This is a genomic window from Kitasatospora sp. NPDC050463 (genome assembly GCF_040655255.1).
Lineage (GTDB): Bacteria > Actinomycetota > Actinomycetes > Streptomycetales > Streptomycetaceae > Kitasatospora.
This window is the reverse complement of the sequence record NZ_JBFAJO010000022.1, coordinates 1-56685: the sequence shown is the minus strand read 5'-3', so window position 1 is coordinate 56685 and position 56685 is coordinate 1. Positions and strand designations below refer to the sequence as shown.

The window sequence follows — 56685 nt, the reverse complement described above, 5'->3', positions numbered from 1 at the left end:
GTTCGGTGCCCCGGCCGTTCGTCATCCGCCCCGCCGAGGCCGCGCCTGTTCGGTGCCCCGGTCCGTCCGAGTACCGAAAACGCCCGCGCCGAGCGGGCCGGTTGATCCATACTCGCGCGGGTGACCGCGACCCATGCCCTGACGGCCCCCTCCCAGGCCGAGGCGGAACCCGCTCTGCGGGTGGCCCCGCTCGAACTCTTCCTCGACCTCGTCTTCGTCTTCACCATCACCCAGCTCACCGGGAGCCTGGCCCACCACCTCACCGTGGGCGGCCTCGCCCAGGTGGTGGTGATGCTGGCCGTGATCTGGTGGATGTACGACGCGTTCATCTGGCTGACCAACGCGATGCCGCCGAGCACCCACGGCCGCCGCGGCCTGCTGATGCTCGCCATGGCGGGCTTCCTGGTGATCTCGCTCGCCGTCCCGCACGCCTTCGAGGGCAGCGGGGTGGCCTTCGGCTGGGCGTACCTGCTGGTGGTCGCCGTCCACACCGGTCTGTTCGCGGCCTCCGGCGTGGTGCTCGCGTCCGTCCTGCGGATGGGTGGGCTCAACCTGGTCGGCACCGGCTTGGTGGTGATCGGCGGCTACCTCACCGGGCTCGCCCAACTCGTCTTCTGGGCAGCCGCCTTCGCGCTGCAGTTCGCGATACCCCGGCTGGTTGACCTGCCGCGGTTCCAGCTCCGCTCGGACCATTTCGTCGAACGCCACGGGCTGATCGTGATCATCGCGTTCGGCGAGTCCGTGATCGCCATCGGTGTCGGCGCCGGCACCGCCGACCTCACCGCCCCGCTGGTCGCCGTCGCCCTGCTGAGCCTGACCGTCTGCGTGGGCCTCTGGTGGGCCTACTTCGGGCACGACGACGACGCCCGCGCCGAGCACCACATGGCCGCGCTCCCCGCGGACCGCCGCAACCGGCTCGCCGTCAGCGTCTACAACCTCGGCCACTACGGGCTGTTGCTCGGGGTCCTGCTCTTCGCCGCCGGCGTGAAGTCCGCCGTCGCCCACCCGGACGCCCCGATCGGCCTCGCCCAGGCTTCGGCGCTGGCCGGCGGCGTCGCCCTCTTCCTCGTCGTCAACACCGCCGTCCGACGGACCTTCGCGCTGACCCCGAACCTCCCCCGCCTGCTCGCGGCCGTCGCGCTGGCGGGCACCGTCGAACTGGGCACCGCCGTCTCCGCGCTGGCGGAGGTGGCCGCCGCCGCCGGAGTGCTCGCGGCGGCCTTCGGCTACGAGGCCGCTCGCCGCCGGTGAGAGACTCGCACCGTGACTGACCACGTGATCACGGACGGCCTCTACCTGGTGCGCAACGTCGGCAGCGGGCTGCTCCTGGAGGTCGCCGACGGGAGCCGCCGCAGCGGCGCCAAGGTCGTCCTCGGGGCGCAGAGCGGCTCCGAGGCCCAGCTCTGGCGGCTCACCGCCGTCCACCCGGGTGGCGCGCTCTTCCACGTCGAGAACGCCGCCAGCGGGAAGCGCCTCGACGTCACCGGGGCGTCCCCGGAGGACGGCGTCCTGATCCAGCAGTGGTCGGCCAACGCCTTCGGGGCCCAGGAGTGGCTGCTCGAACACCACCTCGACGCTCCCGGCACCTACACCCTGACCAGCTTCATCAGCGGCAAGCCGCTCACCGCCACCGCCCCCGGCAACCCGGTCGAACAGCGCGAGGACCTCGACTCGCCCACGCAGTGGTGGCGCCTGGAGCGCCAGGGGTAGGTGAGGCACGCCGGCCGCGCGTCGGCCGGCGTACCCGATCAGGCCGAGAGGTTGGTGTGGAGGGCCGCCAGGTCGTCGTCGGTGGTGCCGTGGGCGCGGAGGTAGTCGGCGACGGAGCCGTACCCGGTCCGGATCCAGCTCAGGGACGAGGCCAGGAGCGGGGCGGAGACGGGGCGGGAGACGCGCTCGGTCCCGGTCTCGTCGAGGTAGGGGGTCGGGCCCGCGAGCAGGCCGAGGCCGGCGTTGGAGAGCAGGAAGTCGGCCATCAGCTCGGCGTCGGAGGCGCCCAGCAGGGACTGCACGACGGCGATGGTCAGGCCGGTGCGGTCCTTGCCGACGGCGCAGTGCACGACGGCCGGCACCCCGCCGGGGGCGCCGAGGCGGCGGATGGCGGCTACCAGGGAGGGCCCGGCGGTCTCGGCCATGAAGGGGTAGAGCTCGGCCTGGTCCTCGGGCCACGGCCGGCCGACGTCCTCGCGGTTGGCCGGGAGGGTGGGGAGGCTGACCGCCTCGTGGTCGAGGCCGAACCGCAGATCGGGCCAGACCTCCAGCTCGAAGGGGCTGCGGAGGTCGATCACGGTGCGCAGACCGAGGTCCTTGAGGCGCTGGGCGCCCTCCGGGGTGAGGTTGTGGAAGGACCCGGAGCGGTAGAGCACGCCCGTGCGCAGGGCGCCGACGCCCCCGGCGTCGCGGAAGTTGCGCACACCGGGGATGTCGAGGAAGGCGGACGGCAGGTCGGGTTCACGGTCCGTCAGGTCGTCGGTCATGGGCTCCACCGTACGGGCGGGGGAGCGCACGGGGGAAGGAAACGGACCGCCTGGTCTCAACGGCCGCCGGAGACGTCCAGGAAGGTGCCCGTGCTGTACGAGGCGGCGGGGGAGAGCAGGTAGAGGATCGCCTCGGCGACCTCCTCCGGTTGCCCGCCGCGCCGCATCGGCAGCCCGGGCGCCACCCGGTCGACCCGGCCGGGCTCACCGCCCAGGGCGTGGATCCCGGTGTGGATCAGGCCGGGGCGGACGGCGTTGACCCGAATGCCCTCGGCGGCGACCTCCAGGGCCAGCCCGCGGGTCATCGAGTCGACGGCGCCCTTGGCGGCCGCGTAGTCCACGTACTCGTTCGGCGAGCCGAGCCGGGAGGCGGCGGAGGAGACGTTGACGATGGCGCCGCCCCGCCCGCCGTACCGGGTGGACATCCGGCGGACGGCCTGCGCGGCGCACAGGAACGGGCCGGTGATGTTGGAGGCCCAGATCCGGGTCAGCCGGTCCTCGTCGATCTCCTCCAGCCGGCACTGCTTCTCCAGCGTCCCGGCGTTGTTCACCAGCGCGGTGAGCGGGCCCAGTTCGGCGTCCACGGTGGCGAACAGACGCTCGACCTCGGCGGTGCGGGAGACGTCGGCCCGGACCGCGACGGCGGTACCGCCCTCGGCCCGGACGGCGTCCGCCACCGCGGTGGCGGAGGCCTCGTCGGAGCGGTAGTTGACGCAGACCCGGTAGCCGCGCCGCCCGGCCAGCAGGGCGGTGGCGGCGCCGATGCCGCGCCCGGCGCCAGTGACCAGGAGGACCTCCGGGCGGTCGGCGGCGGCGGAGACGGCGGCGGCGGAAGGAAGGGAGGACATGGTTCGAACGCTACCCGGTGGGGGTGGACCGGTCGATGGGGCAGAAGCTCCTCGGAGCAGGGGAATTCGCTCGCCCGGTGCGGCCCCGGCAGGGCAGACTCCTCGGACCGCCGCCGCCCGCGACCAGGCCAGCACCTGCCGTCCGAAGCCCGAGATCCGAGGAGTCCCATGCCCCCCGCACCCGGCACCGTCCTGCTCTCGGGCGTGGTCGGCTCGACCGCGTACGGCTTCGCCCACGCCGGCTCGGACGTCGACCGGCTGGGCCTGTTCGCCGCGCCGACCGAGGACTTCCACGGCCTGCACCGCCCGGCCGAGTCCCAGGTCACCACCGAGCCCGACACCACCCTGCACGAGGCCGCCAAGTGGTGCCGCCTCGCGCTCACCTGCAACCCGACCGCCTCCGAACTCGTCTGGCTGCCGGCCGACCTGTACGAGGTGCGCAGCGCGCTGGGCGAGGAGCTGATCGCGATCCGCGGCTCCTTCCTGAGCGCCACGGCCGTCCGGAACTCCTATCTCGGCTACGCCGGCCAGCAGTTCCGCAAGCTGCTCACCCGAGACACCGCCGACCGGGCCGGCCACCGGCGGGCGGCCAAGCACGCCCGCCACCTGGTGCGGCTCATCGAGCAGGGCGTCCGGCTCCACGAGACGGGCGAGAACCTCGTCCGGCTGCCCGACCCGGAGCGGGTCCGCGACCTCGGTGACCGCATCGCCGAACACCCCGCCGCCGCCGAGTCCCTGCTCGCCGCCGCCGCCGAACGCCTCGCCCGCCCCGGTGTCCTCCCACCGGCCCCGGACCCGCGCCCCGCCGAAGCCTGGCTCCGCCGCGTGCGCGCGGCCCACTACGCCCCGCCGGTCTGCTCCCCACCAGGCCCGGCCGCCGGCTGAGCCCGGCGCGTCCGCGCAATCCACTGGCGGAGGCCTGGGCGCCACCGGGTAGGATCGCCCTGGCCCGCCCCGCACGGGGCGGTCCACGGGCCGCTAGCTCAATTGGCAGAGCTGCGGACTTTTAATCCGTAGGTTCAGGGTTCGAGCCCCTGGCGGCCCACCGTGAAGACCCAGGTCGGAGATCTCCGACCTGGGTCTTTCGGGTTCCCGGCGGCGTTCTGCCGCGGTTCGGTCGGCTGTGGGGCCCGGGATGTGGGGTGGCCGGCCGGGGTGCACGCTGAGTGTTCGTCAGGCGTTCACGCTCCGCCCGTCCGCCGGCCGGAGGCGGGTGGTCGGCCGGCTCGAAGTGCCGTAAGTCACAGGGCAGATGGTGCGGTGCCCGGGGCCCGTCACGGTCTCGCGTGGCCGGATTCATATGACCGGCTTGTATGCTCCGAAAGGGGCTTGTTGTGGCTGCAGGGGGCTCCGGAGAGTGACGGCGGAGACGGCCGCGGGGGTGTTCATAGGTCATTACGACCTTCATATGTGCAACCCGAGGGCGGTCACGGCCGTCTCTCTTGTATGCAGAGTGCCCGGTCGTGGGGCGCCGCGTCCGCCGGTGAAAGGTGCACGGATGTCAGGTCAGTGGGGCGAGGGCCCGGCTCGTGGTGACGACGCGCCCGGTGCGCTCACGACCGACGGCGGCGACGGCGGGGTGCCGCAGCCGCGGACCGGCGGGCGGGCGGAGGCCCGGCGCGCGGCCCAGGGCAAGGGGGCCCAGGGCAAGGGGGGCCGGGCCGCCACCGAGGCATCCGCGACCGGGGGTCGGGCGGCGGCCCGCAACAGCCGCAAGCCGAAGAAGAACGTGAAGAAGATCGTCGCCTGGTCGGCGGCGGGCGTGCTGGTGCTGGTAGCCGGCGCGGGCGGCGCGATCTACCTCAAGCTGAACGCCAACATCAAGACCTTCGACGCGGACGCGATAGCCGGCGACCGGCCGCCGGAGGCACAGGCCGACGCGGACGGCAACAAGCCGGTGAACGTGCTGCTGATCGGCTCGGACAGCCGAGGCAAGAACAACTCCGACCTCGGCGGCGGCGAGGACGGCGGCGCCCGCTCGGACACCACGATCCTGCTGCACGTCTACGCGGACCACAAGCACGCCGTCGGGATCTCCATCCCGCGCAATGCCATGGTGGCGATCCCGTCCTGCAAGCTGCCGAACGGCAAGTGGACCAAGGCGGCCACCAGCGATCTGTTCAACGCGGCGTTCTCGAAGGGCGAGAGCGACGACGGCAACCCGGCCTGCACCCAGAACACCGTCGAGAAGCTCACCGGCATCCGGGTCGACCACACCATCGTGGTGGACTTCCAGGGGTTCTCCGCGATGACCAAGGCCGTCAACGGGGTGGACGTCTGCCTGCCGCAGCCGATCCACGAGGGCGACATCAACCCCAAGCTCGGCAAGAAGGGCGCCGTCGTCCTGCCCCAGGGCAAGCAGAAGGTCGAGGGGCAGCAGGCGCTCGACTACGTCCGGCTGCGCTACGGCATCGGCGACGGCTCCGACATCGGCCGGATGAAGCGCCAGCAGGCCTTCCTCGGCTCGCTCGCCTCCAACATCAAGGGCCAGGGCCTCAACCCCACCACGCTGCTGCCGCTCGCGGACGCTGCCACCAAGTCGATGATCGTCGACCCGGGTCTCGGCTCGGCCGACAAGCTGCTCTCCTTCGGCCTCTCCCTGAAGAACATCGACATGCACGAGCTCAAGTTCGTGACGGTGCCGTGGCGCTACCGCACCCAGGACAAGAACATCGACATCATCCAGCCGGACGCCAACAAGCTCTGGGACACCATCAAGGCCGACCGGACCATCGACGGCCAGAACGCCACCGGCGAGCAGTCGGCAGAGGCCACCACGCCTGCCGCCCCCGCCCCCGCCGCGCCCACCTCTGCCCCCGCGCCCGCCTCCGACGCGGGCAACACCGCCGTCAAGGTGGCCGTCTACAACGGGACCACCGCCACCGGCATGGACGGCAAGGCCAGCGAGCTGCTGAAGGGCGCGAAGTTCGCCGCCACCAAGTCGGGCCCCGCCGCCAGCACCAAGTACGCCACCACGATGATCGAGTACGGCTCCGGGCAGAAGGCCAACGCCGAGAAGGTCGCCGCACTGTTCCCCGGGGCGAGCGTCGAGGCCGGCAAGTCGGCCGGCGTCACCGTGATCGTCGGCAAGGACTTCGCGGCGGCCAACGGCGGCGGCGCGGCCGCCTCCGGCACCCCCGGCAGCCCCGGCGCCTCGGCAGCCCCCTCGGCACCGGTTCCGCTGCCCACCAGTGTGACCAACGAGGCCCGCTCGGCCGACGACGACATCTGCGCCAACACCACCTACGGCAGCGGCGGGTAGCGAGGAGCTACGGACGGCGACGGCAACCGGCCCGGGGCGCGTACGCCCCGGGCCCGTGCCATGGTGGCCGGAGGGGGAGCAGCAGGGGGGCGCCGGCCCGAAAGGCGGACCTCATGGCCGAGATCGCCCTGCAGATCGACATCGCGGCGCCGCGTGACGTCGTCCTCGCCGCGCTCGACAGCCACGACGGCCTGACCGGCTGGTGGACCACCGAGGTGGACCGGGACGGCGACGTGCTGCTCCTCGACTTCCCAGACGTCCCCGAGCCGTTCCGGCTCCGCCGCGGGCGCGCCGACCGCGAGCGGGTGGTGTGGACGAACGTCGGCACCTTCCCACCGCACTGGGCGGGCACCTGGATCAGCTGGGACCTCGCCGACCAGCCCGGCGCGAGCGACCGCACCCGGCTGTTGTTCCGCCACGGCGGCTGGCAGCCCGGCAGTGAGGAGGGCGTGCCGCTGGTGGCCGGCACCTGGGCCGAGCTGCTGGTACGGCTCAAGGACTACGCGCAGAGCGGCAAGGTGCAGCCCTACTTCGTGAAGCCGCCGCAGCACACCTCGTGACCGCCCCGCGCGGTCGCCCGTGCCGGACGGTTCGCCCGCCCGGGTGGCCGCCCGGTGGCGCGATCGCGGTGGCGCGGCGAAGGTGGGCGGTGCACCGCCGTTCGGCCGCGCCGCCGCCGGCTGCCCCGGCGCCCCGCCCGGTCGCGGCGGAGGAACCAGTGCTTCTGGAGGCCCAGCAATGCCCGTAGTGACCGCTCCGTACAAGCCCGGCACCCCGTGCTGGGTCGACCTGATGGCGAGCGACCAGCAGGCCGCGCTCGACTTCTACCGCGACCTGTTCGGCTGGCAGGGGGAGGTCGGCCCGCCCGAGTTCGGCGGATACGCCGTGTGCGCGCTGAACGGCAGGCCGGTGGCGGGGATCATGGCGCGGATGGCCCCCGAGGGCCAGCCGCTGCCGCCCGTCGGCTGGACCACCTACCTGGCCTCGGACGACGCCGACGCCGCCGCCCGGTCCGTCGCCGAGAGCGGCGGCACGATCCTCTACCCGGCGATGGACGTCGGCACCGTCGGCCGGATGCTGGTCGCGGCCGACCCGGCCGGCGCGGTGTTCGGCGTCTGGCAGAAGGTCGACTTCATCGGCGCGGGCATCGTCAACGAGCCCGGCGCGCTGGTCTGGAACGAGCTCAACACCACGGACACCGACGTGGCCGGGGCGTTCTACCACCGGGCGCTGGGCCTGCGCCCGGCGACCATCCACGGTCTGGACGGCTACTACTCGCTCAACGTCGGAGACCGCACGGTGGGCGGCATGCAGCGGATCCCCGACTACCTGGCGCCCGGCACGCCGCCGCACTGGATGACCTACTTCGCGGTGGACGACACCGACTCCACCGTGGACGCGCTGGTCCGGGCCGGCGGCTCGGTGATCCAGCCGCCGTTCGACATGCAGTCCGGCCGGATGGCCGTCGTCCAGGACCCGCAGGGCGCCCTCTTCGCGGTGATCGCCTCGCCCGACTCGCCGTAGCCACGACGGCCTGCCGCGTCGCCGTGGCCACGGCGGCCCCGGAAGCCGCCCGTTCCCGCAGCCGCCCCGGAAGCCGCCCGTTCCCGCGACGCGCCGCCGGGAATGGGGGGCTTCCCCGGATTCGCGGGTAAGACTGCACCCATGCTGGGGCTTCCGGACGACATCCGCGCTTTCCTCTTCGACCTCGACGGGGTGCTCACCCAGACCGCCAAGGTGCACGCCGCGGCCTGGAAGGACACCTTCGACACCTTCCTGCGCGCCGAAGCGGCCCGCACCGGTGGGCAGTTCGTTCCCTTCGACGCCGTCACCGACTACGACACCCACGTCGACGGCCGCCCGAGACTCGACGGCACCCGGGCCTTCCTGCGCAGCCGCGGCATCGACCTGCCCGAGGGCACCGACGCCGATCCGCCGGGCGCCCGCACCGTGCACGGCGTGAGCCTGGCCAAGAACCAGACCGTGTTGCGCATGATCCGTGAGCAGGGCGTCCAGCCGTACGACGGCTCGGTCGCCTATGTGCGCCGGCTGCGGGCGCTCGGGCTGCCCGCCGCGGTGGTCTCGTCCAGCGCCAACTGCCGGGACGTACTGCGTGCCGCCGGGATCGAGGAGCTGTTCGACGTCGTCGTGGACGGCGTGGTCGCCGCACGCGAGGGCCTGCCGGGCAAGCCCGCGCCGGACACCTATCTGGCGGGTGCCCGGGCCCTGGGCGTCGAGCCCGCGCATGCCGCGGTCTTCGAGGACGCGCTCGCCGGGGTCGCCTCCGGCCGAGCCGGCGGCTTCGGCGCCGTGGTCGGCGTGGACCGCACCGGCCAGGCCGCCGAACTGCGCCGCCACGGTGCCACCGTGGTCGTCACCGACCTCGCGGAGCTGCTCGAAGGGGGCGCGGCATGACCGGGCTGGACAACTTCGCCGTCGATCCCTGGCAGATCGCCGAACAGGGCCTGGACCTGGCCGCGATGGCCCGCGCCGAGTCCGTCTTCGCGCTCTCCAACGGCCACATCGGCCTGCGCGCCAACCTGGACGAGGGTGAGCCGCACGGCCTGCCCGGCACCTACCTGAACGGTGTCTTCGAGCTGCGGCCGCTGCCGTACGGCGAGGGCGGCTACGGCTACCCGGAGTCCAGCCAGAGCGTCATCAACGTGACCAACGGCAAGATCATCCGACTGCTGGTGGACGACGAACCCTTCGATCTGCGCTACGGCGAACTCCTCAGCCACCGCCGCTGGTTGGACTTCCGGGACGGACTGCTGCGGCGCGAGGCGGAGTGGACCTCCCCGGCCGGGCGGACCATCAAGGTGCACTCGACCCGGCTGGTCTCCCTCACCCAGCGGGCGATCGCGGCCGTGGAGTACACCGTGGAGGCGGTGGACGGGCCGGTCCGGATCGTCCTGCAGTCGGAGCTGGTGGCCAACGAGCAGCTGCCCGGCGGGGCGGAGGGCGATCCACGGGCGTCCGCGGTGCTGGAGGCGCCGCTGCTCGCCGAGGCGCACCACGCGGGCGGCACCAAGGCCGTCCTGGTGCACCGCACCCGCTACAGCGGCATCCGGGTCGCGGCCGGGATGGACCACATCATCGAGGGCCCGGAACGGCTGGACACCGTCGCCGAGGCCGAGGCGGACCACTGCCGGATCAGCGTCACCACCCTGCTCGAACCGGGCGAGAAGCTGCGGCTGGTGAAGTTCATGTCCTACGGCTGGTCCGCGACCCGCTCGCTGCCCGCCGTCCGGGACCAGGTGGAGGCCGCGCTGAACGCCGCCCGGTACACCGGCTGGGACGGGCTGCTGGCCGAACAGGCCGGGTTCCTCGGGGAGTTCTGGGAGACCAGCGACGTCGAGATCGATGGCGACGTCGAACTCCAGCAGGCCGTCCGGTTCGCCGTCTTCCACGTCCTTCAGGGCGGCGCCCGGAGCGAGGAACGGGCCATCCCGGCCAAGGGGTTGACCGGCCCGGGCTACGACGGGCACAGCTTCTGGGACACCGAGACCTTCGTCCTGCCGGTGCTCACCTACTGCCTGCCGAGCGCCGTCAACCAGGCGTTGCGCTGGCGGCACACCACGCTGCCGATGGCCCGCGACCGGGCGGTCCAACTCGGCCTCGCCGGAGCGGTGTTCCCCTGGCGGACGATCCGCGGCGAGGAGTGCTCCGGCTACTGGCCGGCCGGGACGGCGGCGTTCCACATCGGCGCGGACATCGCGGCCGCCGTCGCCCGCTACGTCCGGTCCACCGGGGACGTCGAGTTCGAGCGGGAGTACGGGCTGGAGCTGCTGGTCGAGACGGCCCGGATGTGGCGCTCGCTCGGCCACCACGACGCGGCCGGCAACTTCCGCATCGAGGGCGTCACCGGGCCGGACGAGTACAGCGCCGTCGCCGACAACAACGTCTTCACCAACCTGATGGCGCAGAGCAACCTGCGCGCCGCCGCCGAGTCCGCCGCCCGGCACCCGCGCGAGGCGGCCGCGCTCGGGGTCGACACCGAGGAGACCGCCGCCTGGCGGGACGCCGCCGCCGCGATGTTCGTCCCCTACGACGAGAACCTCGGCGTCCACCCGCAGGCCGACGGCTTCACCGACCACCAGGTCTGGGACTTCGAGCACACCCCGCCGGAGAACTACCCGCTGCTGCTGCACTACCCGTACTTCGACCTGTACCGGAAGCAGGTGGTCAAGCAGGCCGACCTGGTGCTCGCCATGCAGGTGCGCGGGGACGCCTTCACCGACGAGCAGAAGGCCCGCAACTTCGCCTACTACGAGCGGCTGACCGTCCGCGACTCCTCGCTCTCGGCCTGCACCCAGGCGGTGATCGCCGCCGAGGTCGGGCAGCTGGACCTCGCGTACGACTACACCGCCGAGGCCGCCATGATGGACCTCCACGACCTCGGCGGCAACACCCGCGACGGCCTGCACATGGCCTCGCTGGCCGGCGCCTGCATCGCCCTGGTGGCCGGCTTCGGCGGGCTGCGCGACCACGGCGAGGCGCTCTCCTTCCGCCCCCGGCTGCCGGCCGGGCTGATGCGCCTGAGCTTCTCGCTGCTGGTGCGCGGGCAGCTGCTCGGGGTGCGGATCACCCACGAGGACACCACGTACACGCTGCGCCGCGGCGAGGTGATCCACCTGCTGCACGACGGCGAGGCGGTGCAGGTGAAGGCGGGCGAGCCGGTCACCCTGGCGACCACCGTGCCGCCCGCCCAGGAGCGGTGCGCCCAGCCGCCCGGCCGCGAGCCGGCCCGGCGCCAGCCGCAGGCGGGCGTGGTCAGCGGCACACTGGGCCCCGGGCCGGAGCACCTTGCGGCCGAGTAGCCGAGTAGCCGAGTAGCCGAGTAGCCGAGTAGCCGAGCAGCCGGGCAGTCGAGTGGTCGGGCAGCCGGGCAGCCGGGCAGCCGGGCAGCCGGGCGTCACCCGTACGGCCCCGGCCGGGGTGCGGCGCGGGCCGCCCCACCGGAGGGTGCTGGTGTCCTGTGGCAACCGGCGGCCGGTGAAGGAGCGCCCCGTGGTGAGTGTGGCCGAGCAGATGGTGGAGGTGCTCCGGCAGGCCGGGGTGGAGCGGGTCTACGGGGTGGTCGGGGACAGCCTCAACCCGGTGGTGGACGCCATCCGCCGGGCCGAGGGCATCAGCTGGGTGCACGTCCGCAACGAGGAGGCCGGCGCCTTCGCGGCGGCCGCCGAGGCCGAGCTGAGCGGCCGGCTCGCGGTCTGCGCGGGCTCCTGCGGGCCCGGTAACACCCACCTGATCCAGGGGCTGTACGACGCCCAGCGCAGCGGCCTGCCGGTGCTGGCGCTCGCCTCGCACATCCCGTCCGGGCAGATCGGTACCGGCTTCTTCCAGGAGACCCACCCCGAGCGGGTGTTCACCGACTGCAGCAGCTGGTGCGAGACGGTCTCCACGCCCGCGCAGCTGCCCCGGCTGCTGCGGATCGCGATCCAGCACGCGCTCGGCGCCCACGGCGTCTCGGTGCTGGCCTTCCCCGGCGACGTCGCCGCGCTGCCGGCCGCCGGCCCGACCGGCAGCAGCCACTTCCTCACCGAGCAGGCGGTCGCCGCGCCTCCCTGGGGGCAGGTCCAGGCGCTCGCCCGCGCCCTCAACGACGCCCGCAAGGTCACCCTGTTCTGCGGCGCGGGCGTCCGCGGGGCGCATGCCGAGGTGATGGCGGTCGCGAAGGCCCTTGCCGCGCCGGTCGGGCACTCCCTGCGCGGCAAGGAGTGGATCCAGTTCGACAACCCGTACGACGTCGGCATGAGCGGCCTGCTCGGCTACGGCGCCTGCCACGAGGCGGTGCACTCCGCCGACCTGCTCCTGCTGCTCGGCACCGACTTCCCGTACGACTCCTTCCTCCCGCAGGCCCGCACCGTCCAGGTGGACCACGACGCCACCCGTCTCGGCCGCCGGACCCCGCTGGAGCTGGCCGTCCACGGTGACGTCTCGGCCACCCTGCGCGCCGTCCTGCCGCTGCTGGAGCCCAAGGGTGACCGCGCCTTCCTGGACGAGATGCTGCGCAAGCACTGCCGCTCGTTGGAGGACGTGGTCGGCGCCTACACCCGGGACATCGAGAAGCACCTGCCGATCCACCCCGAGTACGTGGCCTCGGTGCTGGACGACGTCGCCGCCGACGACGCGGTGTTCACCGTGGACACCGGGATGAACAACGTGTGGGCCGCCCGCTACCTCCAGCCCAACGGCCGCCGCCGGGTGATCGGCTCCTTCCTGCACGGCTCGATGGCCAACGCGCTGCCGCACGCGATCGGCGCCCAGCTGGCGTGCCCCGGGCGGCAGGTCGTCTCGATGTCCGGGGACGGCGGGCTCTCGATGCTGCTCGGCGAACTGCTCACGGTGGTGAAGCACCGGCTGCCGGTGAAGACGGTGGTCTTCAACAACGGCGCACTCGGCATGATCAAACTGGAGATGCTGGTGTCCGGCTACCCCGAGGCGGAGATCGACAACGGGGACGTGGACTACGCCGGGATCGCCCGCGCGATGGGCATCCCGGCCAAGCGGGTCACCGAGCCGGCGCGTGTGCGGGAGGTGCTCGCGGAGGCACTGGAACGGCCCGGCCCGGCGCTGGTGGACGTGGTCACCGACCCGAACGCGCTCTCCATCCCGCCGCACATCACGGCCGCCCAGCTGAAGGGCTTCGCGCTGGCGGCCGGGCGGACGGTGCTCGCCGGCGGGGTCGGACGCATGATCGACCTGGCCCGGAGCAACCTGCGGAACATCCCCCGGCCGTAGCGCGGCGGGCAGGGGCCTCGCCGGTTTGCCTCTGAGGCAAATTTATTGCCCGTGCGGCACGGGCGGTGTCCACTGGTCACATGACCACCAGCCCACCCGGCCCCTCCGTCCCCGGCGACCGCATCGACGACGTGGAGGTCGTCGGCCTCGCCGCGAGGCTGCGCGAGCACCGGCTCGGCAGTCGCCTCACGCTGGAGGTCGCCGCCTCCCGGGTCGGCCTCTCCCCAGCCTATCTGTCCCGGCTGGAGACCGGCCGGCGGCAGCCCTCGCTGCCCGTCCTGCTCGGCCTCGCCCGCGCCTACGGCACCTCCGTCTCCGGCCTCCTCGGCGAGTCCCCGGCCGAGGCGGACCCGGTGGTGCGCGGCGGCGCGATCGAACCGGGCCGCGCGGGAGGCTGGGGCTATCGCCGGGCCGGCGCCCCCGGCCGGGCGATGCAGGCGCTGCGCGTCCACGTCCCCCCGGGCGTGCAGGACGAGGTGGTCCGGGTCCACCCCGGCGAGGAGTGGCTCTACGTCCTCCAGGGCCGGCTGCGGCTGACCCTCGGCGACCGCGTCCACCAGCTCGCGGAGGGCGACTCCGCGCACTTCGACTCGCTCACCCCGCACTGCATCGCCGCCGACTCGGCGGACGGGGTGGAGCTGCTCTTCGTGCACACCCTGCTGCAGAGCCCCGGCGGCGAACTCTGCCTCGGCGGCGGCCCTGCCACCCCCCACTGACCCACCGTCAGAACTCCTGGAGGAGATCTCCCATGGCTGATCCCACCATCACCGCCGGCGCCGCCACCGTCACCGCCGATGCCACCGTCGCCGCGGCCCCCGCCGAAGCCCCCAAGACCGTCGACGCCGGCAAGTGGGCCAACCGCCGGGTCGGCATCCGGGTGCTGATCTACATGGTCGCCACCCATGCCTTCGCCGGCTTCATCATGCTGCTCTTCGAGCTGGGCAACCGGAACAAGTAGCTTTCCGGGGGCTGATGTTGACCAGAGCCGTTCGGTCGCGGCCCCTGGTCACGCGGTCCGCAGCAGCTCGCAGAGCGCGTCCAGGGCGGCCGGGAAGAGGCGGTCGGGCGGGGTGGCGTAGCCGACCACCAGGGCCGGCGGGGCGTCCGGGGCGAGGGCCGGATCGGCCAGGTGCCAGGAGAGGCCGGTGACGGCCAGTTCGAACTCCTCGGCGCGGGTCAGCAGTTCGGCCTCCGACGGTGCACCGGGCGGCAGCTGCAGGACGGCGTGCAGCCCGGCGGCGATGCCCGTCACCCGGACGTGCGGGGCCCGTTCGGCGAGCGCCCCGACCAGCGCGTCCCGGCGCCGCCGGTAGTGCAGCCGGCAGCGGCGCACATGGCGGTCGTAGGTGCCGGAGGTGATCAGCTCGGCGAGGGTGAGCTGGTCCAGCACCGGGGACATGGTGTCCGCCAGTTGCTTCAGCCGGGCCACCGGCTCGACCAGGGCGTCCGGCAGGGCGAGCCAGGCCAGCCGGAGGCCGGGGGCCAGGCTCTTGGCCGCGGTGCCCGCGTAGACGACCCGCTCGGGGTCGAGCGCCTGCATCGCGCCGAGCGGTTGCCGGTCGTAGCGGAACTCGCCGTCGTAGTCGTCCTCGATCACGTACCCGTCCTGCTCGCGGGCCCAGCCGACGGCGGCCGACCGGCGTTCGGCGGCCAGCGCCGCGCCGGTCGGGTACTGGTGGGCGGGGGTGAGCAGGACGGCCGCGTCCCGTCGGTCGCCGAGCAGGTCGGTCCGGGCGCCCGAGCAGTCCAGCGGCAGCGGCGCCGGGCTCAACCCGGCCGCCCGGACCATCTCGCGCTGCGGCGGCAGCCCGTACCCCTCGACCGCCAGGGTGCGGGTGCCGCGGGCCCGCACCGCGCCGCGCTCGCGCAGGGCGGTGCAGAGCAGGCCGATGCCCTGGGTGAACCCGGAGCAGATCAGCAGGTGGTCGGGGTCGGTCCGGACACCGCGCACCCGGGCGAGGTAGTCGGTGAGCGCCTGCCGCAGCTCGATCCGTCCGAGCGGACCGCCGTAGTCGAAGGCCTCGTGCGGCGCGGTGGCGAGCGCCCGCCGGGCGGCGCTCAGCCAGGCGGTGCGCGGGAAGAGCGAGACGTCCGGCCGTCCGGGCATCAGGTCGTACCGGGCCGTCCGGCGCCCGCGCGGCAGCTCGGGCGCGCGCCGGACGGGCCGGGGCGCCGTCCGCCCGGCCACCGTGGTGCCCGACCCCTGCCGGGAGGCGAGCCACCCCTCGGCCGTGAGCTGCCCGTACGCCTCGACCACGGTGTTGCGGGCGATCCCCAGGTCCTCGCCGAGCGCCCGGGACGACGGCAGACGCGTCCCCGGGACCAGCCTCCCGTCCTGCACGGCCTCCCGCAGCGCGTCCTCCAGCGCCGCCCGCAGGCCGATCCCGGCGGCCCGCCGCCCGGTGAGGTCGAGGTGCAGATCGCCGCCGAAGGCGGTCCAGGAGGTGGAGCTCATGGGCGGGAGGGGCCTATCCGTGCGGGGCGCTGTGCCGTCCGGGCTTCTGTCCGTGCGGCACTATCGTCGCAGCGCCGCGGCGGTGGCCCGCTCGGGGCAGCGCCGGGACTCCGCCGACCACCGGGTCGGCCCGGTCAGGCCCAGGTCGCGCCCGCCGGCTCCTGGACGGTGGCGTTGAGGCGGTTGAAGAGGTTGGTCAGGCCGATCATCAGGATGATCGCGGAGAGCTGCTCCTCGTTGAAGTGGTCGGCGGCCTCGTCCCAGATCGCGTCCGGCACGGCCTGCCCGGAGCGGTCGGCCAGCCGGGTGGCGGCCTCGGTCAGGGCGAGGGCCGCGCGCTCCTCCTCGGTGAAGAAGGGCGCCTCACGCCAGGCGGCGACGGCGTGCAGACGCTCGTCGGTCTCGCCGGCCTTCTTCGCGCTGGTGACGCCGGCGAACACGCAGGCGCTGCAGCCGTTGATCTGACTGGCCCGCAGGTGCACCAGCTCCAGGATCTGCGGCGCGACGCCGCCCTGGTACACGGCCTTGTAGATGTTCTGGATGCCCTTCGTCGCGTCGGGCAGGACCATGGCGGGGTTCTTCATCCGGGCGGTCATGGTGTCTCCTCCGTCGAGTGGGCCCGAGTGCCTTGCGCGGCGGGCCGGTTATCGTCCTTCACTGCACCGACGGATCGCGAAGCGAGGATGTGACAGGTGGACGAGAACGAATTTCTGGCCCGGCGTTTCGAGGAGCACCGACCCCAGCTGCGGGCCGTCGCCTACCGGATGCTCGGCTCGCTCAGCGAGGCCGAGGACGCCGTCCAGGAGACGTGGCTGAAACTGGACCGCTCCGACATCAGCGCCGTGCAGAACCTCGCCGCCTGGCTCACCACCGTGATCGGCCGGGTCTGCCTGGACCAGCTGCGCTCGCGCGCCGCGCGGCGGGAGGACCCGCTGCACGGCCAGGACGGGCAGGAGGGCCCGGTCCGGCTGCCCGATCCGGTGGTCGGCGCCTTCGGGGTGGTCGACCCTGAGCAGGAGGTCCTGATGGCCGACTCGGTCGGGATCGCGCTGATGGTCGTGCTGGACACGCTCGCGCCGGCCGAGCGGCTCGCCTTCGTCCTGCACGACCTGTTCGCGGTGCCGTTCGACGAGATCGCGCCGATCCTCGGCCGCACCTCGGCATCCACCCGGCAGCTGGCCAGCCGGGCCCGCCGCCGCGTCCAGGACGCCGCGCCCGCCCAGGACAGCGACCTGGCCCTGCGCCGCGAGGTGGTGGAGGCCTTCCTCAGCGCCGCGCGCGGCGGTGACTTCGACGCCCTCCTCACGCTGCTCGACCCCGAGGTCGTGGCCCGCTCGGACGGCGGCGCCCTGCGGCCGAGCGTGTTCCGGCGCGGCGCGGCCGAGGTCGCCTCGCAGGCGATCACCTTCGCCCGCTTCGCCCAGGACGGTCGCCCGGTGCTCGTCAACGGCGCGCCCGGTGTGCTCTCGCTCGCCGACGGCAAGCCGCTGTCGCTCATGGCGTTCACCATCCGGGGCGGCCGGATCACCGCGCTCGACATCCTCACCGACCCGGACCGCCTCGCGCGGCTCGGCCTGGGGGCGCTGCTCGGCGACTGAGCGGACGGCGGGGCGGCAGGCGTACCGGCGCGCCTGCCGCCCCGCCGAGTCGTACGCGGATGGGACGTCTGCCGGATACTGCCCGGTTGTGCTCCGCTCGTCTCCGGGGATACCGCCAGGGCGGCCGCACGATCGGCCCCGTCTAACCCGGCCGACCCGCCTGGAGGGCCGACCAGGGGAAGAACTGGCCACAGACATCGGACAGAGACTTGGAGTACTTGGCAGTAAAGGCTGGACAGGTCGACTGGCGGTCTGTCAGGATCGGCTCTGTCGCCGGACCGCAGGGCCGGCGGACACACCAGGGGAGGAACCACATGACGCAGGACAGCCAGCCGCAGTTCGTCTCGGTGCCGGTGCCGAGCCAGTACGTCACGCAGGTGTACGCCTACCTCGCGGAGCTGACCGGTGCCACGGCGGCCACCGGGACGACCGCCGTCCCCCCGGCCGCGCCGCCGGCAGCGGGGGGCCCGGCGGACGACGGTCGGCTCCCGGTCGTCGAATGGACCGTCGAGGACTTCCGCCGGCTGATGATCGAGCCGCTGGGCTCGGTGCAGACGGTGGCCCGGGTGCTGGACATCCTGGCGAAGCAGCCGGACGCGCGGGTGAGCTACACCGCGCTGGCCACCCGGCTGGGGATGGAGAAGAAGAGCCTGCAGGGCAACCTCGCCGCCTTCACCCGTGCGGTGCACCAGCACTACCGGCGCCGCAACTGGCCGATGACCTGGGTGGAGGCGCTCACCACCGAGCCCGGGCTCAAGTCGGAGTTCTTCTACACGGTGAACGCCACCCTCGCGAAGCGCTGGCTGGAGGCCCGTGCGCAGGGCTGACGCACGGCCGGCACGCACGGCGACCGGCGGCGGGTGCGACCGGCTCGGTGAGGCGGGGGCGTCCGCCCGCTACTCCCCTCGTCTAACCGATCCGGCGCCAGCCGTCGCCGGTCGCCCCCGGCTTCGCCACCGGCGCGCGGCCGAAGTCGTACCGCACCCCGTCGGGCCCGAAGGCGAGCAGTGATATCGAGGACGAGCCCCAGATCCGCCCGTCACCGAACTCCCGCCGCTGGACCAGTGCCGTCGGATCGTCGAGCGCCAGGCCGTCGCCGGAGACGATCGGCAGCCACCCGCCCCACGCCTGCTCCGTCGTGGCGGGGCCGGGCATCGGCGCGGGCCGGGCGGTTGCCTCGAAGCGGGCCCGGAAGTGCGCGGCCCGCGCGGCCATCAGCGAGCGGACCAGCTCGGACGCCGCCCGGTCCGCCGCCATCCCCTCCAGCCCGTCGTTGAGCACGACGCTCAGCCCGGACGGCAGCTCACGATCCGTCAGCGTGCTGCCGCCCCAGGTCAGTACCCGCGCCCCGGCGGGGCCCGCGAGGACGAGGTGGAACGGGTCGTACCGCTCCAGGTCGACCCGGGCGAGACCGCCGTCCCGCAGGGCGATCAGCGGCAGTTTCCCGCGCGAGAGCCGCGTCCGGGCCGGTGCCATCGTCCCGAAGCCGTTCAGCAGACAGGCTGCCCCGGGCTCGACACCCGAGCCCGAGGGGCCGCCCGGCTCGACCGCCAGCCACGTCCCGCCCGCCGCCAGGTCCAGCCCGCCGACCACCGAGGGGTGCGCGGGCCAGTGGTGGCCCGGTGGGGACCACCGTCGCCCGGCGTACTCGTCCCGCACCGACAGCAGCAGCACGGGCACCGACGCCGACGGTTCGATGCTGACGAACGCGGTACACACGATCCTGGCCCCCTGACCTCGCCCACACCGGGCGGCTCACCTGTACCGCCCTCCCCGCGATCCTCGCACGACCGTTCGCATCCGGGCAGGCCTGCACTCTCCCCCTTCCACCCTCGCAGTGCCGCACTCGGGCGAGCCGTGCGGCGGCCTCGCCTCCGCCCCGAGTGGCCCACGATCTCTCGGCCCGAATGTGCCAGGGGGACAGTCCACTCGGCCCCTAGGCTGGCCGGTATGACGACGACGAACGAGAACGCCACCGTGTCCGCCCCCGAGCAGCGGCTCTCCCTCCCCGACCTCGCTCCCGGCTTCTACCAGGCCATGATCGCCCTGGACCGCGCAGCCGGGCAGGGGGTGGACCCGGTCCTGGCGGAGCTGGTCAAGGTGCACGCCTCGATGATCAACGGCTGCTCCTTCTGCATCGACATGCACTCCACGGACGCCCTGAAGAACGGCGAGGAGAACCGCCGCCTGCTCTCCCTCCCGGCCTGGCGGGAGACGTCCTGGTTCACCGCCAAGGAGCGGGCGGCCCTCGCGCTGACCGAGTCGGTGACCCTGCTGACCCAGGGGCACGTGCCGGACGCCGTCTACCACGAGGCCGCCGAGCACTTCGAGCAGGCCGAGCTGGCCCAGCTGATCGCGCTGATCGTCACCATCAACTCCTGGAACCGGATCGGCGTGACCTCCCGCCTCAGCCCGGCCGCCGAGTAGGGTCCCGGTATGACGACCACTCAGCAGGAGAAGGCCCGCGCCCTGCACGCCCTGCACCGCCCCGGTGAGCCGCTGGTGCTCGCCAACGTGTGGGACGCGGCGAGCGCGCGGCTGGTCGCCGGCGCCGGGGCCCGGGCCGTCGCGACGGCCAGCGCGAGCGTCTCCTGGACGCTCGGCAGTGCGGACGGGGACGCGGCCGACCGCGACGAGGTGCTCGCCCAGACCGCGCTGATCGTGCGCTCGGTCGGGCTGCCGGTGACGGCGGACCTGGAGAGCGGCTTCGCCGCGACGGCGGCCGAGGTCGGCGAGACGATCACCGCGCTGCTGGCCACCGGCGCGGTCGGGGTCAACCTGGAGGACGCGGAGCGGCCCGCCGCCGAGGCGGCCGAGCGGATCGCGGCGGCCCGGGCCGCCGCCGACGCGGCCGGGGTCGCGCTCTTCGTCAACGGGCGCACCGACGTCTTCCTGCGCGGGATCGGCGACCCGGCCGGCCGGCTGGACGAGGCCGTCGCCCGTCTGCGGGCCTACGTCGAGGCGGGCGCGGACGGCGTGTTCGTGCCCGGCGTGGCGGATCCGGAGACGATCGCCGCCCTGGTGGCCGCCGTCCCGGCGCCGCTGAACATCCTGGCCGGCCCGGGCTCGCCGTCCGTGCCGGAACTGGCGGAGCTGGGCGTGGCCCGGGTCAGTCTCGGGCCGGGGCTGGCCAGGGCGGCGTATGCGGCGGTGCGCCGCGCCGCCGAGGAGGTGTACGCCGGGGGGACGTACGCCGCGCTCGACGGCGGGCTCACCTACCAGGAGCTGAACGCCCTCGCGGAGGGCTGAACGGGCGGTCCGGGCACGCTCGGGGATGTGCCCGGACCACCCGTTCAACGCGGGCGGGTGGCGGGCCTCCTGGTGCGTTCAGGACCCTCGTCAGTTCAGGACCCCGTCAGTTCAGGACCTGCCCGCTGATCCCCGGGTGTTCCATCTGGTTGGTGCCGATCGCCTCCACCTCCTGCGCGGTGTGTCCGACCAGCGGCAGCTTGCCGGCCTCGCGCAGGGCGAGGTCGGTGGGGGAGAGGTTGAGGCCGCTGGAGAGCCCGTCGAGGGCGTCCGGCGAGGCCGCGGTGGAGGTCGTGGCCGACGCGGCCGGGGCGGCCAGGGCGAGGCCTGCCATGGTGAGGGCGGCCAGGGTCGCGAGTTTCTTCATGGAACCCCCAACGACCCGGCCGCCCTCAGGTCACCGCGGTGGCGTCACACCGTCACCCGCAGCGTCGTCACGCTGTTGCTGACGAACGACCCGATCGGCTCCGTCACCGCCCCCTCGGCCAGGGCGAGCCGGGGAAAGCGGTCGAACAGGAACCGCAGCGCCGTCTCGGCCTCCATCCGGGCGAGTCCGGAGCCGAGGCAGAAGTGCGGGCCGTGGCCGAGCGAGAGGTGCCGGTTCGGCTGCCGGGTGATGTCGAAGCGGTCGGCGTCGGCGTAGTGCCCGGCGTCCCGCCCGGCGGCCGCGTACGAGGCGAGCAGCGCCTCGCCGCGCCGGATCACCACGTCACCCACCGCGATGTCCTCGGTCGCGTACCGCAGCGGGAACTGCCCGACCGGCGAGTCGTAGCGCAGCGTCTCCTCGACCACCGCGGACCACGGCTGCTCCCCGTCGAGCACCAGGCGCAGCTGGTCGGGGTGGGCGAGCAGGGCGCGGACGGCGTTGGTGATCAGGTTGAGGGTGGTCTCGTGGCCGGCCACCAGCATCAGCAGCAGCGTGCCGACCAGCTCCCGCTCGCTGAGCCGGTCCCCGGACTCGCGGGCGGCGATCAGGTCGGTGGTCAGGTCGTCGCCCGGTTCGGCGCGCTTGGCCTCGACGACGGAGGCGAGCAGCGCCTGCAGCCCCTGCTGGGCGGCGATCGCGGCCTCGGGGGTGGCGGAGCTGGAGACCAGGGTGTCGGAGAGCTCGTGCAGTTCGTCCTGCTGCTTGGGCGGCAGGCCCAGCAGCTCGCCGATGACCTGCATCGGCAGCGGGTAGGCGAAGTGCTCGCGCAGGTCGAACGCGCCCGTGAGCCCGCCGAGGTCGTCGAGCAGCGCCAGCGTGCGGGCCTCGACGGTGGGCCGCAGTTCGGCGACCCGGCGCGGGGTGAACGCCTGGGTGACCAGACCGCGCAGCCGCCGATGGTCCTCGCCGTCCGCGGTGATCATGCCCGGCACGGTGACGAAGTTCAGCAGCGGCCAGCCCTTGGGCAGGCGGCCCTCGGTGAAGGTGGTCCAGAGCTGCGGGTTCTTGCCCACCCGGGGGTCGGCGAGCAGCTCCTGGAGGGTGTCGTGGTGGGTTATCGCCCAGACCACCACCCCGCCAGGGAGTTCCACCAGGACCGCCGGGCCTGCCTCCCGGAGTCGGGCGTTCTCTCCGTGCTGGTCCCGTCCGAAGGGGTCGAGCCGGACGGGCTCGGGCCGGTGGCCGGGTCGGTCGAGCTCAGGGGCGGCGGTGTCCATGACGGCCTCTCGGGGGCTGGCGGGCGGGGCGGGGTGAAGGCGCTGTAGAGCACCGGCAGGCCGATCAGGGCGCGTGACCAGGGCGACGGACGCCAGGCCAGGTCGTTCGGCGGGACGGCGAGTTGGAGATCGGGGAGGCGGTGCAGCAGGGTCTCGACGGCGGTCTCGACGATGATCCGGGCCGGGTGCTGCGCCGGGCAGACGTGCCTGCCGGCGCCCCAGGCCAGGTGGGCCCGGTTGCCGCCGAGGGAGCCGTGCGCGGCGGACGAGGCACCCTGGGCCGCCGGGTCGGCGTTGGCCGCGGCCAGGCCGAGCACGAGCATGTCGCCGGCGCTGATGTACTGGCCGCCGAGGACGGTGTCGCCGGTCGCCCACCGGCCGGGGAAGTTCTGCGTCGGCGGGTCGCGCCAGAGCACCTCCTCCAGCGCGTCGGCGACGGTGAGCCGGCCGCCGGTGAGGGTGGCCCGGAAGCGGCGGTCGGTGAGCAGCAGACGCAGCGTGTTGCCGGTCCAGTTGATGGTGGTCTCGTTGCCCGCGACCATCATCACCACCAGGTGGTGCACCGCCTCCTCGTCGCTCAGCGCGGCCGGGTGGGCCAGCAGCCAGGAGGTGAGGTCGGCGCCCGGGGTGGCGCGTCGGCGCCGGACGAGGTCGACCAGGATCGCCTGGAACTCCGCGCCGGCGCGCACCGAGTCCTTGCTGCTGTCGACGAAGTGGCTGATCAGGCCGAACAGGTGCGGTCCGGCCTCGGCGGGCAGTCCGATCAGCTGGGTGAAGACCAGCAGCGGCAGCCGGCGGGCGTACTGGGCGACCAGGTCGGCGGTGCCGTCCGGGCCCCAGCTGTCGATCAGGGCGTCGGCGGCGGCCTCGGTGGTCTCGCGCAACTGGCGGTGGTCGATCTGGGCCAGCGTGTCGGCGACCGCGGCGCGCAGCCGCTGGTGCTCGCCGCCGTCCAGGTTGAGCAGGGTGGGCCGCCAGGAGGTCATCGGCAGCAACCGGGAGTCGGCGGCCAGCCGGCCCTCGGCGGGGACTCTCCAGCGGCGTGAGTCCTTGGAGAACAGCGCCTCGTTGCGGGTGAGTTCGAGCAGTTCGGGATAGCCGATCACCAGCCAGGCCTCGACCCCGGGCTCCAGTTCGATCGGCGCGACCGGCCCGTACCGCGCCCGCAGCCGGGCGTACAGGCCGTGCGGGTCGTCGGCGACGGCGGCGCCGTACAGGGGTGTCAGCGGCGCCCCGGCCGACAGGCCCCCGCCGGCGTGCGCCGGGCAGCCCGGCGGTGGGGACAGCTGCCCGGCAGCCGTGCCCGGATCGGGAGTTGTCATCGCTGGAGCTCCAGTACGGCGGTGGAGTGCAGATGGTCGACGAAGTCGATCAGCAGGTCGTACGCGGCCCGGCGGTCCCGCGCGTCGCAGTACAGAATCGGTACCTCGGGCAGCAGGTCGAGGGCGGAACGCAGCTCGTCCTCGGGGTAACTCGGCGTGTCCGGAAAGGTGTTGACGGCCACCGCGAACGGGATCCGCTGCTCCTCCAGGCGGCCGAGCACGTCGAAGCTCTCGTCCGGGCGGCGCAGGTCCACCATCGCGATGGCGCCGAGCGCGCCGCGCGACAGGTCGTCCCAGAGGGGCCAGAACCGCTGCTGCCCGGGGGTGCCGAAGAGGTACAGGGCGAGCCGGGGGTTGAGCGTGATCCGGCCGAAGTCCAGCGCGACCGTGGTGGTGGTCTTGCCGGGCCGCCCGGTGAGGTCGTCGATGCCGCTGCTGGCGGCCGTCATGGTCTCCTCGGTGCGCAGCGGCGTGATCTCGCTCAGCGCGCCGACCAGCGTGGTCTTGCCGACCCCGAACGGGCCGGTGACCAGGATCTTCACCGCGCCCTGGACGGAGGGCGGCAGGTACTGCGGCTCGGGCGGCTGCGACTGGGACTGCGACTGGGACGGTGACTGCGGCTGCGGCTGCGCCTGCGACTGGGCGGTACGCGGGTCAGCGGAGTTGGCGGAGGCCAACGAGCACCTCTTCCAGGAGGGTTGCGGGCAGGCGTTCGGCCTGCGGGACGGGCGGGAGCACCTGGACGGCGCCGAGGTCCCAGAGGTCGCCGACCAGGACCTTGACGACGCCGAGCGGTAGCCCGAGGTAGGCGGCCACCTCGGCGACCGAGAGCAGGCTGCGGCAGAGGTCCAGGATGCGCTGGTGCTCGCGGTTGAGCAGCGCGTCCTCGGGTAGTTCGGGGCGGTCGGCCACGGCGCTGACCAGGCTTTCGACGGCCAGCGCGGACCGCGTGGGCCGGCTGCGGCCTCCGGTGATCACATAGGGCCGTACCGGCCCGTTCACCGCCGGTCCTCCGCCGCGTGATCGACGCGCGGCGGGCTGGTGAGATGGCTGCCGATCCGCTCGACCAGGACCTGCATCTGGTAGGCGACCAGGCCGGCGTCCACCGCCTCGCCGGTCACCACGGCCAGGTGGGCCCCGGCGCCGGCGGCGACGATGAAGAGGTAGCCGCCGCCGTACTCGATGACGATCTGGCGGGTGGCGCTGCCGTGGCCGCCGAAGCCCTGGGCGACGCCGCGGGCCAGCGACTGCAGGCCCGAGCACGCGGCGGCGAGCCGCTCGGCGTCCTCGCGCAGGATGCCCGCACTGCGGCCGATCTCCAGGCCGTCGTTGGACACCACGACGGCGTGCTGGACCTCGGGGACGGAGATGATGTCGGCGAGCAGCCAGCCGAGATCAGGGGTGGTGGTCATGGAACTCTCCGAAGCGCTGGGGGAGCTGGGGGGAAGCGGGAAGGGAAGGGTGGGGCTGGGCCTGCGTCCGGGCGACCGATCGGCCGTTGGCGGTGCCGGCCTGGAACATCGCCATGAACGTCCGGGCGTCCTGGGCCGACCGGTACGGCGGGGCGGGCGCCGGCGGGGGAGCGGCCGGCGCGGCATGGCGGTTGGTGCGGTCGCGCCGGTGGCTCCGGCGGGGCAGCGGCGGCGGCGCGGCGGGGGCGGCCGGCGGGGTCTCCACCAGGGGGTGGCCGGAGGTCCGCGGGTGCCCGCCCGGATACGGCGCGGCCGGGTTCCGGCGGGGGCCGGACGTGAACGCCGGGTCGTCGGGGCCGAGGCCCGGGACGGTCGGCGGGAGCGGTTCGGTGAGCAGCGCGTTGGGCAGCAGCACCACGACCCGCACCCCTCCGTAGGGGGAGGGCGCGGAGCTGAGGGTGACCCGGAACCCGTACTGCTCGGCGAGCCGGCCGACCGCGGCCAGGCCCAGCTGCGGTACCTCGCCGAGGCGGGAGACCTCCAGCGAGGTGCCGCCGGCCAGTGCGGAGGCGGCCTTGGCGACGGCCTGCTCGGGCATCCCGACACCGCCGTCGTCGATCTCGACGACGGCGCCGTTGTGCACGGGCATCAGCGTGACGAACACCTGGGTGCTGGGCGGTGAGTAGCGGGTGGCGTTGTCCAGCAGTTCGGCCACGGCGTGGATGAGCGCCTCGGCGGCGGCGCCGACCACGGCCGTCTCGATCCGGCTGCGGACCACCACCCGCTGGAAGGGCAGGATGCGCGACTGGGCGCCGCGCACCACGTCCTCCAGGGGGACCGGCTCGGGCCAGTGCCGCCCGGCCCGGGCTCCGCAGAGGACGGCCAGGGTCTGTGCGAGGCGGGCCTGTTGGGCGGCGGCGTGGTCCGCCTTGAGCAGGCCCTCCAGCAGGGCCGGGTCGTCGTGGGTGCGTTCCATCTCGTCCAGCAGGGCCTGCTGGTCGTGCGCCATCACGAGGATCCGGCGGGCCACGCTGAGGAAGGCCCGCTGGGTGGAGGCGTTGAGTTCCTGCTCGTGCTGGACGGCCGCCAGCTCGCTGCCGCGGCGGGCGAGTTCGGTGGCGAGCTGTTCCCGCAGACGGGTGTTGTCGCGTTGTTGCCGGTCGGCCCGGCGGCGCTGGGTGACGGAGACCGCGTGGTAGCGGGCGGCGGCCACGAGGGCGAGGGCGGCGAGAACGCCGGTTGCCGTTGCGCACCACTGAGTCATCGTCACGCGGCGAATTCTAGGGTGATGATCCTACAAAGATGTGAATGGATCTCGCCACGTGACCGGATCTCGTCAATATCCCGTCAATACGACGTCAATCAGGCCTCCTTCGGGCCCGATCGGCCCGCGCCCGGAGCGACCGGCGGGGTCCCCCCGGCGCCGCCGAGAGGCACCCCGCCGGTCCTCGTGACCGCGCCGGCCCTCCTCACCGCACCGGCGAACTCCGGTGCAGCAACAGCAGGGCGACGTCGTCCGGGCGGGAGCGTCGCTCGGTCACGTTGAGGGTGAGCAGGTCGGCCAGGCGCTCCAGGGCCGCGGACGGGCCGAGCCGGACCGGGCCGGTCTGCCTGGCCCAGAGCTCCAGACCGCCGAGCATCCGCTGCACCGACTCGTCGTAGTCCTCCTCGCGGTCCTCGACCAGACCGTCCGTGTAGACCAGCAGCGTCTCGCCCACCGCCAGGTGCTCGACCGCCAGTGGGTAGGGCATCCCCGGATCCACCCCCAGCGGCGGGCCGCCCGGCAGTTCCAGCTCGACGGCCCTGGCGTCCGCCGCTATCCGGACCGGCGACGGATGCCCGGCCCGGGCCGCCCGCAGGGTGCCGTCGGCGGGGTCGAGGGTGAGGTAGAGACACGTGGCGAAGAGATCGGTGTCGAGCTCGGACAGCAGCCGGCTGGTCCGGGCCAGCGTGGCGGCCGGGTCGTGTCCGTCGGTGGCGTACGCGCGCAGGCCGCTGCGCAACTGGCCCATCACGGCGGTGGCCTCGGCGTTGTGGCCCTGGACGTCGCCGATCACCAGCCCGATCCGGCCGTCCGGCAGCCGGAGCAGGTCGTACCAGTCGCCGCCGATCTGCATCCCCTCGGTGCTGGGCAGGTACCGGGCGGCGCTGGCGAGCCCGGGCAGCCGCGGCAGGGTGCGCGGCAGCATGGCGCGCTGGAGTTCGGTGGCCCGGTGGTGGTGGGTGTCGTAGAGCCGGGCGCGCTCCAGGGACTGCGCCAGGATGCCGGCGAAGGCGGAGTAGAGGGTGCGGTCCTCACGGCCGAAGGCCCGGTCGGTCGAGAAGGTGATCAGGCAGGAGCCGACCTGCCGACCCGAGGCGACCAGCGGCAGCACCGCCCAGGCGGCCGGGGTCAGCGGCCCGCCGACGCTGCGCCGGGCCTGGCCGGGCTCGCTGAACAGCGGCGTGGAGTGGGCCAGCGAGTGCTGCATCACGCCCTCGGAGAGGTCGGCCAGCCGGGTCAGCTCGGTGCGCCGCGGGCCGCCGTAGACGGTGTGCGAGACCGGCAGCAGCCGCCCCTCCTCGACCAGGTCGAGCACGATGCCGGCGGCGCCGAAGGCCGGCCGGGCGACATCGGTCACCGCGGTGGTCACGTCCCGGACGGTGACCGCACGCGACAGCGCCCGGGTGAGTGCCAGCAGCAGGGCCGAGCGGGCGCCGGCCGCCGGGGCGCCGTTGCCCGGCTCGCCCGCGGGCGGCCGGTCCTCGGGCGTGCGGGCGCGGTCCCGGTCGGCGAGCAGCCCGGCGATCCGGACCGGCCGCCGGTGCACGTCCAGCATCACCTCGCCGGTCTCCTCGATCCGGATCGCGCGGCCGCCCCGGCGAGGTACCCGGTACTCGATCCGGTACGGACCGCCGGTGGCGAGCGCCTCGGCGAGGGCGGCCTGGACGTCCGGCAGGTCCTCGGGGTGGACGAGCCGGTCCAGGTCGGGGGCGGCAGCCGGGGCGTCCTCGGGCGGCACGGGCCGGCCGACCACCCGGTAGGCGGCGGCGTCCCAGTAGGTCTCGCCGGTCACCAGGTCGCGCTCGAAGGCGCCGTGCCCGGCGGAGCGGACGGCGAGCGAGAGCATCGGGTGGGCCAGGGCGGCGGCCCGGTCGCCGGCACCGGCTCCGGTACCGCCGCCGGAGCCGTCGACGGAACCGCCGGTCGGCCCGGGGCGGGTGCCGGCCCGCGCGCCGTCGAGCAGGTGGGCCAGCCGGTGGGCGCAGGCGTCGCCCAGCGTTTCCAGGACGTCCAGGTCGCGGCGGGGGACGGTGCCCCGGTGGGCGAGGGCGAGGGCGAGCACGCCGACCGGCCGCTCGTCGACGATCATCGGCAGGGTGATCAGGGCGACCATGCCGGTGCCCATGCCGGCGTTGCGGTTGGGGTAGTCGACGCTGGTGCGCTCCGGGCTGAGCAGGTACGGGCGGCGCAGCCTGAGGGCCATCGCCGCGGGCAGGTCGCCGGCCGGATCGATGACGCCGTAGCGCTCGTGGACCCAGTCGGGCAGGCCGTGCGAGGCGGTGAGCCGGAGCATTCCGGCGGAGTCCAGCAGGTAGAGCGCCGAGCCCTCACCGGTGATCCAGCTCGGGCCCTCGGCGAGGACGGTGCCGAGGAGTTCGGCGGCGGTGGTGCAGCCGAGCAGTAAGCGGACGCAGCGCATCGCGCTGCGCGCGGTGGGGCTGCTGCGCGGGGTGCGGGTCTCGTCCTCGGAGGGGGGAAACCACGGCGAGGTCAGGTCCATGGGATTTCCCGGCCTTTCCGTCGCTTATCGGGCACTCAATTCTTCATACCTTATTTCTCATGGCGGTGAAGGGTGACCCGGACGGCGCACCGGTGCCGGTGTCCGGTCGTCGGCCGCGTCCGGGGCGACCGCCCTGACCAGGGGGTCTGCCGCGGCCCGGGTCCGCCGGTCGGGCGGGTGCGTCCGGTGTGGCAGGTGCCCCGTGCGTCGGTGCGTCGGTGTGGCGCGGTGGCGCCCCCGGGGCGCCGGCACGCCGGCGGTGCTCAGGCCCGGGGCCAGTTCCGGAGGCCGCCGGTGAGCATGGTGATCAGGCGGTCCTGGGTGTCGGCGAGGTCCTCGGCGAGTTGGAAGCCGCCGCCGATCGACAGGGAGGCGAAGCCGTGGGCCACCGAGCGGACGGTCCGGGCGGCGTGGACGGCCTCGGAGCCGTCCAGCCCGTAGCCGCGGAGCACCGCGATGATCACCCCGACCAGCCGGCCGGCCGCCCTGGTCAGCTCGTCGTCCGATCGCGGGGCCTGCGGCAGCGCGTGGTACCGGTGCGGGTACTCGCTGGCGTAGCCGTGGTAGGCGCGCAGGAGGGCGGCCACGGCCTCGTCGCCGCCGCGCCCGAGGGCGGCTTCGGCGAGCCGGTCGGCCAGTTCCCCGGTGACCCGGACGGCGATCAGCCGGCGCAGTTCGGCGAGCCCGCCGCTGACGTGCTTGTACAGCGAGGGGGTGGCGACCCCGGCACGTCCGGCGACGGCGGCCAGGGTGAGGGCCTCGGTCCCCTGCTCGTCGATGAGGGCGAGGGCGTGGTCGACGACCTGCTCGGGGGTCAGTCCGACTCGGGGCATGGCGCGGTCTCCGTGGGTGCGGCGGGGGAGGGGGAGGGGTGCGGAAGGGGTGCGGAGGGGGCCGGACTCAGGCCAGCTCGGCGAGGAAGGGCAGCAGGGCGTCGGCGGTGGCCTGCGGCTGGTCGGCCATCGGGTAGTGCCCGGCGCCCTCGATCATCACCTTGCGGGCCTTCAGCGCGGCGGCCTGCCGGTCGGCGACCACCGCCGGGTCGGGGAAGTCGGGGTCCTTGCCGCCCATCACGACCAGCGCCGGGCAGGTCACGGCGGCGGTCCAGCCGGTCGGCGCGGAGTCCCCGTGGACGTAGCCCCGGGTGGCCTGCTTGCGGCCCGGCGTGCGCAGCGCGGCGACCAGCCCGTCCACGTAGGCGTCGAGGTCGGCCGGCTTGGCGCCCGGGTACGCCATCCTGCGGTGGTAGAGCCCCCAGAACGCGGGGGAGTGCACCAGCAGCGCGCCCATCACGCCGAACATCGCGCGTTGCAGCGCGTTCGGCGGCACGTTCTCGACGAAGGCGTCCAGCAGCACGATCCCGGCGACCCGCTCGGGCACGTCCCCGGCCATCTTGACCACGGTCGCGCCGGTGTACGAGTTGCCGACCAGCGCGGCGCGGTCGGTGCCGAGGTGGTCCAGCAGGGCGAGCACATCGGTGGCGATCGCGGCCGGCGAGTAGTCGTCCCAGACGATCGAGGACTCGCCGAAGCCGCGCAGGTCCAGGGTGATCACCCGGCGGCCCGCGGCGACCAGCAGTGGGCGCAGGTGCCGGTACGCGGCCCGGCTGTCGAGCATGCCCGGGAGCAGGACGACCGGGGCGCCGTCGCCCTGCACCGTGTCGTCGAAGGCCAGTCGGCCGCCGGGGCGGTCGAGGTACTGGGTGCTGGGGGTGAAGGTGCCGGGCATGGGGGCCTCCTCGGTCCGCCGGGACGGGCATCGGCCGTTGTGCCGATAGCCATAAAGCTAAGGCTAATAGCCTTAGCCGTCAAGCGGTCGGCCGACCGGCTCCCCGGGGCGCCCCGGCGTCGCGGCTCAGAGCCCCTCCACTCAGACCCCCTCCACCTTGAACGGGTCGTGCTCGGCGAGCAGCTTCTCCAGCCGGGCCTGGTCCACCCGGGTGACGATCTCGTTGGTCTCCTGCCGGTCCCGGACCACCTTGGCCAGCGTGAACGAGGAGGTCACGGTGTAGAGCAGCCCGATCCCGAGGAAGGCGCGGGTCCAGCCGCCGACCGGCAGGTAGGCGATCCCGATCGCGAGGGCGCCGCCGGAGAGGGCGAAGGAGAGCACGGCCTGGATGTAGCACGCGGCCGTGGTACGTGACTGCATCGGTGCGTTCATGGCGCCAGGATGGGCCGCGCCGGTCCGGCCGCACATGAGTAGGAGTACTCAGATAGGGGGTCGTTCGTTGACAACCCATCACGTTCGGTAGTGTCAGTTGTCGCCAATCGCCCCAAATCGCCCATCGGGTCGCGTAGTGTCTGATCCGTATCCGGCCGTCCCGAACGGACGGCTTGGAATCAGGGGCTCCTAGGATTAACGTTTGATAACGCAGCGCGGTCCTCAACGCCGTACCCAGACGGCACCGTGCGCCGCCGCCTAATCCCACCGGCCGCCTCCGGGCAGGCCAGGGAGCCGGGGAACCACGTTCCTTGGGGTGAATCGGCCGGGCCCAGGCCCAGCCGTAGGAGACCTTCCTGCTCCGAACCCGTCAGCTAACCCGGTAGGCGCGAAGGAAGGAAAGGAGCGCGCCTCCGTGGCGTCGTCGCACTCTCCGGCACACCTGCCCGGCTCCACCGCCGGCACCCAGCTGCTCGACCACCCCTGGCCGCCCGCCCACCCGGGCGAGTACGGCGGGTCCGCCGCCGGGGCCACCCCGCAGGCCGCCGAGGCCAACCGGCACCGGATGCCCCGTCAGACCCGCGGCACCGCTCCGCTGCTCGGCGTCACCGCCGTCGCCGCCACCCTCGGTGCGACCGGTTTCGCCTCCGCCACCCCGGCCGCCGCGCCGGCCGTCGAGGCCCCGGACGAGACGCCGGTCGCACTCTCCGCGGACCCCGGCCTCGCCCTCGCCGCCCGGATCCAGCTGCAGGCCGACAGCCAGCGCACCGCCGCCGAGGAGAGTGCCCGCCTGCAGGCCGCGAAGGAGGCCGAGGCCAAGCGCGCCGCCCAGCAGCAGGAGGCCAAGCGGGCCGCCGAGGAGGCCGAGAAGGCCAAGCTCGCCGCCATCAACCTGCCGGTGCGCGACTACAACCTCTCCGCCCACTACGGCCAGAGCGCCTCCTACTGGGCCCACCTGCACACCGGCCTGGACTTCGCCGCCGACACCGGCACCCCGGTGTACGCGGTCGGCCAGGGCACCATCACCTCGGCCGGCTGGGCCGGTTCGTACGGCTACCGGATCGTCGAGACGCTGCCCGACGGCACCGAGATCTGGTACTGCCACCTCTCCTCGATCATCAAGGGCTCCGGCAAGGTCGTCCCCGGCCAGCAGCTCGGCAAGGTCGGCGCCACCGGCAACGTCACCGGCCCGCACCTGCACCTGGAGGTCCGCCCCGGCGGCGGCGCCCCGGTCGACCCGGAGACCTGGTTCGAGCAGCGCGGCATCACGCCCTGACAGCCCGCCACGGTGCCCCGGCCGTCGCCACGACGGCCGGGGCACCGTGGCGTCTCAGGCGTCAGTGGCCGCCTGCCCGGCCTCCCCGGCCGCGTGCCCCTCGCCCCCGTGCTCCTCCTCGGCCTCCCCGGCCTCGTAGTCCTGGTACTCCTCGTACTCCTCGTACTCCTCGTACTCCTCGTCGGCCGCCTCGGGCAGGCGCGCCAGGTAGGCGTCGATCTCCTCCTGGCCCGGCTCCGGCGCCAGCTCCGGGAACTCCTCCACCAGCAGCCGCGGCAGCCCCGGCGTCGTCCACTCGCCCACCAGGTCCAGCGCCGCCTCGGCGGCGGCCTCCTCGAACGCCCCGAAGTCCCCGGCCAGCTCCTCGGGCATCGGCCGGCCCAGCGCGGTCAGCTCCGTCAGATTGCGGTAGCTGCGCCGCATCAGTCCCTGCTCCAGCAGCCGCCGGGCGCCGTCCGTGGCCATCCCGACGCTGAGCATCCGGGCCTCACCCCAGCCCCCGTCGTCCACCGCGTCCAGCTCGCCCGCCCACTCGAGCGCCTCGTACGCGGCCGACCGGTCCTGCGGTGCCAGCTCCCGGAACGCCGCCAGCCAGGCCCGGACCGCCTCCTGGTCGGCGAGGTCCACCCCGTCCGCGCGCAGCAGCAGCGTGTACAGCCGGGGCCAGGTGACCAGGTCGGACCGGCGCAGCAGCCCGGCGGCCACCTCGCCCTGCCACTCGGCCTCCGCGTGCAGCCGTTCCTGCCGCTTCGCGTTCAGCCGCTTCGCCGCCCGCTGGTGGTCGATCAGCAGCCGCACCGCCGCGCCGTACGCCAGCGGGTCCTGCTCCGGCTCGGGCTGGACGTACAGGTAGAGCCGTTCGTACAGCAGCTGCTCCACGGCGTCCGAGGTCAGCTCCGGCCAGCCGTCGCGCATCCTGCCCTCGCCCAGCTCCAGCAGCGCCAGCACCGCCCGTACCGCGGCCTCGGCCACCGGCGGGTGGCCGTGCGCATGCGCCCAGGCGAGCAGTTCGACGGCTTTGGTGCGGGGGGCGAGCCGCAGGTCTTCTTCTTCCATGTCACGTACGGTAACCGGAAAGCCCGGGTAGGGTCGGCAGGCATGGTCCCCGTCCGACTCACCGGCCCCCGCCTGGCCATCCGCGAGTTCCACCACACCCCCGGCGACATCGACGCGCTGTACGCGGTGTTCGGGGATCCGGAGGCCACCCGCTACCTCCCGTTCGAGCCGCGCGACCGCGAGGACTGCGCCGACCAGATCGAGCAGTACCTGGAGGAGGCGATGCAGGGCGAGCGGACGGTCTACCGGCTGGCCGTCACCCGACGCGCCGACGCGCACGACCCGGCCCGCGCCGTCCCGATCGGCAACGCCGCCCTCACCCTCGGCGGCCACCGGTGCGCCGACCTCGGCTACGCGCTGCGCCCCGACACCTGGGGCAACGGCTACGCGGGCGAGATCACCGGGCTGCTCTGCGACCTCGCCTTCGGCCCGCTCGGCGTGCACCGGCTGGCCGCCCGGGTGGACGTCGAGAACGCGGCCTCCGTCCGGGTGCTCACCCGGGCCGGCTTCCGGCGGGAGGGCCGGATCCGCCACGACGTGCACCTGCGCGGCGCCTGGCGCGACTCCTTCCAGTACTCGCTGCTCGCCGACGAGTGGCCGCCCGGTGGCGGCCGGTCGCGAACGGGGGGTTAACCCCCCACCCGCTTCGCGGGAGAGCCGGATGTCCGGCCGACCGGGGCTTTGACAGGCTTGAGGGGTCAGCCCGGCACACCACCGAGAGACCCGAGGATCGACGGCCATGAGCAGCAGCCTCAGCGCGCAGCACAGCGAGTACGACCGCGACGGTGCGGCACGGCGCATCGAGGAGCCGCCGTACGTGTGGCGGGCGCCGTTCTCGTCGTACTTCTACCGGGAGCTCGGCTTCACCCTCACCGGGCTGCCGGTCGCGCTCGCCGGGTTCTCCTTCGCCGTCGTCCTGTTCTCCTTCGGCCTCGGCACCGTCGTCACCGTCATCGGCATGCCGGTGCTGGCCGCCCTGACCGGTGGGGCCCGAGGCTTCGGGCGGCTGGAGCGGGCCCGGACCCGCAGCATGCTGGCGCTGGACGTGCCCGGCCCGAAGCCGGTCCGGGTGAGCCGGCCCGGCAACTGGGGCGAGATCACCGCGCGGCTGACGGACGCGGCGGGCTGGAAGGCCGTGCTCCACCAGGTGGTGATGCTCCCGTGGGCGATCTTCAGTTTCGCGATGTCGCTGACGTTCCTGCTGGTCGGCTGGGTGCTGGCGCTCTACCCGCTCTACCACTGGGTCTACCCGACGTACGTCGGCTGGCGGGGCCTCAAGCTGTTCGACTACTACGACGCCAGCGGCGTCGAGCACGTCTACTACGTCGAGGGGCCGCTGCAGATCGCCGGAGTCTCGCTGCTCGGCTTCGTGTTCGTCCTCCTCACCCCGCAGCTGGTGCGCGGCCTGACCAACGTCAACCGGCTCGCCGTCCGGGGCCTGCTCGGCCGCTGACCACGCCCCCCGCCGGGCCCCGCCGGCCTGTGCCCCCATCGGCCCCGCCCGCCCCGGATGTTCCGGATGCGGGCGGGGCCGGCCCGTGTTCCGATGGCCGAATGGCCGTCCGTACCGACCTCGCCGCCGACGTCCTGGTCACCTCCCGTCCGCTGGACGAGTACTGCGCGCTGTTCGACCTGACCCGGGCCCGGCTCGCCGCCCTCCCCGGGCCGGTGCTCGACTGCCCGGGCGGCGCCGCCGGACTCGCCGCCGAGGCACGCGAGCTGGGCTGCCGGGTGATCGCAACCGACCCGGCGTACGCGTGGCCGGCCCCCGAGCTCGCCGCCCGAGCCCTGGCCGCCCGCGCCGCCATGGCCGCCGCGATGGACGCCCGCCCCGACCTCTTCCCGGCGCCGTACCACCGCCCGTACGACCGCTACCTGCGCAGCTGGGACCGGGCCCGCCGGCTGTTCGCCGCGGACTCCGCCGCCCACCCGCAGCAGTACGTGGCCGCCGCACTGCCCCGGCTGCCGTTCGCGGACGGCACCTTCGCGCTCACCCTCAGCGGGTTCCTGGTCTTCGCCTACCCCGAACTCTTCGGCCCCGCCCAGCAGCTGGCCGCACTGACCGAGCTGGTCCGGGTGACCGCCCCCGACGGTGAGGTCCGGGTCCACCCACTGAACGACGGCGCGGGCCGTCGCTGCCGCCACCTCGACGGGCTGCGCCGGGCCCTGGGCGAGCGCCGGATCGCCAGCGAGGTCCGCCGGCTCCCGGCCGGCTCGGGACGCCTGGGCCGGGTGCTCGTCCTGCGGGCCGCCGATCACCGCCGCCGGGCCGCCACGGTGGGCCGGTTGTCGCCGAGCGTGTGACGGTCACCGGCCCGGTGCGCCGCTCGGGCCCGCCCGGCCCGCGCGGCCCGTCGGTCCAGGTCGTCCGGCTAGCCCGTCTGCCGGGCCTGCTCGCCCGGCTGCGCCGAGGGAGGCTCGGCGGCCGGACCGGTCTGCGGCGCGGGGCCGGTCTGCTGCGGGAGGGCCGCCGTCGTCTCCAGGCGGGAGAGGATCTTCTCCGCCAGCCAGCTCCGGTCGGAGCCGTACGGGATGCCGTCCGCCGCCACCAGCCGGCCGGCCACCGCGTCGCGCAGGCGCTGCGCCTGGGCGGCCGGCAGCCGGTACAGCAGCCCCCGGGCGGCCAGTAGCGCGTGGTACTGCTCGAAGCCGGAGCGCGGGTGTTCGATCGCGTCCAGCACGCTGGGCAGGTCGGCCAGCGCCGGATCGCCCTGCATCAGGGCGAGCGCCTGGATCCGCCGGTCCTCGGAGCCGTCCGCGAACAGCTCCCGGACCTGGTCCGCGGTGAGCGCGGAGCGCCGGGCCGTCGACCGGACCTCGGCCATCAGGCTCTCCGGGCCGGTCGTCGCGTTCGACGGCAGCCGGCGGGCCGGCTCGGTCGCCCGCTCGACGCTGCCGCCCAGCAGGCCCAGGTGCTGCATCGCCCGTACCCGCAGGTCGTCCGCGCCCACCTTGTCGCCCCGGAGGTCGCGGTCCTGGCCGGCCAGGAAGAGGTCGAGCGCCTGGTCGGCGTCGGAGAGCACCTGGGGCAGGGCCAGTCGCGTCACCAGCCAGCCGGCCAGGAAGCCGAGCACCAGGAAGTAGAGGACGAGGGCCGCCGCGAAGGGGGCCGCGCCCTCCTCGCCGCCCAGGGCGGGGGCCAGCGCCGCGCCGAGCTGGTGCAGCCGCTCGCCGAGCGAGCCGAGCTGGGTCAGTCCGACGCCCAGCAGCACCTTGGTCAGCCAGTCGGAGACCTGCTCCAGATTGGTGTTCGGCGCGTACGAGCCGTGCGGCTCATCGCCCGGGCCGCCGCGCATCCGGGGCACTCCGAACAGGAAGCCGAGCGCTCCGCCGAGGACGGTCGAGGCCCCGGCCACCACCAGACCCCCGCCCAGGGCCTGCCAGCTGTGCTCCCGGCCGAGGGAGAAGAGCAGCAGTCCGAGCGCCCCCACCCCGAGCAGCGCCCCGGCCGCCCCCCGCTGTGCCGTTCGCAGGGCCGCCGTACCCCCGGCCCGCCGCGTCCTCGCCATCCCCTACCCCCTGTGGCCGTTCCGCTCCGCTCCGGAATCCGCGCCGACTCTAGCGCCGGAGCGGCCGGACGCAAACGCCCGGGCCCGTCCGGGGCTCACGGCTCCCGGCTCCCGCCGGAGGCCGCGCGGGGGCTGGGGCTGGGGCCGGGGCACCGGCCCCGGAACAGCAGACAGCCCGTGGGCTGCTCCTCGGTGTCCGGCCTCGCGAGGGCCGGGCGTCGAGGCACCGGGGATGTACCGGTGAGCCCACGGGCCGGGTGACTGCTTGGATTTCGCCTGCCGGAGGCACTGGGCCTCGTCCTGCGCAGGCAGGGGCGGCTCTAGCGAGCAGCCACCTCACGCATCCTGATGGAACTCAATTCAGGATCACCTCCCTTCAGTGTGTGGCTACCTTAGGCAGCTCGTCCGAGGGAGGGCAACGGATTAATTCGGGTTCGTCGCCGGGGGCCCAGGGCGGTCGACGAACCGGTCCCCGGCCCCGGCGGGGGCGTCGGCCGGTGGAGCCACCGGAGCGCCGCGGGAGCCCCGGCAGCGGGGACGGGCCCGGACATGCGAAAGGCCCGGAGGAAGAATCCTCCGGGCCTTTCCGCTACTGAGTAGCGGGGACAGGATTTGAACCTGCGACCTCTGGGTTATGAGCCCAGCGAGCTACCGAGCTGCTCCACCCCGCGTCGGTAAACACAACAATACGGGGAAGTCACCCGGATGGGAAATCGGTTCTTCACCGGGCCCCGGCGGGGGCCCGCGCCCGACGTGCGGCGTGCCGCGCCGTCCTGGTCCTGGCCCAGGCGGCGAAGCAGACCAGGGCGGCGAAGCACGGCACCATCAGCACCGCGTACACCAGCAGGAAGCCGTGCGTGCCGAGGTCGGCGGCGGCGTTCCAGGTGCCGTGCAGGGCCATCGCCAGCAGCAGTCCGGCCGGCGCGGCCAGCCGGGCCAGCCGGCGCCGGCCGGTCGTGAGGGTGATGGCCAGGCCGAGCCCGGTCAGCGCGGTGAAGAGCGGATGGGCGAAGGGCGAGAGCAGGCCGCGCAGGACGAAGGTCTGCACGGTGCCGTCGAAGTCCCGCAGGCTGGGGGATTCCCCGAGGCCGATGCTGTCCAGCCGCTGCTGCTGGTCGTCGGTGAAGGCCCGCCCCAGGTAGAGCGCGTTCTCGGTGAAGGCGAAGCCGCAGGCGGTGATCCCGCCGAGGACGACCCCGGCGGCCAGGGTGCGCGGGCGGGCCCTGGCGCGCGGGCGGTCGGGTGTCGGCGGGTAGGGCCGCAGGTACGGCAGCGGGCGCAGGTACGGGCGCGGGCGCAGATAGGGGCGCGGTCGCAGCCGGCCCCGGGCGTGCGGCAGGGCCGGCCGGCGGTCGTACCCGTGGGGCTGCCCGCCGCCGGGCAGCCGGCGCAGCACGCTCGCGCAGGGGCGGTCGGTGCGGTGGCCGTGGCAGCGGATCCGCCGGCCCAGCGGCAGCAGCAGCACGAGCAGGGCGGCGCCCTTGGCGCTCTCCTCGATCACCGGTGTGACCAGGTCGGCGCCCAGCACCTCGCCCAGGCTGCCCTGGTGGGCGGTCAGGTAGCTGCTGGTCCAGCCGTTGGCGAGGATCGCGGCCGTGGTCGCCGCGCAGGCACCCCAGCCCAGGCAGAACACGATGTGGCGCAGCGGCACCCGGGCGGTCTGGTTGAGCCAGGCGAGGCCGCCGAGCACGAAGGGCAGCGGGACGAGCGCCAGGCCGAGGCCGACCAGCAGCCCGGTGGTCCCGGTCTGGCGGCGCACCAGGTGGAGGATCAGCACACCGCAGCCGGCCAGTGTCAGGACGGCGGTGGCGGTGACCGAGGAGAGCGCGACCGGGCGGGCGGGGCGCGGCCCCGGTGCGGCGGCCGGCCGGGCGGGGGCGGCAGCGGGCCGGGGCACGAGCCGATGGGCCCGGCGCCCCCTGGGCCCCGGGATGGTGCGGGTGCCGGCGGTGAGCGTGGGCACCTCTCGGTCGTCGGCGGCCTGGACACTGGTCCGGTACCCGCCGCAGGACGGGCTGCTCACCCGGCACAGGGTAGGCCACGGCACCGGCCCGCCGGGAGGACTCGGGACGAATCCCCTCCCGCGGACCGGGCCGGCCGGGCCGGGGTGGTCACCGCGGGGCCGCCGGGTCGAACGCCCGGCGGCGGCTCAGCGGCGGCGGAAGAGCAGGTCGTGCACCACGTGGCCCTTGGCGATGCCGGCCCGTTCGAACTTGGTGACCGGCCGCCAGTCGGGCCGGGGCGCGTAGCCGGGGACGCTGCCGTCCGGGTGGTCGGCGGGCTCCAGCCAGCCGGTGCCGTCGCCCTCGGGGTGCAGGTTCTCCAGCTCGGGCGAGGCGGAGAGCACCTCCAGCATCTGCTCGGCGTACGGCTCCCAGTCGGTGGCGCAGTGCACCAGGGCGCCGGAGGCCAGCCGGGGTAGCACCAGGTCCAGGAAGGAGGCCTGGACCAGTCGGCGCTTGTGGTGCTTCGGCTTGGGCCACGGGTCGGCGAAGTAGACCCGCAGCCCGGCCAGCGAGGCGTCGGGGAGCATGTCGCGCAGCAGGATGACGGCGTCGCCGGCGGCCGGGCGGACGTTGCGTGAGCCGTCCCGCTCCAGCAGGCCGAGCAGGTTGCCGTGGCCGGGGGTGTGGACGTCGGCGGCGAGGATGCCCGTCGTCGGGTCGGCGGCGGCCATCGCGGCGGTCGTCTCGCCCATCCCGAAGCCGATCTCCAGGGTGACCGGCAGACCGCCGAACAGCTCCGCCAGGTCCAGCGGGCTGCCGTCGATCGCGATGCCGTACGTCTCCCAGCCCCGGTCCAGCGCGCCCGCCTGGGCGTTGGTCATCCGGCCCCGGCGCGGCTGGAAGCTGCGGATGCGCCGCTCGCTGTGCTGGGCCTCGGTGGCCCGGTGCGGGTACATCGGCGCGGGGTAGCCGGCCGGCGCGGCGGAGAGCCGGGCGGACGGAGATGGCTGGGGGATCGGGGCGGTGGCAGTCACAATCACCCGAGTCTACGGGGCCGACGGGCACGGTCCCCAGGGGCTGTGACGGAGCTGACGCGGGGCCCCGGGCCCGGCCGGATCAGCCGCCCGCTTCGAGGGCGGCCAGCGCCCGGCGGGCCACCTCGCGGCCGATCGGCAGCGAGGCGGTGGCGGCGGGCGAGGGGGCGTTCAGCACGTGCACCAGGCGGCGGGTGGAGCGCGGGTCGTCCGGGTCGAAGCCGGCGAAGGCGAAGTCGTCCAGCAGCGCGCCGTCCCGGGCCACCGCCTGGGCCCGCACCCCGGCGGTGGCCGGCACCAGGTCCTCGGCGGTGACGGCGGGCAGCAGCCGCCGGACGGCCGTGGTGAATGCCCGCTTGGAGAGCGAGCGGCGCAGCTCACCGAGCTCGTACCGCCAGTGCCGGCGGGCGATCCGCCAGGTACCGGGGAAGCCGAGCGTCCCCGCCAGGTCGCGCGGGCGGACGGTGCGCCAGTCGTAGCCCTCGCGGGCCAGCGCCGGCACCGCGTTCGGGCCGACGTGCACATCGCCGTGGATGCCCCGGGTCAGGTGCACGCCGAGGAAGGGGAAGGCCGGGTCGGGGACGGGGTAGACCAGGCCGCGCACCAGCCCCCGGCGGTCCGCGGCGAGTTCGTAGTATTCGCCGCGGAACGGCACGATCCGCACGCCGGGGTCGTCGCCGGCCAGCCGGGCGATCCGGTCGCTGTGCAGGCCCGCGCAGTTCACCAGCACCTGGGCGCGCAGCTCGCCGGCGGAGGTCTGCACGGTCACGCCGTCGGCCCGGCGGGCGACCGCCCGCAGTTCGGTGCCGGTCCGCAGCTCGGCGCCCGCCTCGCGGGCCAGCCGGGCGTAGGCGGCGGCCACGGCGGGGAAGTCGCAGATGCCGGTGGTGCCGACGTGCAGCCCGGCGATGCCGGTGACCTCCGGCTCGTACCCGGTGATGCCGGCCCGGTCCAGCTCGGTGACCGGGATGCCGTTCTCCCGGCCGCGCTCGGCGAGGGCCCGCAGCCGCGGGAGTTCGGCCGGGTCGGTGGCCACGATCAGCTTGCCGGTCACCTCGTACGGAATGTCGTGGCCGCGGCAGAACTCCACCATCTCGGCGGCGCCCGCGACGGCGTACCGGGCCTTGAGCGAGCCCGGCCGGTAGTAGACGCCGCTGTGGATGACCCCGCTGTTGCGGCCGCTCTGGTGGGCGGCGAAGCCGGGCTCCTTCTCCAGCAGCGCCAGCCGCAGCCCGGGCCGGGCCCGGGTCAGCGCGTACGCCGTGGACAGTCCGACGATCCCGCCGCCCACCACCAGCACGTCGAAGTCGTACGCCACGCCCGCTCCTCGTTCGCCCCGCCCCCGCCCGCCGCCGATGCTGCCACGGCGGACGGTGCCGGTCGAGGGCGCGTCAGCGGTCCTGCGGCTCCAGCCACGGCCAGGTCGCGTCCCGGCCCGATTCCAGCAGCGGGATCAGCCGGAACGCGGCGTCGCTCAGCCCGCCGAAGGTGTGCCGGTAGGCCGAGCCGCTCGGGCCGTGGCCGGCGGTGTAGCCGGCCAGGTTCCAGGTGTAGACGGGCACCCGGGCCGGGACGGCGGCCAGCGCGTCGCCGTTCCAGTGGCCGGGGCCGGTCTGTTCGTCGGTGACGACGACGACCCGGTGGTGGCCGCGGTAGTGGGTGCGGACGGCCTCCGCGGTGGCGGTGCCGCCGAGGTTGCCGAAGCGGCCCAGGACGCGCAGCACCGCCTCGCCCCGGCCCACCTCGACGACCCGGCTGGTGGTGCCGAACTCGACCAGGTCGGCTTCGGCGGCCCGGACCTTCAGGGCCGTCCCGAAGATCGCCGCCGAATCCGCCCGGTTGAGCAGGGTCTGTGCGCTCGGGCGATCGAACATCGAGCCCGAGCGGTCGACCAGGATCAGCGTCCGGCCGGGCAGCGAGGGCACGTTGGCGAGCGAGTGGGAGAGCGCCGTCTCCAGCGCGTGCCCCCAGCGCAGCGACGGCGCGTGCCGGTACGCGGCGAGGTAGCGGAACGGGAACTGGCGGGAGCGGAGCACCTCGTCCTTGTCGGCGATCCGCCGCGCGACCTCGGCCGCGACCTCGTCCGAGACGCCGGCCTGGTCGAAGTTGCGCAGGTTGCGCGTCAGGGCCATCGGGCCCATGGACGGGATGACCGCCTCCCAGACGGCCGCGTCCAGCGGTCCCTGCAGCCAGCCGGCCAGCGCCTCCCAGGTCAGCCCGGCCGCGGCCAGCCGCTCGGCACCGCCCTCGGCGGTGACCGCGGCCCGCCGCTGCTCGACGGGCAGCGCGAGCAGCTCGCGGTTGGCGGTGAGCAGCGCGTTCGAGGCCGGCGGGACGGCCTCGTCCGGCCGGTGCCGGCGGTCCAGCGCGTAGCGGAACAGCTCCCCCTGCCACGGCTTGGCCGGGTCGGGGGAGGGGTGGGTCAGCTCCAGCACGTCGCCGAAGCGGTACCCCTTGGCGGCGGTGTCGTACTTGAGCAGCGAGCGGCCGTGGTAGAGCCGGCGGACGGCGTCCGCGACGCCGCGCTTGAGCGGCTTCGGCAGTGCGCGGCCGTAGCGGGACGTCCAGTAGGCGAGCACTTCGCCGGGCTCGTCCGCGCGCTGGAGGGCGGCGTCGACGGCCTGCCGGGAGAAGCCGGGCGCCCCGGCGTCCAATCGGGCGCGGGTGAACTCGGCGGCGCCGACCAGTGCGGCCGTGCGCAGGTTCGCGCCGTGCCGCAGCCAGCGGAGCAGGCCGAGGGTCCACTCCGGGTCGGCCACGGCGAGTTCGCGCACCAGCGCGGTGTAGCGGTCGTCGCGGGCCCCGCCCTTCTCGTAGAAGGTGTCCTGGCCCACGAGGTTGGCCACCGACAGCAGGAAGAGTTCGGACTTGGCCTCGCGCAGGAACCCGGTGCCGCCGTTGTGGTTGACGGTGCGCTGCCCGGTGGTGGTCACGGGTGAGTCCGGACTGCTCTTGGCGGTGCGGGTGTTGAAACGCGACATGGTGAAATCCCCCTGCTGGCCGGTGGAACGCGCAGGAGGCATGGCGAAGCGAGGGGTGCCCGAGATCGTGCCGGCCCGGCGGCCGGCCTCGGCGGAGGTGTATGCCTTGTGCTCTGCCGGATTGAGCTAGCGGCCGCGCACGGCACGCCCGGGATTCGAACCCGGAACCGCAAGATCCGAAGTAACCCCCGCCTGCGCACCGGGCACCCCGGCGCTCTGCCTCCCGAGATCGGAATGGGCGGCGGTCGATGGAGCTCAGCTTCAACGCGCCCCGCTGGGGGCACTCGACCGAAGTAACCGCTGCCGTCGCACCGGGAGGTGCGGAAAACCTATTGAGGTATGGGTGTCCAGAGATCGAAGGCGGCTGAGGTGACGAAGCTGCTCTACCGACTGAGCTACACCGGCCCGAAAGCCGGTGGCGGGACTCGAACCCGCGACCCGCCCATTAACAGTGGAAGTAACCTCTGCCTGCGCACCTGGACGAGAGAGACCATAGCCAGGCCCCTCCCGCCCGTGCATCCGAATTACCGCGGGTGTCCGCTACGCCGGGGCGACGATCACCGCACGGGCCCGTTCCGTCAACTCCCGCACGCGGCGCTCGCCCTGGAAGGGTTCGAGGCGGCGGAGCATCTCGACCACGTACTCACGGCTGCGCTGCGAGGAGATCCGGCCGGCGACCTCGACGGCCCGTTCGCCAGCCGCGACCGCCGCGTCCAGGTTGCCCGCCTCGGCCTCGGCCATCGCGGAGACCACCAGTCGCAGCCCGTGCGAGCGGACGAACCCCTCGGTCGGCCGGGCCAGCGCCTCGCGGGTGAACTGGCGGACCTTGGCGGGCACTCCGAGGTCGCGGAAGCACTCGGCGGCGTCGGCGGCGAGGCGGTCGTAGGCGTAGAAGTCGATCCACGCCGGATCGGGATCCCCGGCGCGCGAACGTTCCAGCGCGCTCTCCGCGGCACCGAGCGCCGTCGCGCACGCCGCGGCGTTGCGGGCCTTGGCCTGGGCCCGTGCCTCGACCAGGTGGAAGAAGCTCATGGTGCGGGTGGTGGCCAGCCCGCGGTTGCGCTCCAGCGCGGCCTGCGCGAGGTCGACCGCCTCCTCGGCGAAGCCCCGGTAGCCGGCCTGCAGGCTCATCGAGGCCAGCACGTAGCCGCCGAGCGGGACGTCGGCAGCGGCCCGGGCGAGCCGCAGCGCCTGGATGTAGTACCGCTGGGCCGCCTCGTGCTGACCGGTGTCGAAGGCCATCCACCCGGCCAGTCGGGTGAGTTCGGCCGTCGCGCCGAACAGCGACCGGCCCACCGCGTCGCTGTAGGAGGCCAGCAGCAGCGGCGCCGCCTCCACCCGCAGACACTCCGGCACCATCGATGAACGCCAGTCCCCGCCACCGTACTTGGAGTCCCAGCGGCGGGCCTCCTGGGCGGCCTCGCGGAGCTTGGCGGCATCCGAGTGGCCGACCCGGTACGAGCCCGCCTCGGCGGGTGTGCGCGGCGCCTCGCGGGCCACCGAGCCGTCCGCCGGGTTGATCAGCCAGCGGGAGACCGGCGTCGCGTACGCCGCGACCGAGAAGGTGCCGGCCAGGCTGTCGCTCCAGCGGCCGCCGCCGGGGCCGCGCCGCAGATCGAGGTCGACCCGCCAGAGGTCGGTGGCCGAGCGGACCGCCTCGGAGACCTCGCGCGGGAAGGCCAGGCCCAGTTCGGGCGCCGGGTCGGTGTCGCCGAGGCCGATCTCCTCCAGCGGCACCGGCCGGCCGAGCTTGCCGCCGATCGCGGTGGCGATCAGGTGCGGCACCGGGCCCTGCGGGACCATGCCCTTGCTGACCCAGCGGGCCACCGAGGTCTTGTCGTAGCGCAGCGTCAACCCGCGTTGTGCGCCGAGGTCGTTGACCCGGCGGGCCAGGCCGGCGTTGCTGATCTGAGCGAGGGTCAGGAGCGTGCCGAGCCGTTCGTTCGGTCCTCGTGGGCTGACGGTCATGGTGGCGGCGGCACCTCCTGCGGCCTTGTGCGCGGGGCCCGGGCGGCACCGGGCCGTGGCTGCTGTACCTAGAGTAGTCGGACGCGTTCCGAGGGTTAAGAGGCCGCATTCCGGATGGCGGGATCGCGCACCCGGCGGCGGGCGGCGGGCGGTCCCGCCGGGTCGGGCCGGACCGCTCGGACGTGGCCGGGGGTGATCGGGCCGGCCGCGCGCCGGAGCGTCGTGCTCCGGTCCCGTGTCGATGTGCGCCCGGCCGTGCCCCCTGGCCCGACCGGCGGGTCGGCGATTCGCTGGTGGTCGTGGGTCGGCCCGCCGTCGAGGACCCGGCGGGCCGGGGGATGCCGCCGTCTCAATCCCCGCGGACGGTGGCGAAGTCCGGGAGGGCATGCGGATGCCCTCCCGGGCCGAACGACGCCTTTCGGCCATCTCGCGATGACCATGACAAAGGCGGCGAAAGGGCGGTCCGGGCCAAGGAGGGGAAGGCCCGGCCCGCCCGGCCGAGGAGCGGTCCGCCGGGGCGGTCCGGAGTGGGGGCGCGCGGCCGTGGCCGCGCGCCGTGACCGCGGTGCCGGCGGCCGGTTCGCGGTCGGGCGGGCCGGGCGGGCGGTGCCCGGGCGGTGGTCGACCGCTCTCGCCGTGGCGGCCCCGCCGGCGAATCGGAAACGTCAACTCCGGTCACGCGGCGGGCGAGCGGTGGCACGATGTGTCCTGACGGCGCGCCCGATCGCGGCGGCCGGCCGCCGCGGCGCGCCACGAGCCGGCCGGGCTGCCCCGGGAGACCGCGCCGCACGGTGCAGGTCCTCGTCCGGTGGAGGCGCGATGCGGTGGCTGACGGGCTGGAGCACGGGTGCGCCCCGGGCGGGCGCCCCGGCGCACGAGGCGCCCGGTGCGGTGGTACCGATCGCCGCGCGCCCCCTCTGGGCCGGGCCCAACCCGCTCTGGGCGGTCGGCGACTGGCGGCCCGAGGAGATCCGGCTGGTCACCCTGCGCCCCGGCGCCCCCGCCGTGGTCACCACCGGCCCCGTCGCCCCCGACCCGGTCGAGGACACCCCCGCGACCACCCGGCTCGCCGTCCTCGGCCACTGCGGCGCCTCCGACGCCGAGCTCGCCGCCGGCCTCGCCTCCGCCCGCGGCGGCGCCGTCCGCCACCTCACCACCTGGCCCGGCAGCTACACCGTCGTCCTGCGCACCGGCACCCGGTCCACCGCGCTGCTCACCGACCTGGCGGGCGCCCAGCCGGTCTTCCACACCCCCTGGGGCGACGGCACCGCGTACGCCACCGCCGCGCTCCCGCTCGCCGATCTGGTCGGCGCGCCCCTGGACACCGGCCACCTCGCCGCCCGGCTGGCCTGCCCCGAGTCGCCGGAGGCGCTCGGCACCGGCACCCCGTACCTCGGCGTTCAGCGGGTGCCGCCCGGCCACACGCTGGCCATCCGCGGTGGCCGCCCCTATCTCGCGGCGTACGACGAGCCCGGTGGCGGGCCGCAGCCGCGCGGCGAGGCGCCGGCCGTCCGCGAACTCACCCGCGCCCTGCTGGAGTCCGTCCGCTCCCGGGTCCGCACCCCCGGCGCCGGGTCCGCCGAGGCCGGCCGGGCCCGGCTGGGTGTCGACCTCTCGTACGGGACGGCCTCGGCCACCGTCGCGCTGCTCGCCGCCGCCGTCCCGCCGGCGCCCGTCGCAGCAGCGGCCGCGGCGCGGGCCGGGGCCGCCGGGGCCGGTGCGGAGACGACGTCCGGGAGCGGCGCCCGGGCCAGGAACGGTGCGGTCAAGGGCTCCTGGGCCCGGGCGTCCGCACCGGACCGGCCCGCCCCCGAGCAGCTGGCCGCCGTCACCCTCGGCGAGACCGAGGGCCCCGCCACCCTGGCGATCGCCCCGCACACCCCCCGGCTGCGGCACACGCTGCTCGCCCCCGGCCCCGACACCCTCCCCTACGCCGACCTGCGGGCCGACCCGCAGACCGGCCGCCTGACCGACGAACCCGGCCCCGAACTGGTCGCCGCCGCCCGCGCCGAGGCCCGCTTCGACGCCGGCGGCACCGACCACCTGACCGGTTACGGCGCCCGCCAGGTCCTGGACGGGCACCCGGCCCGGCTGGCCGACCTCGTCCGGGCCGGCCGGCCACGTGAACTGCTGCCCCCGGTCGCGGCCCTGGCCAGCGCCGACCGGGCGACGGCAGGCGTCCTGGCGGGCGCGCTGCGCACCCCACTCACCGTGGTCCGTGCCGCCCACCGGCTCTCCCGGATCCGGTACGCCGACGCGCTCGACGACGCCGCCGTGCGGCTGACGCTCCGGCAAGGCCCGGACGGGGACGGGACGGCGGGTGCCCGCTCGGCGGACGACCTGGTCTGGTGCGTGCCCGGACCGGCGGCCCGCTGGCTCTCCGACGAGGCGCTCTCCGCGGTCGCGCTGCGGCTGCGCCTGGCGGCGCGCGGTCCGGCGCCCGCCGAGCCACCGGGCGTGCGCCGGGCCCGGTACGCCCTCCACCGGCACGCACGCGGGTTCCGCACCCTGGTGCACGTCGCCGAGCAGCCCGGCCAGCGGCTGCACGCGCCGTTCCTGGACAACCAGGTGGTCCGTGCGACCCGGCTGCTGCCCGACGACATCCGGCTCCAGCCCGGCGCCCGGCACGCGCTGCTGCACGCCGTCCTCACCGGTGCCGGCCGGACCGACCTGCCGCCGGACTGGGGCCGCGGCCCCCGCCCCGACCGCACCGCCCCCGCCCGGGCCGGCCTGCGGCTCGCCGCCGACGGCATCGCCGAGCTCTTCGACGCCCCGCTGCTCGCCGAGGCGGGGCTGATCGACCTCCCCGCCGTCCGGGCCGGCCTCGCCCGCTCCGCCGATCCCGGCGCCCCGCTCGCGCCCGCCGTCCTGGCGGGCCTCGCCGAGCTGGTCTCCACCGAGCTCTGGCTCCGCCGGGTCCGCGCCCGCCGCCACGGCGCCTGCTGGACCGGTCTGCCGCTCGCCCGGCGCACCGCCCTGCCCGCTGCCCGCTTCGCCTGACCGCGGCGAACGGCGCGCGGGCGGGGGCGCGAACGGTGGCGGGGCGGCGCGCGGGCGGGGCCGTGGCGGGTGCGACGCACCGAGGGGTCCGACCCCTCGTCCGGCTCGGCGCGGCTCGACGGCCTCGTCCTCCGGGCGGGCGATCATGACGCCATCCCGTCCCGTCCCCGTGGAGGCCGTGGTGACCAGCGCCAGCCCGGATCCGTCCGTCCCCGTCGTGCTCTCGGTGCTCGGCCGGCCGCCGACGGGCCGCCCGCCCGGGGTGCTGGCCGCGTGCGACGGCTCGGACGGCTCGCTCTGGGCGCTGGACCGGGCGATGACCGAGGCCGAGCGGTTCGAGCTGCCGCTGTACGTGATCGCGGTGGTCAACCCGGCCCCGGCCGGTTACCCGCCGGGGATGGCCGAGCTGGTCCAGGAGAGCGTCGAGACGCTGGTCGAGAGCATGGCGGACGGCCTGCGCCGCGCGGTGGCCGCGGTGCAGCGGGCCCGGATCCGCCCGTACACGGGGCCGCTGTCGCTGCACGTGGTGCTCGGCAACGTGATCGAGGTGCTGCTCGCGGCCTCGGCCCGGCAGCACACGCTGGTGCTCGGCACCCGGGGCAACGGCGGCTTCGGCCGGCTGCTGCTGGGCTCGGTCGGCTCGGCCGCCGTCCATCACGCGGCCTGCCCGGTCCTGGTCGTCCCCGCGCCCCCGGAGCACTGAACGAGGGGTGTCCGGGCCGGGGCCGCCGTGTCGGGGGCGCCCGGGCCTGGGTTCACGCGGGGCGGGTGCGCCTGGCTCCGGAGTGCACCGCCCCCGCAGGGAGCCCGGACCTTGCGCGAGCGCCGGGAATGTCCCGAGATGGTTCACCGTTCACCTATCTCGGAACCCATCCTCCCCACCCCTGGAGAACGCCCGCCATGAAGGTCGAGATCTACTCCGACATCGCCTGCCCCTGGTGCTACATCGGCAAGCGCCGCTTCGAGCAGGCGCTGGACGGCTTCGCGGGCAAGGAGAACGTCGAGGTGGTCTACCGGCCCTACCAGCTGGTGCCGGACGCCCCGGCCACCGCGAGCCCGCACCGCGCGTGGCTGGCCGAGCGCTACGGTCCGCAGTCCGTCGCGATGGACGCGCGGGTGACCGAGCTGGGCCGCGCCGAGGGCATCGACTACGACTTCGACGCCGCGCTGCACGCGAACACCTTCCTCGGTCACCGGCTGCTCCACCTCGCCGAGACCGAGTACGGCGCGGCGGCGCAGGGCCGGCTGAAGGAGGCGCTGCTGAAGGCCCACTTCAGCGACGGGGTGGACATCGGCGACCGGTCCGCGCTGACCGGGGTGGCGGTGGCCGCCGGCCTGGACCGCGACCGGGTGGCGGCCTACCTCGCGGGCGACGAGGGTGTCGCCGAGGTGAACGCGCAGCTGGCCGAGGCCCGCGAACTGGGCATCACCGCCGTGCCGACCTTCGTCTTCGAGGGCAAGTGGGCCGTCCAGGGCGGCCAGGAGGCCGAGACCTTCCGCAAGGTGCTGGAGCAGGTCGCCGACGAGATCGGCGAGCGCCGGCCCGCGCCGGTGCCGGTCGTCCCGGCCGGCGACACCTGCGCGGACGGCTCCTGCGCCGTCTGACCCGCACGGCTCCGTGACGGAGCCCCCCGAGGCCCGTTTCAGACGCACCTGAAGCGGGCCTCGGCCCAGTCGGCCACGTTCAGCGCCGACCAGACGCCGTGCGCCGGGGTGACCACCAGCCGGATCGACGTCTGACCGGCCAGCGGCACGTGCACCCGCACCGCGTCGTCCCCGGTGGCCAGGGTGGGCGAGCGCCACAGGGTGCGGCCGTCGCCGCCCTGCACCGAGAAGACCACGCCGCCGATCGAGGTGGTGAGGTCGTCCACCCCGGCCACCGCGTCGAAGGACGCGCAGCTGCGGTTGAGGTCGATCACCGTGGTCGCGGGCGCGTGCACGGTGAGGCCGTGCGCCCGGCGGGTGCCGCCGATCGAGACGCTGTCGCGCTGCCAGAACCAGTCGCTGCCCTGCTGCCGGATGCTCGGGGTCGGTGCCAGCACCCGGTTGTTGCCGGGCTTCCGTACGGGCAGGTCGTCGGCCCAGAAGTCGGTCGGGGCCGGCGGCGTGACGATCGGGGTCGGTACCGGCGGGAGCGTCGGGACGGGCGGCACCGGCACTTCGGGCGTCGGCACCGGCGGAGGCGTCGGAGTCGGCACCACGGGCACCACGGGTACCACGGGCACCGGCGGCACCGGCGGCACCGGAGGCCCGGTCGGTCGCGGCGGGGGTGCCGGCGACGCGGGCGGCGCCGGGGAGGAGGCGACCGGACTGCTCGGCGCGGGTGGCGGCACCGCCTTGGGGGCCGGACGCCGCGTGGCGGAGGGCGAGGGCGACGGCGAGGCGGAGGGGCTCTGCGCGGGCTCCTCCACCGGCGCCGGATCCGGGGTGCTCGGCGGCGCCGCGCTCGGGGCGGGTGCCACCGGCGGCGGCGCGGGCACGGTCGGGGAGGAGGCCGGCGGAGCGGCCAGCGGGGGCTTCGGTTCGGGCGAGCCGGTCAGCGCATAGGCGGCGACGGCCGCCGCGGCCACCGCGACCGCGGCGGCGATCCCAGCCTTGGCCGCCATGCCCAGTCCCTCGCCCACCGCCGCACCGGCGCCACCGCTCCCGCCTGCCGCGCCACCGGCGGAGCCGGCCGCCGCCGCACCGGCCGTCGCCCCCGTCGTCCCGGTGGCCGCGCCCCCCGAGGCTGCCGCCGCGACCGTCCCCGCGGCCGCGCCGCCGACCGCCGCCGCGCCGCCCACGGCGGCAGCGGCGGCGCTGAAGCCGCCCACTCCGACCCAGACCAGCACGCCGCCGGGCAGCAGCGCCCGCAGGCCGTGGTTGATCTCGGACAGTTCCAGACAGGCGGCCGTGCACCGGTCGCACTCCTGGAGGTGCCGGCCGACCTCCGCGGACGCCCGCTTGCGCAGCGACCCGCGCGCGTAGGCGCCGAGCCGGGTGGCGTACGCCTCGCAGGCCCGGGCCTGGCTACCCGAGACGTGCGCCTGCAGGAAGGCCGCGGCCAGCCGGTCGCGGGCCCGGTGCGCCTGGACGGCGGTGGCGTTGGCGGTCTTGCCGAGCATCACCGCGACCGTCTTGGGGGACTCCCGCTCGACCTCGGTGTGCCAGAGCACCACCCGGTCGTCCTCGGGCAGTTCGGCGTAGGCCTGCATCACCATGCGCTGGTCGGCCAGCGCCATCGCCCAGGCATCGGCCCCCGGGTCGGCCAGGTCCAGGTCGACGGTGGCGGCCGAGGTCTGCGCGAACGTGCTGAAGTCGTCGACGAGTTGCTCGCGCCGCTCGCTGCGGGTCCAGGCGGCGGCGACGTTGCGGACGGCGGTCAGCAGATAGGCGCGGACGGCGAACTCCGGACCCTTGCCCGCCTTCAGCGCCTGCAGCGTACGGGCGAACACCTCGCCGGCCAGGTCCTCGGCGGTGAAGTTGTCCCGGCAGCAGGTCCGGGCGTAGCGGCGCACCGAGTCGGCGTGCCGGCGGTAGATCTCCTCGTACGCGGTGTCGTCGCCGGTCCGCACCCGGGCGGTCAACTCGGCGTCGGAGGCCGGGCGCTCGCCGTCCACCGGGTCGGCGGGGGCCGGTACGGTCGTTCGGCCGGGCACGCCGCTGCCGACGAAGGCCTCGGGGGCCACGCCGCCGCGGCCGGCCGGGGCCTGGCCGGGGACGCGGGTGGGCGGGAACGCGTCGGAGGCGGAGAAGATCTCGCGGCTGGGCATCCCGGCCTGGTCAGGTACCTGCCCCGAGGTGCCCGGCAGTGGACCGGGCGGTTGCCCCGGCAGCTGGCTCGACAGGTGCTCCGGCGCGCCGGAACAGCTGTCCGGACCGCCCGTCCCGCCGTTCGGTCCGTTCGGGCCGTCAGGGCCGGAGCGGCCGAAGTCGAGGCCGTAGCCGTAGTCGTTCTGTTCCTCGGCGCTCACAACGGACCCCAGATTCCACGACAGCCCCCGTAGTGCGGCAGAGCGCGCGAGAGTGCGTGAGCGCACGATTCTCCGCTGTACGGCGTCGAGGGCGCGTGAACGGCGCGCATCGGGACATTGGCTCCAACCACGGGCAAAGGATGGCATAGCGCAGAGTTGGGCGGTAGCCGGACCGCCGCGACCCACTCTTCCGAGGGGCCGTCGCGGATGTGTTCGGCGCGCCCCGGTGAACCGGTGGGGCGGCGGCCGCACCGGGCGCGCGCCCGGTCCGCGCACGCCGGGCCGACACCCAACTCCTCGGTCCGCGAGGGGTGGTGGCCGCCCCGGCACGGGCGGTCAGCGCGCCCGGAGTCCGTCCAGCAGGATCCGCAGCAGCCGATCGGCCGGACCTTCGACAGGTTGACCGTCCGTCCGCTGACCGGCTGCCGCCGGATACGAACCACCGAACGCGGCCGACACGGGCGCCGTGTACGGCTCAGCTCCCGGCACGGTGCGTGCGGCGTGCACCGGCACCGAGGCGGTCAGCACCAGCACCACGTCCGCGACCGTCACCCCCGGCCGCAGCTCCCCGGCCGCACCCGCCCGGGCCACCAGGGCGGCGAGCAACTGCAGCAGCAGCCGCGGGTCCGCGTCGGCCGCGGGCTCGCCGCCGCCGTCCGGCAGCGCTCCGGCGTGGTGCGGCTCGAACCGGCCGCCGAGGAGGCCGCCCGCCCCGGCCGGATCGCCCGAGCGCTGCTCGGGTACCCTGCCCAGCTCCTCCGCGTACCGGAAGGCCTCCGGTGGCAGCAGCCGCCCGGCGCCGGTGCTCACCGCCCGGGCCAGGTACCCGGCCAGCGACTCCCAGGCGCCACCGCCGCCGTACAGCGACTCGCGCGCCTGTGTCGTCAGCCAGGCCACCTCCTCGGCGGCGATCCGCTGGACCAGCACCTCCTTGCTCGGGAAGCGGCGGTACACCGTGCCCACCCCGACCCCGGCCCGGCGCGCGACCTCCTCCATCGGCGCGCCGTAGCCGAACTCGCCGAACACCTCGCGGGCCGCGCGCAGCACGCTCTCCAGGTTCCGCCGGGCGTCCACCCGCAGCCGGGCGCCGGACACCGGCCCGGCAGCGCCCTGCGGCGGCTCGGCCGGGTGGGGGACCGCCGCGTACGCCACCCCGGCCTGCGGTGGCAGGTCCGCGGGACCGCGCTGCTCCGGCACCACGCCCTGGCCGACGCGCGGTACAGCCGCCCGGCCCAACAGTCGCTCCTGCTCCATCATCCCAACTCTCCCCCGCAGGTGCCCGATCCCGGACCCTGCCGTCGCCCGCCCCTGCACCCCCCGGTGCAGCTCCGCCTGTCAGAAATGACCCGATGACCCATCGCTCGTTGCCGGTTATGTCGTTCGCCGCGCCCGGGTGACGCCATGACCGCACGCGCACGACGACCGCACGCGCTCGGCCACACGGACTCCGCCGCGGCCGGTGCCACCGGGCCGGGGTCGCACATCCGGCTCGGCGCGTCGGCACCGTCCGGGGCCTCGTCCGGGAACTACCCTTCCCCGGAACACCGTCCCGCAGTCGGGTTCTCGGGCCAACGATGGAACTGGCCGTAATGGCCGCTCCACGGTGCGTCGTCGCCGGTTGTCATGGCGATGGCCGCCCCGATGCACAATCCGACCATAGTTCACGGCCGTTCGAAGCCGAAAGTGCGTCAGAAACTCACCCCGGCAGCACATCTGGCACCAGGGGCGACTCCCGCCCCATTCGGCCCGGCACGGACTGTGGACAAGAGGCCCCCCGACGGTCCTTCATTGAGGGCGTGGTGGGGGGTACCCCCGGCCGAGGGCCGGGGAGAGGTCGCATCGGCAGGAGGTTCGCCATCAGAGTTCTGATCGTCGGCGGCGGCTGCGCCGGGATGTCCACGGCGCTACACCTCCAGCGCGGCCTGCGCGAGCGGCTGCACCGGGGCGAGGCGGAGATCACCGTGGTCGAGCCGCAGTCGTACCTGACGTACCACCCGCTGCTCGCCGAGGTCGCAGCCGGCTCGATCGACCCCCGTCACGTGGCCGTCCCGCTGCGCCGGGCCCTGCCGCACTGCCGGGTGCTCACCGCCCGGATCACCCGGATCGAGCACGCGACCCGCCGTGCCTGGGCCGACGCCGCCGCCCGCGGTGAGCCGCCCGCCCCGGTCGAGCTCGACTACGACGTCCTGGTGGTGGCCCCCGGCTCGATCTCCCGGACGGCGCCCGTGCCCGGCCTGGCCGAGCACGGCCTGGGCTTCTCCACCGTCGGGGAGGCGGTGGGCCTGCGCAACCACGTCCTGGAACAGCTCGACCTCGCCTCCGCGACCCGCGACCCGGCCCTTCGCCAGGCCGCGCTCACCTTCGTCTTCGTCGGGGCCGGCTACGCCGGCGTGGGCGCGCTCGCCGAGCTGGAGGACATGGCCCGGACCGCGGTCCGCGGCTACCACAACATCAGCCCCGAGGACCTGCGCTGGGTGCTGGTCGAGGCCACCGACCGGATCCTCGCCGAGGAGTCGCCCGAGCTGGCCGCGCACACCCTGGCCCAGCTGCGCGAGCGCAGCGTCGACGTCCGGCTGCGCACCAGGCTGGAGTCGGCCGCCGGCCGGGTCGTGCTGCTCTCCGACGGCAGCCGGTTCGCCGCCCGGACCCTGGTCTGGACGGCCGGGGTGCGCCCGTCCCCGCTGCTGCGCGACACGGACCTGCCGCTGGACACCTCCGGCCGGATCCGCTGTCTGGCCACGCTCCAGGCGGTCGGTCCGGACGGGCGGGCGCTGCCCGGGGTCTGGGCCGCCGGGGACTGTGCCGCCGTCCCCGACCCGGACGCGGACGGCGCGCCCTGCGCGCCCAACGCCCAGCACGCCTTCGCCCAGGCGGAGCTGCTCGCCGCCAACGTCCTCGTCGCGCTGGACGGCGGCCCCCGCGCCGCGGGCATCGCCGAGTACCGGCCGGACCGCGCGGCCTGTTCGACCTCGCTGGGCCTGGGCCGCGCCGTCGCCCACACGAGCCGCGGCGGGCGGCTCACCGGCCGGCGCGCCTGGTGGCTGCACCGGGCCCGGCATCTGCGCCGGCTGCCGAGCGCCGACCGGCGAGTGCGGGTGCTGATGGACTGGGTGCTGGGCGGCCTGTTCTCCCGGGAGGTGGTCTCGCTCGGGACGCTGGAGCACCCCCGCTCGGAGTTCGAGGCCGGATTCGGCAAGGGGATCACGGACGACCGGCCGACCTGATGGCGCCTCCGGCAACCCCGCCGCGACCGACCCGACGGCCGTGCCTGGCGCGCGCGACTTCCGGAATCGGGCCTCCGCCTGACAGGATCGGCCCGACCGAGTCATTACCCGGTGTGCCAGTCCGCACACAAAAAGTGATGATATGCCTGGAAAACGAGGAAGCGGCCGTCGTTTGAACCTCATGCGCTGGAGCGCCCGGCTCACCGGAGCCCCTTGGCGGACCGCCCCACCGACCGGGAGCGGCACCGACCAGGGCGCGCCGTCCGGCGACGGCGTCGTGGTTCCCAGCCCCCGTGACCCCACCAGCCTCGTCAGCCCGACCGAGGTGCTGGACCCGCAGCGGCCCCAGGACCTGCGCGAGGTGCTGAACCGCATCCCCGCCCCGGTCGCCGTCACCTACGGCCCGCTGCACCAGCTCGGCTACGCCAACCGCGCCTACCGCGAGCTCTTCGGCGACCGACCCACCGGGCTGCCCGCCTGCGAGGCGCTGCCCGAGCTCGGCACGATGGGCGTCCTGCCGCTGATGGACCAGGTCATCCGCGGCGGCAGCCCGCGCAGCGTCAAGGCCCGCTGCATCCTCGGACTCACCGGCAACCGCTACTACAACGTCTCCTGCGTCCCGCTCAGCCGCCATGAGAGCCGGGTCGAGAGCCGGGCCGAGAGCCGGGCCGAGAGCCGGGTCGACGGCCGCCGGGAGAGCCGGGCCGAGGTCCGGGCCGAGCCGGGGGAGGGCGAGGAGCAGAGGGACACGCTGCCCGCCGGCGTCCTCATCTTCGCCGCCGAGGTCACCGACCAGGTGCTCGCGGCCACCCGACTGCGCGAGTCCGAACGCCGCCAGCGGGAGGCCGCCGTCACCCTGCAGCGGAGCCTGCTCCCCCAGAAGCTCGACCAGCCCGCCGACCTCCGGGTCGCCGCCACCTACCAGCCCGGCGGAGCCGAGGCCGCGGTCGGCGGCGACTGGTACGACGTCATCGCCATCGACGGCGGCCGCACCGCGCTGGTCATCGGCGACGTCATGGGCCGCGGTCTGCGCGCCGCCGCCGTGATGGGCCAGCTCCGCACCGCCGTCCGCGCCTACGCCCGCCTCGACCTGCCACCGCACGAGGTGATGCGCCTGCTCGACGGCCTCGCCATGGAGATCGACGCCAACCAGATCGCCACCTGCGCCTACGCGGTCTGGGACCCTCGGCGCCACGCCCTCACCTACGCCTCCGCCGGCCACCTGCCGATGATGCTGCGCTGCCCCGACGGCACCGTCCTGCGCAGCGAGGAACAGAACGGCCCGCCCCTGGGCACCGGAGGCGGCGTCCACCTCTCGCACACCCTGCGACTGCTCCCCGGCACCATCGGCGTCCTCTATACGGATGGTCTGGTGGAGCGCCGGGACGAGGACATCGACCAGGGCCTCGACCTACTCGCCCGCACGCTCGCCGGAGCCGCCGGCGCTCCCGAGGTGATCTGTGCCCGCCTGCTCAGGGCCATGGGCGTCACCTCGGAGCACGATGACGACGTCGCGGTCCTGGCTTTTCAGCTGCCGGCCGACGAGAACCCCCCGGCCCTCCCGGAGTCGGGACCGGCACTTGACTCGATCCCCTGACAGGTCTAGTGTTCTTCGAGCTGCCTGGCTGGGAGCACCGGACACGTATCTACGCGGACGGTCCCGGGGCAGCCAATCCCTGGAAACACCACTGTCCGGTTCGGACCGGGCTGCGCTTTGTCATTTCGACGGTGCGGCTCGGGTCTTATTCGGCGTGCCTGTTTATATGGATTGCGGCCGGATTCGCCTTTCGGGGCGGGGATCGG

Annotated in this window: 48 protein-coding genes, 2 tRNA genes, 1 pseudogene and 1 riboswitch; of the genes and pseudogenes, 25 read left to right on the top strand and 26 right to left on the bottom strand. The window is 74.8% G+C overall.

Annotated elements, in window-relative coordinates; all coding sequences use genetic code 11:
* Window positions 1-120: 120 nt before the first annotated feature.
* On the top strand, window positions 121-1251 hold the full coding sequence (locus AB0J08_RS16445; protein ID WP_360633502.1) for a low temperature requirement protein A: 1131 nt from the start codon (window positions 121-123) through the stop codon (window positions 1249-1251).
* Between the two features lie 12 nt (window positions 1252-1263).
* Window positions 1264-1710, top strand: a complete 447-nt coding sequence (locus tag AB0J08_RS16440) for an RICIN domain-containing protein (protein WP_360633499.1) — start codon at window positions 1264-1266, stop codon at window positions 1708-1710.
* Window positions 1711-1748: 38 nt separating this feature from the next.
* Here the strand turns inward: AB0J08_RS16440 and AB0J08_RS16435 are convergent, their stop codons facing one another.
* Window positions 1749-2477 (bottom strand): tyrosine-protein phosphatase, encoded by a 729-nt coding sequence (locus AB0J08_RS16435; RefSeq protein WP_360633496.1) that lies wholly within the window; start codon window positions 2475-2477, stop codon window positions 1749-1751.
* A gap of 56 nt (window positions 2478-2533) precedes the next feature.
* Window positions 2534-3325, bottom strand: a complete 792-nt coding sequence (locus tag AB0J08_RS16430) for an SDR family oxidoreductase (RefSeq protein WP_360633493.1) — start codon at window positions 3323-3325, stop codon at window positions 2534-2536.
* 168 nt (window positions 3326-3493) lie between these two features.
* Here AB0J08_RS16430 and AB0J08_RS16425 point away from each other — a divergent pair, with 168 nt between their 5' ends.
* The 10 genes from AB0J08_RS16425 (at window position 3494) to AB0J08_RS16380 (ending at window position 14289) form a co-directional block, all read left to right on the top strand.
* Window positions 3494-4210 carry a nucleotidyltransferase domain-containing protein gene (locus AB0J08_RS16425; protein ID WP_360633490.1) on the top strand — a complete coding sequence of 239 codons (717 nt, stop codon included), beginning with the start codon at window positions 3494-3496 and terminating at the stop codon, window positions 4208-4210.
* 87 nt (window positions 4211-4297) lie between these two features.
* Window positions 4298-4370: transfer RNA gene (locus tag AB0J08_RS16420), tRNA-Lys, on the top strand.
* A gap of 453 nt (window positions 4371-4823) precedes the next feature.
* Complete coding sequence (locus AB0J08_RS16415) at window positions 4824-6587, top strand: LCP family protein (protein WP_360633487.1); 1764 nt, start codon at window positions 4824-4826, stop codon at window positions 6585-6587.
* A 113-nt stretch (window positions 6588-6700) separates the two neighbouring features.
* On the top strand, window positions 6701-7147 hold the full coding sequence (locus tag AB0J08_RS16410; RefSeq protein ID WP_360633484.1) for an SRPBCC domain-containing protein: 447 nt from the start codon (window positions 6701-6703) through the stop codon (window positions 7145-7147).
* Between the two features lie 178 nt (window positions 7148-7325).
* On the top strand, window positions 7326-8111 hold the full coding sequence (locus AB0J08_RS16405; protein WP_360633481.1) for a VOC family protein: 786 nt from the start codon (window positions 7326-7328) through the stop codon (window positions 8109-8111).
* A gap of 141 nt (window positions 8112-8252) precedes the next feature.
* The gene (locus AB0J08_RS16400; RefSeq protein ID WP_360633478.1) at window positions 8253-9002 is read left to right on the top strand and encodes a beta-phosphoglucomutase family hydrolase; all 750 of its coding nucleotides are present in this window, start codon (window positions 8253-8255) and stop codon (window positions 9000-9002) included.
* Entirely contained in the window at window positions 8999-11407 is a 2409-nt protein-coding gene (locus AB0J08_RS16395) for a glycosyl hydrolase family 65 protein (protein ID WP_360633475.1), read from the top strand. Before AB0J08_RS16400 ends, AB0J08_RS16395 begins: the two co-directional genes overlap by 4 nt.
* Window positions 11408-11597: 190 nt before the next feature.
* Window positions 11598-13331, top strand: coding sequence for a pyruvate dehydrogenase (locus AB0J08_RS16390; RefSeq protein ID WP_360633472.1), 1734 nt, complete (start codon window positions 11598-11600; stop codon window positions 13329-13331).
* Window positions 13332-13411: 80 nt separating this feature from the next.
* Complete coding sequence (locus AB0J08_RS16385) at window positions 13412-14047, top strand: XRE family transcriptional regulator (protein ID WP_360633469.1); 636 nt, start codon at window positions 13412-13414, stop codon at window positions 14045-14047.
* 32 nt (window positions 14048-14079) lie between these two features.
* Window positions 14080-14289 carry a DUF6126 family protein gene (locus AB0J08_RS16380; protein ID WP_360633466.1) on the top strand — a complete coding sequence of 70 codons (210 nt, stop codon included), beginning with the start codon at window positions 14080-14082 and terminating at the stop codon, window positions 14287-14289.
* 48 nt (window positions 14290-14337) lie between these two features.
* On the opposite strand, the gene AB0J08_RS16375 is transcribed toward AB0J08_RS16380, so the two are convergent.
* Together AB0J08_RS16375 and AB0J08_RS16370 are read right to left on the bottom strand one after the other, a co-directional pair.
* Complete coding sequence (locus AB0J08_RS16375) at window positions 14338-15786, bottom strand: PLP-dependent aminotransferase family protein (RefSeq protein ID WP_360633463.1); 1449 nt, start codon at window positions 15784-15786, stop codon at window positions 14338-14340.
* 134 nt (window positions 15787-15920) lie between these two features.
* A complete protein-coding gene (locus tag AB0J08_RS16370; protein WP_360633460.1) occupies window positions 15921-16382 on the bottom strand; it encodes a carboxymuconolactone decarboxylase family protein in 462 nt (153 codons plus the stop codon).
* Window positions 16383-16478: 96 nt separating this feature from the next.
* On the opposite strand from AB0J08_RS16370, the gene AB0J08_RS16365 reads away from it, so the two are divergent.
* Together AB0J08_RS16365 and AB0J08_RS16360 are read left to right on the top strand one after the other, a co-directional pair.
* Complete coding sequence (locus tag AB0J08_RS16365) at window positions 16479-17384, top strand: sigma-70 family RNA polymerase sigma factor (RefSeq protein ID WP_360633457.1); 906 nt, start codon at window positions 16479-16481, stop codon at window positions 17382-17384.
* A 314-nt stretch (window positions 17385-17698) separates the two neighbouring features.
* A complete protein-coding gene (locus tag AB0J08_RS16360; protein WP_360633454.1) occupies window positions 17699-18211 on the top strand; it encodes a hypothetical protein in 513 nt (170 codons plus the stop codon).
* Window positions 18212-18293: 82 nt separating this feature from the next.
* Here AB0J08_RS16360 and AB0J08_RS16355 read toward each other — a convergent pair whose 3' ends face one another.
* Complete coding sequence (locus AB0J08_RS16355; RefSeq protein WP_360633451.1) at window positions 18294-19103, bottom strand: NRDE family protein; 810 nt, start codon at window positions 19101-19103, stop codon at window positions 18294-18296.
* 231 nt (window positions 19104-19334) lie between these two features.
* On the opposite strand from AB0J08_RS16355, the gene AB0J08_RS16350 reads away from it, so the two are divergent.
* Both AB0J08_RS16350 and AB0J08_RS16345 read left to right on the top strand, forming a co-directional pair.
* Complete coding sequence (locus AB0J08_RS16350; protein ID WP_360633448.1) at window positions 19335-19811, top strand: carboxymuconolactone decarboxylase family protein; 477 nt, start codon at window positions 19335-19337, stop codon at window positions 19809-19811.
* 9 nt (window positions 19812-19820) lie between these two features.
* Entirely contained in the window at window positions 19821-20633 is an 813-nt protein-coding gene (locus AB0J08_RS16345) for an isocitrate lyase/phosphoenolpyruvate mutase family protein (RefSeq protein ID WP_360633445.1), read from the top strand.
* 106 nt (window positions 20634-20739) lie between these two features.
* On the opposite strand, the gene AB0J08_RS16340 is transcribed toward AB0J08_RS16345, so the two are convergent.
* From AB0J08_RS16340 to AB0J08_RS16290, 11 genes are all read right to left on the bottom strand, one after another.
* Window positions 20740-21000: a hypothetical protein gene (locus AB0J08_RS16340; protein ID WP_360633442.1), complete on the bottom strand. Its 261-nt coding sequence runs from the start codon at window positions 20998-21000 to the stop codon at window positions 20740-20742.
* A gap of 44 nt (window positions 21001-21044) precedes the next feature.
* Window positions 21045-22151 carry a cytochrome P450 gene (locus AB0J08_RS16335; protein ID WP_360633439.1) on the bottom strand — a complete coding sequence of 369 codons (1107 nt, stop codon included), beginning with the start codon at window positions 22149-22151 and terminating at the stop codon, window positions 21045-21047.
* Window positions 22115-23599: a cytochrome P450 gene (locus AB0J08_RS16330; protein WP_360633436.1), complete on the bottom strand. Its 1485-nt coding sequence runs from the start codon at window positions 23597-23599 to the stop codon at window positions 22115-22117. The genes AB0J08_RS16335 and AB0J08_RS16330 overlap by 37 nt, the downstream gene beginning before the upstream one ends.
* Window positions 23596-24165 carry an ATP/GTP-binding protein gene (locus AB0J08_RS16325; RefSeq protein ID WP_360633658.1) on the bottom strand — a complete coding sequence of 190 codons (570 nt, stop codon included), beginning with the start codon at window positions 24163-24165 and terminating at the stop codon, window positions 23596-23598. The genes AB0J08_RS16330 and AB0J08_RS16325 overlap by 4 nt, the downstream gene beginning before the upstream one ends.
* An 88-nt stretch (window positions 24166-24253) precedes the next feature.
* Window positions 24254-24601 (bottom strand): DUF742 domain-containing protein, encoded by a 348-nt coding sequence (locus tag AB0J08_RS16320; RefSeq protein ID WP_360633433.1) that lies wholly within the window; start codon window positions 24599-24601, stop codon window positions 24254-24256.
* Complete coding sequence (locus AB0J08_RS16315) at window positions 24598-25011, bottom strand: roadblock/LC7 domain-containing protein (RefSeq protein WP_360633430.1); 414 nt, start codon at window positions 25009-25011, stop codon at window positions 24598-24600. The genes AB0J08_RS16320 and AB0J08_RS16315 overlap by 4 nt, the downstream gene beginning before the upstream one ends.
* The gene (locus AB0J08_RS16310; RefSeq protein WP_360633655.1) at window positions 24995-26275 is read right to left on the bottom strand and encodes a sensor histidine kinase; all 1281 of its coding nucleotides are present in this window, start codon (window positions 26273-26275) and stop codon (window positions 24995-24997) included. The genes AB0J08_RS16315 and AB0J08_RS16310 overlap by 17 nt, the downstream gene beginning before the upstream one ends.
* Before the next feature lie 205 nt (window positions 26276-26480).
* Window positions 26481-28775 carry a SpoIIE family protein phosphatase gene (locus tag AB0J08_RS16305; protein WP_360633427.1) on the bottom strand — a complete coding sequence of 765 codons (2295 nt, stop codon included), beginning with the start codon at window positions 28773-28775 and terminating at the stop codon, window positions 26481-26483.
* A gap of 263 nt (window positions 28776-29038) precedes the next feature.
* Window positions 29039-29608, bottom strand: a complete 570-nt coding sequence (locus tag AB0J08_RS16300) for a TetR-like C-terminal domain-containing protein (protein WP_360633424.1) — start codon at window positions 29606-29608, stop codon at window positions 29039-29041.
* A 67-nt stretch (window positions 29609-29675) separates the two neighbouring features.
* Window positions 29676-30503 (bottom strand): alpha/beta hydrolase, encoded by an 828-nt coding sequence (locus AB0J08_RS16295; protein WP_360633421.1) that lies wholly within the window; start codon window positions 30501-30503, stop codon window positions 29676-29678.
* 141 nt (window positions 30504-30644) lie between these two features.
* A complete protein-coding gene (locus AB0J08_RS16290) occupies window positions 30645-30935 on the bottom strand; it encodes a YiaA/YiaB family inner membrane protein (protein WP_360633418.1) in 291 nt (96 codons plus the stop codon).
* 259 nt (window positions 30936-31194) lie between these two features.
* A riboswitch (cyclic di-AMP (ydaO/yuaA leader) is annotated at window positions 31195-31338 on the top strand.
* A 12-nt stretch (window positions 31339-31350) separates the two neighbouring features.
* Here AB0J08_RS16290 and AB0J08_RS16285 point away from each other — a divergent pair.
* On the top strand, window positions 31351-32211 hold the full coding sequence (locus tag AB0J08_RS16285; protein WP_360633415.1) for a M23 family metallopeptidase: 861 nt from the start codon (window positions 31351-31353) through the stop codon (window positions 32209-32211).
* 54 nt (window positions 32212-32265) lie between these two features.
* On the opposite strand, the gene AB0J08_RS16280 is transcribed toward AB0J08_RS16285, so the two are convergent.
* On the bottom strand, window positions 32266-33267 hold the full coding sequence (locus tag AB0J08_RS16280) for a hypothetical protein (protein ID WP_360633412.1): 1002 nt from the start codon (window positions 33265-33267) through the stop codon (window positions 32266-32268).
* A 42-nt stretch (window positions 33268-33309) separates the two neighbouring features.
* Between AB0J08_RS16280 and AB0J08_RS16275 the strand changes: the two genes are divergently transcribed.
* The 3 genes from AB0J08_RS16275 (at window position 33310) to AB0J08_RS16265 (ending at window position 35571) form a co-directional block, all read left to right on the top strand.
* Complete coding sequence (locus AB0J08_RS16275) at window positions 33310-33900, top strand: GNAT family protein (protein ID WP_360633409.1); 591 nt, start codon at window positions 33310-33312, stop codon at window positions 33898-33900.
* 106 nt (window positions 33901-34006) lie between these two features.
* Window positions 34007-34720 (top strand): sensor domain-containing protein, encoded by a 714-nt coding sequence (locus AB0J08_RS16270; protein ID WP_360633406.1) that lies wholly within the window; start codon window positions 34007-34009, stop codon window positions 34718-34720.
* A gap of 101 nt (window positions 34721-34821) precedes the next feature.
* Window positions 34822-35571: a class I SAM-dependent methyltransferase gene (locus AB0J08_RS16265; RefSeq protein ID WP_360633403.1), complete on the top strand. Its 750-nt coding sequence runs from the start codon at window positions 34822-34824 to the stop codon at window positions 35569-35571.
* 68 nt (window positions 35572-35639) lie between these two features.
* Here AB0J08_RS16265 and AB0J08_RS16260 read toward each other — a convergent pair whose 3' ends face one another.
* The 7 genes from AB0J08_RS16260 to AB0J08_RS16230 form a co-directional block, all read right to left on the bottom strand.
* The gene (locus AB0J08_RS16260) at window positions 35640-36776 is read right to left on the bottom strand and encodes a hypothetical protein (protein ID WP_360633400.1); all 1137 of its coding nucleotides are present in this window, start codon (window positions 36774-36776) and stop codon (window positions 35640-35642) included.
* Window positions 36777-37373: 597 nt separating this feature from the next.
* A tRNA-Met gene (locus AB0J08_RS16255) sits at window positions 37374-37447 on the bottom strand.
* A 50-nt stretch (window positions 37448-37497) separates the two neighbouring features.
* Entirely contained in the window at window positions 37498-38799 is a 1302-nt protein-coding gene (locus tag AB0J08_RS16250; RefSeq protein WP_360633397.1) for a PrsW family intramembrane metalloprotease, read from the bottom strand.
* 126 nt (window positions 38800-38925) lie between these two features.
* A complete protein-coding gene (gene trmB / locus AB0J08_RS16245) occupies window positions 38926-39756 on the bottom strand; it encodes a tRNA (guanosine(46)-N7)-methyltransferase TrmB (protein WP_360633394.1) in 831 nt (276 codons plus the stop codon).
* An 82-nt stretch (window positions 39757-39838) separates the two neighbouring features.
* On the bottom strand, window positions 39839-41074 hold the full coding sequence (gene lhgO / locus AB0J08_RS16240; protein WP_360633391.1) for an L-2-hydroxyglutarate oxidase: 1236 nt from the start codon (window positions 41072-41074) through the stop codon (window positions 39839-39841).
* A gap of 73 nt (window positions 41075-41147) precedes the next feature.
* Entirely contained in the window at window positions 41148-42737 is a 1590-nt protein-coding gene (locus AB0J08_RS16235) for a TROVE domain-containing protein (protein WP_360633388.1), read from the bottom strand.
* A gap of 540 nt (window positions 42738-43277) precedes the next feature.
* Window positions 43278-44705 carry an MFS transporter gene (locus AB0J08_RS16230; protein WP_360633385.1) on the bottom strand — a complete coding sequence of 476 codons (1428 nt, stop codon included), beginning with the start codon at window positions 44703-44705 and terminating at the stop codon, window positions 43278-43280.
* Window positions 44706-45524: 819 nt separating this feature from the next.
* Between AB0J08_RS16230 and AB0J08_RS16225 the strand changes: the two genes are divergently transcribed.
* The 3 genes from AB0J08_RS16225 (at window position 45525) to AB0J08_RS16215 (ending at window position 49310) form a co-directional block, all read left to right on the top strand.
* Complete coding sequence (locus AB0J08_RS16225; protein ID WP_360633382.1) at window positions 45525-47705, top strand: asparagine synthase-related protein; 2181 nt, start codon at window positions 45525-45527, stop codon at window positions 47703-47705.
* Window positions 47706-47886: 181 nt separating this feature from the next.
* A complete protein-coding gene (locus AB0J08_RS16220) occupies window positions 47887-48408 on the top strand; it encodes a universal stress protein (protein WP_360633379.1) in 522 nt (173 codons plus the stop codon).
* Between the two features lie 197 nt (window positions 48409-48605).
* Window positions 48606-49310 (top strand): DsbA family oxidoreductase, encoded by a 705-nt coding sequence (locus AB0J08_RS16215; RefSeq protein ID WP_360633376.1) that lies wholly within the window; start codon window positions 48606-48608, stop codon window positions 49308-49310.
* A gap of 38 nt (window positions 49311-49348) precedes the next feature.
* On the opposite strand, the gene AB0J08_RS16210 is transcribed toward AB0J08_RS16215, so the two are convergent.
* Complete coding sequence (locus AB0J08_RS16210) at window positions 49349-51658, bottom strand: sigma-70 family RNA polymerase sigma factor (protein WP_360633373.1); 2310 nt, start codon at window positions 51656-51658, stop codon at window positions 49349-49351.
* A 336-nt stretch (window positions 51659-51994) separates the two neighbouring features.
* Window positions 51995-52915, bottom strand: coding sequence for a helix-turn-helix domain-containing protein (locus AB0J08_RS16205; RefSeq protein ID WP_360633370.1), 921 nt, complete (start codon window positions 52913-52915; stop codon window positions 51995-51997).
* Window positions 52916-53550: 635 nt separating this feature from the next.
* On the opposite strand from AB0J08_RS16205, the gene AB0J08_RS16200 reads away from it, so the two are divergent.
* Window positions 53551-54882: an FAD-dependent oxidoreductase gene (locus AB0J08_RS16200; RefSeq protein WP_360633367.1), complete on the top strand. Its 1332-nt coding sequence runs from the start codon at window positions 53551-53553 to the stop codon at window positions 54880-54882.
* A gap of 172 nt (window positions 54883-55054) precedes the next feature.
* Window positions 55055-56422: pseudogene (locus AB0J08_RS16195) on the top strand (PP2C family protein-serine/threonine phosphatase); the annotation flags it as partial.
* Window positions 56423-56685: the final 263 nt, after the last annotated feature.

Coding starts and splice junctions, on each gene's coding strand:
- AB0J08_RS16330 (WP_360633436.1), bottom strand. CDS start 23,599: ATGACAACTCCCGATCCGGGCACGGCTGCCGGGCAGCTGTCCCCACCG.
- AB0J08_RS16400 (WP_360633478.1), top strand. CDS start 8,253: ATGCTGGGGCTTCCGGACGACATCCGCGCTTTCCTCTTCGACCTCGAC.
- AB0J08_RS16235 (WP_360633388.1), bottom strand. CDS start 42,737: ATGTCGCGTTTCAACACCCGCACCGCCAAGAGCAGTCCGGACTCACCC.
- AB0J08_RS16415 (WP_360633487.1), top strand. CDS start 4,824: ATGTCAGGTCAGTGGGGCGAGGGCCCGGCTCGTGGTGACGACGCGCCC.
- AB0J08_RS16345 (WP_360633445.1), top strand. CDS start 19,821: ATGACGACCACTCAGCAGGAGAAGGCCCGCGCCCTGCACGCCCTGCAC.
- AB0J08_RS16315 (WP_360633430.1), bottom strand. CDS start 25,011: ATGACCACCACCCCTGATCTCGGCTGGCTGCTCGCCGACATCATCTCC.
- AB0J08_RS16225 (WP_360633382.1), top strand. CDS start 45,525: ATGCGGTGGCTGACGGGCTGGAGCACGGGTGCGCCCCGGGCGGGCGCC.
- AB0J08_RS16300 (WP_360633424.1), bottom strand. CDS start 29,608: ATGCCCCGAGTCGGACTGACCCCCGAGCAGGTCGTCGACCACGCCCTC.
- AB0J08_RS16215 (WP_360633376.1), top strand. CDS start 48,606: ATGAAGGTCGAGATCTACTCCGACATCGCCTGCCCCTGGTGCTACATC.
- AB0J08_RS16290 (WP_360633418.1), bottom strand. CDS start 30,935: ATGAACGCACCGATGCAGTCACGTACCACGGCCGCGTGCTACATCCAG.
- AB0J08_RS16280 (WP_360633412.1), bottom strand. CDS start 33,267: ATGGAAGAAGAAGACCTGCGGCTCGCCCCCCGCACCAAAGCCGTCGAA.
- AB0J08_RS16270 (WP_360633406.1), top strand. CDS start 34,007: ATGAGCAGCAGCCTCAGCGCGCAGCACAGCGAGTACGACCGCGACGGT.
- AB0J08_RS16435 (WP_360633496.1), bottom strand. CDS start 2,477: ATGACCGACGACCTGACGGACCGTGAACCCGACCTGCCGTCCGCCTTC.
- AB0J08_RS16275 (WP_360633409.1), top strand. CDS start 33,310: ATGGTCCCCGTCCGACTCACCGGCCCCCGCCTGGCCATCCGCGAGTTC.
- AB0J08_RS16295 (WP_360633421.1), bottom strand. CDS start 30,503: ATGCCCGGCACCTTCACCCCCAGCACCCAGTACCTCGACCGCCCCGGC.
- AB0J08_RS16410 (WP_360633484.1), top strand. CDS start 6,701: ATGGCCGAGATCGCCCTGCAGATCGACATCGCGGCGCCGCGTGACGTC.
- AB0J08_RS16370 (WP_360633460.1), bottom strand. CDS start 16,382: ATGACCGCCCGGATGAAGAACCCCGCCATGGTCCTGCCCGACGCGACG.
- AB0J08_RS16360 (WP_360633454.1), top strand. CDS start 17,699: ATGACGCAGGACAGCCAGCCGCAGTTCGTCTCGGTGCCGGTGCCGAGC.
- AB0J08_RS16340 (WP_360633442.1), bottom strand. CDS start 21,000: ATGAAGAAACTCGCGACCCTGGCCGCCCTCACCATGGCAGGCCTCGCC.
- AB0J08_RS16305 (WP_360633427.1), bottom strand. CDS start 28,775: ATGGACCTGACCTCGCCGTGGTTTCCCCCCTCCGAGGACGAGACCCGC.
- AB0J08_RS16230 (WP_360633385.1), bottom strand. CDS start 44,705: ATGACCGTCAGCCCACGAGGACCGAACGAACGGCTCGGCACGCTCCTG.
- AB0J08_RS16380 (WP_360633466.1), top strand. CDS start 14,080: ATGGCTGATCCCACCATCACCGCCGGCGCCGCCACCGTCACCGCCGAT.
- AB0J08_RS16385 (WP_360633469.1), top strand. CDS start 13,412: ATGACCACCAGCCCACCCGGCCCCTCCGTCCCCGGCGACCGCATCGAC.
- AB0J08_RS16405 (WP_360633481.1), top strand. CDS start 7,326: ATGCCCGTAGTGACCGCTCCGTACAAGCCCGGCACCCCGTGCTGGGTC.
- AB0J08_RS16200 (WP_360633367.1), top strand. CDS start 53,551: ATGTCCACGGCGCTACACCTCCAGCGCGGCCTGCGCGAGCGGCTGCAC.
- AB0J08_RS16430 (WP_360633493.1), bottom strand. CDS start 3,325: ATGTCCTCCCTTCCTTCCGCCGCCGCCGTCTCCGCCGCCGCCGACCGC.
- AB0J08_RS16375 (WP_360633463.1), bottom strand. CDS start 15,786: ATGAGCTCCACCTCCTGGACCGCCTTCGGCGGCGATCTGCACCTCGAC.
- AB0J08_RS16310 (WP_360633655.1), bottom strand. CDS start 26,275: ATGACTCAGTGGTGCGCAACGGCAACCGGCGTTCTCGCCGCCCTCGCC.
- AB0J08_RS16425 (WP_360633490.1), top strand. CDS start 3,494: ATGCCCCCCGCACCCGGCACCGTCCTGCTCTCGGGCGTGGTCGGCTCG.
- AB0J08_RS16205 (WP_360633370.1), bottom strand. CDS start 52,915: ATGATGGAGCAGGAGCGACTGTTGGGCCGGGCGGCTGTACCGCGCGTC.
- AB0J08_RS16350 (WP_360633448.1), top strand. CDS start 19,335: ATGACGACGACGAACGAGAACGCCACCGTGTCCGCCCCCGAGCAGCGG.
- AB0J08_RS16395 (WP_360633475.1), top strand. CDS start 8,999: ATGACCGGGCTGGACAACTTCGCCGTCGATCCCTGGCAGATCGCCGAA.
- AB0J08_RS16260 (WP_360633400.1), bottom strand. CDS start 36,776: ATGGCGAGGACGCGGCGGGCCGGGGGTACGGCGGCCCTGCGAACGGCA.
- AB0J08_RS16265 (WP_360633403.1), top strand. CDS start 34,822: ATGGCCGTCCGTACCGACCTCGCCGCCGACGTCCTGGTCACCTCCCGT.